Annotated in this window: 53 protein-coding genes and 1 other annotated feature (2 of these 54 running past the window's edge); of the genes, 31 read left to right on the forward strand and 22 right to left on the reverse strand. The window is 30.1% G+C overall.

Annotation, left to right across the window (positions count from 1 at the left end):
- The 8 genes from fusA to FGQ49_RS00635 all read right to left on the reverse strand — a co-directional run.
- Window positions 1-1,786 carry the 5' portion of an elongation factor G gene (gene fusA / locus FGQ49_RS00600; protein ID WP_138267974.1) on the reverse strand. The gene continues 302 nt to the left of window position 1, outside the view, so only the first 1,786 of its 2,088 coding nucleotides appear in the window; its start codon is at window positions 1,784-1,786; the stop codon falls past the left edge of the window.
- Between the two features lie 97 nt (window positions 1,787-1,883).
- Window positions 1,884-2,303, reverse strand: coding sequence for a DUF948 domain-containing protein (locus tag FGQ49_RS00605; protein ID WP_138267975.1), 420 nt, complete (start codon window positions 2,301-2,303; stop codon window positions 1,884-1,886).
- A gap of 16 nt (window positions 2,304-2,319) precedes the next feature.
- Window positions 2,320-2,682 (reverse strand): hypothetical protein, encoded by a 363-nt coding sequence (locus FGQ49_RS00610; RefSeq protein WP_138267976.1) that lies wholly within the window; start codon window positions 2,680-2,682, stop codon window positions 2,320-2,322.
- An 82-nt stretch (window positions 2,683-2,764) separates the two neighbouring features.
- The gene (brnQ, locus tag FGQ49_RS00615; protein WP_138267977.1) at window positions 2,765-4,069 is read right to left on the reverse strand and encodes a branched-chain amino acid transport system II carrier protein; all 1,305 of its coding nucleotides are present in this window, start codon (window positions 4,067-4,069) and stop codon (window positions 2,765-2,767) included.
- 103 nt (window positions 4,070-4,172) lie between these two features.
- Entirely contained in the window at window positions 4,173-4,415 is a 243-nt protein-coding gene (gene rpsR / locus FGQ49_RS00620; RefSeq protein ID WP_305883224.1) for a 30S ribosomal protein S18, read from the reverse strand.
- Between the two features lie 32 nt (window positions 4,416-4,447).
- The gene (locus tag FGQ49_RS00625) at window positions 4,448-4,873 is read right to left on the reverse strand and encodes a single-stranded DNA-binding protein (RefSeq protein ID WP_138267979.1); all 426 of its coding nucleotides are present in this window, start codon (window positions 4,871-4,873) and stop codon (window positions 4,448-4,450) included.
- 13 nt (window positions 4,874-4,886) lie between these two features.
- Window positions 4,887-5,174 (reverse strand): 30S ribosomal protein S6, encoded by a 288-nt coding sequence (rpsF, locus tag FGQ49_RS00630; RefSeq protein WP_207734391.1) that lies wholly within the window; start codon window positions 5,172-5,174, stop codon window positions 4,887-4,889.
- A 168-nt stretch (window positions 5,175-5,342) separates the two neighbouring features.
- Entirely contained in the window at window positions 5,343-6,656 is a 1,314-nt protein-coding gene (locus FGQ49_RS00635) for an LCP family protein (protein WP_138267981.1), read from the reverse strand.
- Window positions 6,657-6,988: 332 nt separating this feature from the next.
- Here FGQ49_RS00635 and tilS point away from each other — a divergent pair, with 332 nt between their 5' ends.
- The 7 genes from tilS (at window position 6,989) to FGQ49_RS00670 (ending at window position 14,159) form a co-directional block, all read left to right on the forward strand.
- On the forward strand, window positions 6,989-8,368 hold the full coding sequence (gene tilS / locus FGQ49_RS00640; protein ID WP_138267982.1) for a tRNA lysidine(34) synthetase TilS: 1,380 nt from the start codon (window positions 6,989-6,991) through the stop codon (window positions 8,366-8,368).
- Between the two features lie 4 nt (window positions 8,369-8,372).
- The gene (hpt, locus tag FGQ49_RS00645; RefSeq protein ID WP_138267983.1) at window positions 8,373-8,906 is read left to right on the forward strand and encodes a hypoxanthine phosphoribosyltransferase; all 534 of its coding nucleotides are present in this window, start codon (window positions 8,373-8,375) and stop codon (window positions 8,904-8,906) included.
- A gap of 94 nt (window positions 8,907-9,000) precedes the next feature.
- Window positions 9,001-10,881 carry an ATP-dependent zinc metalloprotease FtsH gene (gene ftsH / locus FGQ49_RS00650; protein ID WP_171020542.1) on the forward strand — a complete coding sequence of 627 codons (1,881 nt, stop codon included), beginning with the start codon at window positions 9,001-9,003 and terminating at the stop codon, window positions 10,879-10,881.
- A complete protein-coding gene (locus tag FGQ49_RS00655; RefSeq protein WP_138267985.1) occupies window positions 10,874-11,266 on the forward strand; it encodes a thioesterase family protein in 393 nt (130 codons plus the stop codon). The genes ftsH and FGQ49_RS00655 overlap by 8 nt, the downstream gene beginning before the upstream one ends.
- 328 nt (window positions 11,267-11,594) lie before the next feature.
- Window positions 11,595-12,959: an O-antigen ligase family protein gene (locus FGQ49_RS00660; RefSeq protein WP_138267986.1), complete on the forward strand. Its 1,365-nt coding sequence runs from the start codon at window positions 11,595-11,597 to the stop codon at window positions 12,957-12,959.
- Window positions 12,960-13,061: 102 nt separating this feature from the next.
- Window positions 13,062-13,646: a peptidoglycan recognition protein family protein gene (locus FGQ49_RS00665; RefSeq protein ID WP_138267987.1), complete on the forward strand. Its 585-nt coding sequence runs from the start codon at window positions 13,062-13,064 to the stop codon at window positions 13,644-13,646.
- Between the two features lie 57 nt (window positions 13,647-13,703).
- Entirely contained in the window at window positions 13,704-14,159 is a 456-nt protein-coding gene (locus FGQ49_RS00670) for a hypothetical protein (RefSeq protein WP_138267988.1), read from the forward strand.
- A 25-nt stretch (window positions 14,160-14,184) separates the two neighbouring features.
- Here FGQ49_RS00670 and FGQ49_RS00675 read toward each other — a convergent pair whose 3' ends face one another.
- Window positions 14,185-16,548: a SpoIIE family protein phosphatase gene (locus FGQ49_RS00675; protein ID WP_171020543.1), complete on the reverse strand. Its 2,364-nt coding sequence runs from the start codon at window positions 16,546-16,548 to the stop codon at window positions 14,185-14,187.
- Between the two features lie 164 nt (window positions 16,549-16,712).
- On the opposite strand from FGQ49_RS00675, the gene FGQ49_RS00680 reads away from it, so the two are divergent.
- The 11 genes from FGQ49_RS00680 (at window position 16,713) to FGQ49_RS00730 (ending at window position 28,517) form a co-directional block, all read left to right on the forward strand.
- Window positions 16,713-18,776: a U32 family peptidase gene (locus FGQ49_RS00680; protein ID WP_138267990.1), complete on the forward strand. Its 2,064-nt coding sequence runs from the start codon at window positions 16,713-16,715 to the stop codon at window positions 18,774-18,776.
- A 9-nt stretch (window positions 18,777-18,785) separates the two neighbouring features.
- Window positions 18,786-19,640: a PHP domain-containing protein gene (locus tag FGQ49_RS00685; protein WP_138267991.1), complete on the forward strand. Its 855-nt coding sequence runs from the start codon at window positions 18,786-18,788 to the stop codon at window positions 19,638-19,640.
- Between the two features lie 90 nt (window positions 19,641-19,730).
- The gene (locus tag FGQ49_RS00690) at window positions 19,731-20,993 is read left to right on the forward strand and encodes a UDP-N-acetylglucosamine 1-carboxyvinyltransferase (RefSeq protein ID WP_138267992.1); all 1,263 of its coding nucleotides are present in this window, start codon (window positions 19,731-19,733) and stop codon (window positions 20,991-20,993) included.
- An 84-nt stretch (window positions 20,994-21,077) separates the two neighbouring features.
- Window positions 21,078-21,866 carry an MBL fold metallo-hydrolase gene (locus tag FGQ49_RS00695; RefSeq protein ID WP_138267993.1) on the forward strand — a complete coding sequence of 263 codons (789 nt, stop codon included), beginning with the start codon at window positions 21,078-21,080 and terminating at the stop codon, window positions 21,864-21,866.
- A gap of 9 nt (window positions 21,867-21,875) precedes the next feature.
- Window positions 21,876-22,988 carry a S1C family serine protease gene (locus FGQ49_RS00700; protein ID WP_171020544.1) on the forward strand — a complete coding sequence of 371 codons (1,113 nt, stop codon included), beginning with the start codon at window positions 21,876-21,878 and terminating at the stop codon, window positions 22,986-22,988.
- Window positions 22,989-23,069: 81 nt separating this feature from the next.
- Window positions 23,070-23,705: a phosphatase PAP2 family protein gene (locus FGQ49_RS00705; protein WP_138267994.1), complete on the forward strand. Its 636-nt coding sequence runs from the start codon at window positions 23,070-23,072 to the stop codon at window positions 23,703-23,705.
- A gap of 82 nt (window positions 23,706-23,787) precedes the next feature.
- On the forward strand, window positions 23,788-24,522 hold the full coding sequence (locus FGQ49_RS00710; protein ID WP_138267995.1) for a tRNA1(Val) (adenine(37)-N6)-methyltransferase: 735 nt from the start codon (window positions 23,788-23,790) through the stop codon (window positions 24,520-24,522).
- Window positions 24,500-25,369, forward strand: coding sequence for a DNA-3-methyladenine glycosylase family protein (locus FGQ49_RS00715; RefSeq protein WP_138267996.1), 870 nt, complete (start codon window positions 24,500-24,502; stop codon window positions 25,367-25,369). The genes FGQ49_RS00710 and FGQ49_RS00715 overlap by 23 nt, the downstream gene beginning before the upstream one ends.
- Window positions 25,369-26,010, forward strand: a complete 642-nt coding sequence (locus FGQ49_RS00720) for an HAD family hydrolase (protein ID WP_138267997.1) — start codon at window positions 25,369-25,371, stop codon at window positions 26,008-26,010. The genes FGQ49_RS00715 and FGQ49_RS00720 overlap by 1 nt, the downstream gene beginning before the upstream one ends.
- Window positions 26,011-26,204: 194 nt before the next feature.
- Window positions 26,205-26,759, forward strand: a complete 555-nt coding sequence (locus tag FGQ49_RS00725; protein ID WP_138267998.1) for a manganese efflux pump MntP — start codon at window positions 26,205-26,207, stop codon at window positions 26,757-26,759.
- 243 nt (window positions 26,760-27,002) lie between these two features.
- Window positions 27,003-28,517 carry a leucine-rich repeat protein gene (locus tag FGQ49_RS00730; protein ID WP_138267999.1) on the forward strand — a complete coding sequence of 505 codons (1,515 nt, stop codon included), beginning with the start codon at window positions 27,003-27,005 and terminating at the stop codon, window positions 28,515-28,517.
- 66 nt (window positions 28,518-28,583) lie between these two features.
- Here the strand turns inward: FGQ49_RS00730 and leuB are convergent, their stop codons facing one another.
- From leuB to FGQ49_RS00760, 6 genes are all read right to left on the reverse strand, one after another.
- Entirely contained in the window at window positions 28,584-29,654 is a 1,071-nt protein-coding gene (leuB, locus tag FGQ49_RS00735) for a 3-isopropylmalate dehydrogenase (protein ID WP_138268000.1), read from the reverse strand.
- Between the two features lies 1 nt (window position 29,655).
- On the reverse strand, window positions 29,656-30,150 hold the full coding sequence (gene leuD, locus FGQ49_RS00740; protein ID WP_138268001.1) for a 3-isopropylmalate dehydratase small subunit: 495 nt from the start codon (window positions 30,148-30,150) through the stop codon (window positions 29,656-29,658).
- On the reverse strand, window positions 30,150-31,430 hold the full coding sequence (gene leuC, locus FGQ49_RS00745) for a 3-isopropylmalate dehydratase large subunit (RefSeq protein ID WP_138268002.1): 1,281 nt from the start codon (window positions 31,428-31,430) through the stop codon (window positions 30,150-30,152). The genes leuD and leuC overlap by 1 nt, the downstream gene beginning before the upstream one ends.
- Window positions 31,431-31,452: 22 nt before the next feature.
- Complete coding sequence (gene leuA, locus FGQ49_RS00750; protein ID WP_138268003.1) at window positions 31,453-33,114, reverse strand: 2-isopropylmalate synthase; 1,662 nt, start codon at window positions 33,112-33,114, stop codon at window positions 31,453-31,455.
- A gap of 95 nt (window positions 33,115-33,209) precedes the next feature.
- Window positions 33,210-33,466, reverse strand: a binding site (T-box leader).
- 210 nt (window positions 33,467-33,676) lie between these two features.
- A complete protein-coding gene (locus FGQ49_RS00755) occupies window positions 33,677-33,925 on the reverse strand; it encodes a TM1266 family iron-only hydrogenase system putative regulator (protein ID WP_138268004.1) in 249 nt (82 codons plus the stop codon).
- A gap of 10 nt (window positions 33,926-33,935) precedes the next feature.
- Window positions 33,936-34,634, reverse strand: a complete 699-nt coding sequence (locus FGQ49_RS00760; protein ID WP_138268005.1) for a gamma-glutamyl-gamma-aminobutyrate hydrolase family protein — start codon at window positions 34,632-34,634, stop codon at window positions 33,936-33,938.
- Between the two features lie 255 nt (window positions 34,635-34,889).
- Between FGQ49_RS00760 and FGQ49_RS00765 the strand changes: the two genes are divergently transcribed.
- The 6 genes from FGQ49_RS00765 to FGQ49_RS00790 all read left to right on the forward strand — a co-directional run bounded on the left by FGQ49_RS00765 (window position 34,890) and on the right by FGQ49_RS00790 (window position 42,040).
- Window positions 34,890-36,377: a clostripain-related cysteine peptidase gene (locus FGQ49_RS00765; protein WP_171020545.1), complete on the forward strand. Its 1,488-nt coding sequence runs from the start codon at window positions 34,890-34,892 to the stop codon at window positions 36,375-36,377.
- Between the two features lie 126 nt (window positions 36,378-36,503).
- On the forward strand, window positions 36,504-37,463 hold the full coding sequence (gene pfkA / locus FGQ49_RS00770) for a 6-phosphofructokinase (protein WP_138268007.1): 960 nt from the start codon (window positions 36,504-36,506) through the stop codon (window positions 37,461-37,463).
- Window positions 37,464-37,503: 40 nt separating this feature from the next.
- On the forward strand, window positions 37,504-39,231 hold the full coding sequence (gene pyk, locus FGQ49_RS00775) for a pyruvate kinase (protein WP_138268008.1): 1,728 nt from the start codon (window positions 37,504-37,506) through the stop codon (window positions 39,229-39,231).
- A 25-nt stretch (window positions 39,232-39,256) separates the two neighbouring features.
- Window positions 39,257-40,129, forward strand: a complete 873-nt coding sequence (locus tag FGQ49_RS00780; RefSeq protein WP_207669777.1) for a YitT family protein — start codon at window positions 39,257-39,259, stop codon at window positions 40,127-40,129.
- A 2-nt stretch (window positions 40,130-40,131) separates the two neighbouring features.
- The gene (locus FGQ49_RS00785; RefSeq protein WP_138268009.1) at window positions 40,132-41,061 is read left to right on the forward strand and encodes an RluA family pseudouridine synthase; all 930 of its coding nucleotides are present in this window, start codon (window positions 40,132-40,134) and stop codon (window positions 41,059-41,061) included.
- 67 nt (window positions 41,062-41,128) lie between these two features.
- Window positions 41,129-42,040, forward strand: coding sequence for an immunoglobulin-like domain-containing protein (locus tag FGQ49_RS00790; RefSeq protein ID WP_138268010.1), 912 nt, complete (start codon window positions 41,129-41,131; stop codon window positions 42,038-42,040).
- 23 nt (window positions 42,041-42,063) lie between these two features.
- Here FGQ49_RS00790 and FGQ49_RS00795 read toward each other — a convergent pair whose 3' ends face one another.
- The 4 genes from FGQ49_RS00795 to recF are packed head-to-tail and all read right to left on the reverse strand — an operon-like array spanning window position 42,064 to window position 48,210.
- Entirely contained in the window at window positions 42,064-42,711 is a 648-nt protein-coding gene (locus tag FGQ49_RS00795) for a lactate utilization protein (protein WP_138268011.1), read from the reverse strand.
- 14 nt (window positions 42,712-42,725) lie between these two features.
- Window positions 42,726-45,188 (reverse strand): DNA gyrase subunit A, encoded by a 2,463-nt coding sequence (gene gyrA / locus FGQ49_RS00800; protein WP_138268012.1) that lies wholly within the window; start codon window positions 45,186-45,188, stop codon window positions 42,726-42,728.
- Between the two features lie 12 nt (window positions 45,189-45,200).
- A complete protein-coding gene (gyrB, locus tag FGQ49_RS00805; protein WP_138268013.1) occupies window positions 45,201-47,114 on the reverse strand; it encodes a DNA topoisomerase (ATP-hydrolyzing) subunit B in 1,914 nt (637 codons plus the stop codon).
- On the reverse strand, window positions 47,098-48,210 hold the full coding sequence (gene recF / locus FGQ49_RS00810; protein ID WP_138268014.1) for a DNA replication/repair protein RecF: 1,113 nt from the start codon (window positions 48,208-48,210) through the stop codon (window positions 47,098-47,100). The genes gyrB and recF overlap by 17 nt, the downstream gene beginning before the upstream one ends.
- Window positions 48,211-48,423: 213 nt before the next feature.
- Here recF and FGQ49_RS00815 point away from each other — a divergent pair, with 213 nt between their 5' ends.
- The 7 genes from FGQ49_RS00815 (at window position 48,424) to FGQ49_RS00845 (ending at window position 54,733) form a co-directional block, all read left to right on the forward strand.
- Window positions 48,424-49,029, forward strand: coding sequence for a hypothetical protein (locus FGQ49_RS00815; RefSeq protein ID WP_138268015.1), 606 nt, complete (start codon window positions 48,424-48,426; stop codon window positions 49,027-49,029).
- 109 nt (window positions 49,030-49,138) lie between these two features.
- A complete protein-coding gene (locus FGQ49_RS00820; protein WP_138268016.1) occupies window positions 49,139-49,495 on the forward strand; it encodes an Asp23/Gls24 family envelope stress response protein in 357 nt (118 codons plus the stop codon).
- Between the two features lie 25 nt (window positions 49,496-49,520).
- Entirely contained in the window at window positions 49,521-51,170 is a 1,650-nt protein-coding gene (locus FGQ49_RS00825) for a DAK2 domain-containing protein (RefSeq protein WP_138268017.1), read from the forward strand.
- A gap of 1 nt (window position 51,171) precedes the next feature.
- Window positions 51,172-53,199 (forward strand): ATP-dependent DNA helicase RecG, encoded by a 2,028-nt coding sequence (gene recG / locus FGQ49_RS00830; protein WP_138268018.1) that lies wholly within the window; start codon window positions 51,172-51,174, stop codon window positions 53,197-53,199.
- A gap of 11 nt (window positions 53,200-53,210) precedes the next feature.
- On the forward strand, window positions 53,211-53,753 hold the full coding sequence (gene rsmD / locus FGQ49_RS00835) for a 16S rRNA (guanine(966)-N(2))-methyltransferase RsmD (protein ID WP_138268019.1): 543 nt from the start codon (window positions 53,211-53,213) through the stop codon (window positions 53,751-53,753).
- On the forward strand, window positions 53,754-54,242 hold the full coding sequence (gene coaD, locus FGQ49_RS00840) for a pantetheine-phosphate adenylyltransferase (protein ID WP_138268020.1): 489 nt from the start codon (window positions 53,754-53,756) through the stop codon (window positions 54,240-54,242).
- Window positions 54,242-54,733 (forward strand): hypothetical protein, encoded by a 492-nt coding sequence (locus tag FGQ49_RS00845; RefSeq protein WP_138268021.1) that lies wholly within the window; start codon window positions 54,242-54,244, stop codon window positions 54,731-54,733. The genes coaD and FGQ49_RS00845 overlap by 1 nt, the downstream gene beginning before the upstream one ends.
- A 12-nt stretch (window positions 54,734-54,745) precedes the next feature.
- Here the strand turns inward: FGQ49_RS00845 and FGQ49_RS00850 are convergent, their stop codons facing one another.
- The 3 genes in view from FGQ49_RS00850 to addA are tightly spaced (at most 14 nt apart) and all read right to left on the reverse strand, a layout consistent with a single transcriptional unit that may run on beyond the window.
- Complete coding sequence (locus FGQ49_RS00850; RefSeq protein ID WP_138268022.1) at window positions 54,746-55,837, reverse strand: hypothetical protein; 1,092 nt, start codon at window positions 55,835-55,837, stop codon at window positions 54,746-54,748.
- Window positions 55,838-55,851: 14 nt separating this feature from the next.
- A complete protein-coding gene (locus FGQ49_RS00855; RefSeq protein WP_138268023.1) occupies window positions 55,852-57,045 on the reverse strand; it encodes a nucleotidyltransferase in 1,194 nt (397 codons plus the stop codon).
- Between the two features lies 1 nt (window position 57,046).
- On the reverse strand, window positions 57,047-57,671 hold the 3' portion of the coding sequence (gene addA / locus FGQ49_RS00860) for a helicase-exonuclease AddAB subunit AddA (protein ID WP_138268024.1). The gene runs 2,891 nt beyond the window's last position; the window shows 625 of its 3,516 coding nt (coding positions 2,892-3,516); its start codon lies off the right edge, out of view — the gene reads right to left on this strand; it ends in the stop codon at window positions 57,047-57,049.

Here is a 57,671-nt window from a genome sequence, read left to right on the forward strand (position 1 = left end):
GTACAGGATCAGCAGCTGCCATACCTTGCTTATAAGCTATGCTTGCAGCCATTTTAAAGCTCATTTCGTCTGAATCTACAGGATGGAATTTTCCGTCAAACAATGTAGCTTTAAGACCAACAACAGGATATCCTGCTAGAACACCATGTTCTATACATTCTCTTAATCCTTTTTCTACAGCAGGAATGAAGTTTCTTGGAACTGCACCGCCTACGACAGCATCTACAAATACTAAATCATCTTCAAGATTATATGTAGGTTCAAAATCAATGTTTACAACACCAAATTGACCTCTACCACCTGATTGTTTTTTATGTTTACCTTCAGCAGTTGCTTTTTTCTTTATTGTTTCTCTGTAAGGTATAATAGGTGGAGTTAATACAACTTCTATGCCAAATTTATTTTTAAGTTTTTCTTTAACAACTTCAAGATGTGTTTCTCCCATACCGTAAAGTACGTTTTGATGTGTTTCATCATCTCTTTTAACAACAATTGTTGGGTCTTCTTCTCTTAGTTTATTAAGACCTGTTGAAAGTTTATCTTCATCTCCTCTTGATTTAGGTTCGATACCTGTAAAGATAATAGATTGAGGGAAGTTGATTGGGTTAAACTTAATATGGTCTTTAGGATCGCATAATGTATCTGATGTTTTAGTATATGCAAGTTTTGCAAGTGCACCGATATCTCCAGGATGCATTTCCATAACTTCTTCTTGTTTTTTACCTATTAAAGTATAAACCTTAGCAATTTTTTCTTTTTTGTCTTGTGTTGTATTGTTAAGCTCCATACCAGGTTTTAAAATACCACTTTTAACTTTGAATAAAGAAAGTTTTCCAACAAATGGGTCAGCAATTGTTTTAAATACGAAAGCACTAAGTGGAGCATCATCTTCGTAATGTCTTTGTGCTTCTTTTCCATCTTGATCAACTTTTGCAGCTTTTGCTTCTATTGGTGTTGGGAAGTTATATACAATTGCATCTAAGAATTTATCGATAGCTATATCATTTAAAGCACTTACGCAAAATACTGGTATAAGTTCTTCGTTTGCTATTGCTGTTTTAACACCTGAATGTAATTCTGCCTCTGTTAACGTTCCATCTTCATCTTCAAAATATTTTTCCATTAATTCTTCATCTGTTGTTGCAGCAATTTCAAAAATAATGTCTTTATATTTTGTTGATTTTTCAATTGTAGAGTCAGGTACATCCGTAATTGTCATTTTGCCTTTTTCGTATGTATAAGCCTTATTATCAAAAATATCAGCTACGCTGTTAAAACCAACTCCTTCGTTGATAGGGATTTGGAATGGAACAATCTTAGGTCCTGTAAGGGCTCTTAATTCTTCCATAACTTTATGTGTATCTACATTTTCTCTGTCTAGTTTATTGATTACAAAGGCAATTGGTATTCCTCTTTCAACAGCCATTTCATAAGCTTTTTCTGTTCCTACTTGAACTCCGCTTACAGCATCAACTACTATTACTGCAGTATCAGCAACTCTTAGAGCCGAGCATTGTTCTCCTATGTAATCAAAATATCCCGGAATATCTAGAACATTAATTTTAACGCCACCGTGTTCTATAGGGATAAGTGATGTAGATATGGAACTATGTTTACTTTGTTCGCACGAATCATAATCTGAAATTGTTGTTCCATCTTCTGTTCTTCCAAGTCTTTCTATTAGACCTGCTTTAAGAGCCATAGCCTCTGCAAGCAAGGTCTTACCTGAGCCTCCATGGCCAAGTAGTGCAATGTTTCTTATGTCCTTGGTTTTATACGTTTTCATTTGTCTTTCTCCTTTTGCTTTTATTTTTGATGATAATATTCAAAAAGGCCGCAGCAATCTCACGAGATTATTTAGCTACAACCTTATGTCAACGATATTATTTACTTTTTCTTTTTTTTCTTTTTTTCATGTGGAAAAAATCCTTAACAACCATTACAGCAAACATTACGTTTTTTGCGGTGGAATAATATTGTTTTATTTTCATCGTACTATGCATTATTCCATTTGGATCATCAAGCGGTGTTTTAAGTGCTGTTTCAATTCCTTTTACAGAGTTATTTACTTTGTTTGTCAGCTCCTTTGCATCGCTTGTTATTCCCTCAACATTTTCAATTATTGAATTAATTTTGTTTGTATTTGCACTGGTAAGTGTTTGCACGTCTCTTAGTACATCGTTAAGTTTAGTCATTGTTTTTGATAGTTTGCTAACGGTTACAATTAAATATAAAATTAATACGACCAAAACAACGCATACAATTATTAAGGCTATATCTAAGGGACTAAGGTTTATAATCATTTAATTTTATTCTCCATTATAAAAGTTCTTCGTCAAATTTTAATTCGAAATCATCAAGATTTTCTTTTTTAGTTTCTTCTTTAGCTTCTTGAACCATATCTTTTAAGTCATCGATTTGTTCATCTGCATAATTAGCAACATCATCAATTCTTTCTTTAGCTGTGTTTAAAGCTAAATCAGCACTTGCTTTTGCTTGTTTAGAAAGTTTTTCTGCTTTTTCAAGTGAATGTTGCGCAAATGTGCAAAGTTCATCTTTTGCAATATAATAATTATCAATGGCAATATCCATTAATTCTTCTTTATTGTCGTAAGCATATTTTGCAGCTATACCTGCAGCTATTCCAACTATTAATCCTGCTAAAAATTTTCCGTTTGACATAATCTCCATCCTCCTTAATACATCTAATAATATATTATCACATTTTATACAAAAAATACATAGAAATTTAACTCTAAATTTTTTATGATAAATTTTTACCTTTTGAATTTATATTTTTTAGCTTGTTTATTAATATACTTAACACAAAAGCAATAAGCGTTGGCACTATCCATGCAAAACCTATATCATAAAAAGGTAAATTTTTGCTTAATCCTGAAAATAAAGGTATGTTTATTAAAATACTTATTATTAAACATACTGATATTGTAAGTGGATATACAATATTATTGTTACTTATTTTCTTATTTATACATGCAAGTATAATTAATACAATTGATACAGGGTATAAAATATTAAGTACGGGAACCGAATATTTTAAAATTGGTGTAAGACCTATTATTGAGATTAAGAAAGAAACAAGAGCAAAAATTATAACCCAGCTTCTATAGCTAAGTTTCGGAAATGTTTCATTAAAATAAGTTCCGCAGCAGCTAAAAAGTCCTATGCAAGTATTTAAACATGCTATAACAAATATCATTGCAAGAATTATTAATCCTACTTTACCGTAAATCAAAGAAACTACATAAGTTAAAGTTTGGGCTCCATTTTCTGTCATTTGTCCGCTTATTCCCGTAAAAAGTCCTGTTATTCCAAGCATAAAATATATGATTAAAAGAAATATTCCTGCTAAAAATCCAGCTTTAATCGTATATTTTGTAACTTTGTTACTATCTTTTATTCCTTTTTCGATTATATTCATTGAAATAATCATGCCGAAGTTTAATGCCGCAAGGGTGTCCATAGTTTGATATCCATCAATAAATCCCTTTACATATGAAAGGTTTTTATATGTATCTATTGGCTGTACTACGTTACCAAATAATGTAAAGCAAGTTCCCACAAAAACTATAAAAATAAGAACAAGCAAACAAGGGGTAAGTCTTTTACCCAAATACTCCGTTAGTTTTTCCGGTTTTTGTGCAATGATGCCTGCAATTAAGAAAAAAATAAAGGAATAAATTATACTTGGTATAATACTGTTTACATTAAAAAATGGTAAAACTGCCATTTCAAATGAAGTACTTGAGGTTCTTGGAATTGCAAGGCAAGGTCCTATTGCAAGGTATAGAACTAGAATAAAAACAAAAGAAAAAACAGGATGAACCCTATTTGTTAATTGTTTTAATCCTCCTGATTTTGTGACTGCGTATACCGCCAGTACAGGAAGCCCTATTGCACTTAAGGAAAACCCAATAAAAGCAGGTAAAAAATTTGTCCCTGCGTTTGTTCCAAGGTATGGCGGAAATATTAAATTTCCTGCTCCGAAGAACATTGAAAATAATGTAAGTCCGATTAGTAATGTGTCTTTCTTATTTAATTTGTTCATGATATGTCCCTCTTAAAAAATGTTTGAGTTATTTTACCATAAAATTACTTTTTTGTAAAAATAAAAAAAGCATACCAAAAGGTATGCTTTTAATTTTTAATTATTATTCAGCTGTATATGGTAATAAAGCAGCATTTCTTGCAATATTAACAGCTTGAGTAACGCCTCTTTGATGTTTTGCACAAGTTCCTGTTACTCTTCTAGGTAAAATTTTGTATCTTTCAGATACGTATTTCTTTAATACTTTTGTATCTTTATAATCAATGTGTTCAATTTTGTTTTCACAGAAGTAGCAAACTTTTTTTCTTCTTCTGAAACCGCCATTAGAACCACCTTGTCTTTGCATAGCCATAGCTTTTCTCCTTTTTTAATATTTAATTAAAATGGCATATCGTCATCATCCATTTCACTGAATCCATCCATAGGAACACCGAATTCATTGTCAGGGGATGAGAAGTTATTGTTATTTCTGCTCATGCCGTCATTTTTAGAGCCTAAAAATGTAACTTCTTCGGCAACAACTTCCGTAACATATCTTTTTGAGCCATCATTGGCGTCATAACTTCTTGTTTGAATTCTGCCTGCAACGGCTGTTTGTCTGCCTTTGCTTAAATATTGTCCGCAAAGTTCCGCAGTTTTTCCCCATGCAACGATAGGAATGAAGTCTGTTCCTCTTTCTCCGTCTCTTGATTTAAATGTTCTATCAACTGCTAACGTAAATGTGCTAACACTTGAACCTGAAGATAAAACTCTTGTTTCAGGATCTCTTGTTAGACGACCGATTAATACTACTTTGTTTAGCATTTTATTCTCCTAATTAATATCTTTTAACGATAATGTCTCTTAAGATATCTTCTGTAATTCTGAATGTGTGATTTAATTCATCAAGACATGCTTTTTCAGCTTCAAAATTAATTAATGTATAATATGCATCACGATATTTATTTTTAATTTTGTAAGCAAGTTTTCTCATGCCCCATTCTTCAACTTCTTCAACGTTACCACCGTTGTTTTTGATTACGTTTTGAATTCTTTCTATTATTCCTTTGATTTCTTCTTCAGTCATGTCAGGTCTAATAGCGAAAAGTGTTTCATATTTTCTCATATCTTTCACCTCCTTGTGGACTTATGGGGAAAACATCATGTTTTCCCAAGGATGCGACTTTTCGTCACAGTTTACTAATTATAGCATTATAAAAGGATTCTTGTAAAGTTTTTTTTGAAAAAAAAATAAAAAAAGAGCAGTATTCTGCTCCTTTTTTGTATAAATTTTTTATTTCGTATAAACTTTTGAATCTATTGCATATTTTGTTACATATAATGTTTTTTCTTCATAAGCACTGTTTCTTTCTTCAACTGTTGGAGAAACCGTATAGTCGCTTCCGTAAATCATTTTATGAAGATATTCTACATTTGATTTAAGTGTATCAAATACAAGGCACCATGCTCCGTTTATTGTTGCTGATTTTACTATGTTTTCATCAGTAAGGGATTGTGATTTTGGACCTTCTTCGCTTTTAAAGTATGCTCTTAATATTGGCCACATATCGTTTGATTCAAGTGATGTTGTAATATAAGGAAGTACTGATTCCATCGCCTTTTTTTGTGTTAATAAGTCACTGCTTTTAAGCTTTTCATATATTTTATTCATTACTATTCTTTGTCTTGCGGTTCTTTGGTAATCCCCGTTTCCTGCATATCTTATTCTGCAATATGATAAAGCTTGTTTTCCGTCAAGAACCTGTTCACCTGATTTTGTAAGTTCTTTTGAAGGTGTTCCTCCAAGGAGTTTATTGTTTTCTCTTATAAATTTATTTAAGTTTTCTATTTCATCTTCTTTTACATCCAAAGTAATTCCGCCTAAAGCATCAACAATATCTGCAACTGCTTCAAAGTTTACTTCAACATAATCAGTTATGTTTAAATCAAAGTTTTCATTTAAAGTTTTAACAGTCATTAGTGGTCCGCCATAAGAATGGGCAGCATTAATTTTATCAAATCCATAGTCTTGACCGTCTGTTTGTGCAATTTGAATATAAGAGTCTCTTAGTATTGATGTAAGAGAGATTTCTCCTGTTTTTGTGTTAACGGAGCATATCATTAAAGAGTCTGTTCTTCCGCTTTCTTCTCCTCTTGAGTCTACACCGAATAAAGCATAATTTTTAATATATTTACTTTGTTCTCCATAATAGTCTTCCACATAAGAAGAAATTCCTAGTTCTTCATTGCTTGTAGGGAAATCTACAGTATTCATCTTAGCAAATATTTGATTTACTTGATAATATGCAAAAGCAGCACCTATTATTAAAAATACTAAAATGAAGATTGCTATTTTCTTAAGTCTTCTTCTCCATTTTTTTTGCGGTTTTTTTCTTCTTTTTCTTCTTTTTTGATCAACCGGGATTCTGTTTTTAGGATCGTTATTTCTATTGGTTGTTTTCCTTTGTTTTCTTTTTGGACGGCTTGGCCTTTTTTTGTTATGGCTTCTTTGTTCCTTATCTCTTATTTTTCTAAGTTCACCCAAAGCTTCGTTCTCATCAATTTTAATGATTTCGCCGTCAGCTCTTTTTACTACAATTTTACCCATTATAAACCTCAGCTCATTATAAAATATTGTAAATATTCTAACGTAATAATATTACGAAAATATTATGACCTAATTAATTTTTTATTAAGAAAAAGTTTTCTCGAATTTAATATTTTAACAAAAAAATTGTTAATTACAATAATATAATAAATTTTTAATCATAATATAATAAATTTTTTTATAAATATATTTATAATACATATTGTTTAAAATAATTTGTAAATAAATATCTAAAATTATATTTTTTTTAAGTATATCATAAAAACTTATAATAGTATAATATTTATTGATTTAACCTTGATAATTGAGGAGTACTTGTTTAAAATACTATTATGGAATTATCTAAGAGAATAGAAAATAAAGTAAAACAATTTATCATTGATAACAATTTAATAAAGAAAAATGAAAGAGTAATGATTGCGTTGTCAGGTGGAAGCGATTCTGTCTGTCTTTTTCATATTTTAAATAAACTTAAATTATCTTTGTCTTTTGAACTTTTTGCTTTTCATTTGAATCATAATATTAGAAAAGAAGCTAAAGATGATGAAATGTTTGTCAGAAAATTATGTGACAATTATGGCGTAACATTATTTTTAAAGAGTGTAGATATTCCGAGTATTCAAAAGGAAGAGAATTTAGGACTTGAAGAATTAAGCAGAAATATTCGTTATAATTTAATAAATGAGGTTTCTAAAGAAAACAAAATAGATAAAACCGCAACCGCACATCATTTGCTTGATCATAGCGAAAGCATTATTTTAAATATGGTAAGAGGAAGCGGTATAAGAGGTCTTAGAGGGATTGGCGTAAAAAACGGTAATATAATAAGACCTATGCTTATTTTATCAAAAGATGAAATTCTTTCTTATATTGAGGAAAATAATTTAAAATACGTAACGGATAAAACGAATTTTGATACAGACTATAGCAGAAATAATATAAGACATAATGTTTTACCACATTTAAAAGAAATAAACAATAAAGCTTTTATGCATTTCTTTGAGCTTTCTTTGGTTTGTGAAGAAATTGAAGATCTTCTTAATGAACTCAGCAGTAATGTAGATATTTATCATGAAAAAAATTTGGTTTATGTTTATGTAAATGAATTTAAAAAGTTAAATAGAGCTGTAAAAAAACAGGTATTGTTTAATATGTTAAGGTCAATAAAGGTTACAAAAGATATAAGCAGTAAACATGTTAATAAAATTATAGAACTTATACAAAAAAATAAAACTACATTTGATCTTAATATATCAAATGATATAGTTGTTAAGAGAAGATATGAAAAACTTTATTTTGAATATAAAATAAAAGAAAATAACATACAAAATAAAAAAATAAATATTAAGGTTGATAATTTAGATAATTTTAAAGCACAAATAAATAATTACAAAATTAATTTAAAAAAAATTAAATTTTTAGAAAAAAATACTGAAGATAAATACGTTGATTATGATAAAATAAAAAATAACCTTATTATAAGAACAAGAAAAGAGGGAGATGTGTTTTATCCTTTTGGATTAGAGGGGAGTAAGAAATTAAAAAAATATTTCATAGATAAGAAAATTCCAAGAGAAAAAAGGGATGAAATTCCTCTTTTAGTTGACGGAGAAAATATAGTTGCTGTAATAGGATACGAAGTAAGTGACAAATATAAGGCAGATAAAAATACAAAAAATATATTAAACATACATTATAATATTGAGAGGTAAAAAAATGAAAGAAGATATCAAAAAAGTTTTAATTACAGAAGAAGAAATTAAAGCAAAGGTAGAAGAACTTGGAAAAGTTTTAACAGAAGATTATAAAGACAAAAACCCACTTGTAATTTGTGTTTTAAGAGGGGCTGTTATGTTCTTAAGTGATTTACTAAGAGAAATAGATACTTTTGTTGATATGGACTTTATGGCTGTATCAAGTTATGAAGGAACAAGTTCTTCAGGAGTTGTAAATATCGTAAAAGACTTAACAACAAACATTGAAGGAAGAGATATTCTTATAGTTGAAGATATTTTAGATACAGGAAGAACTTTGGATTACTTAATAAGAATTCTAAAAGAAAGAAATCCAAAGAGTATAAAAGTATGCTCTTTACTTATTAAAAAAGGAAGAGAAGAAATAAAAGTTCCTGTTGACTACTATGGATTCTATATTCCAAATGAATTTGTTGTAGGTTATGGACTTGACTACAACGATAAATACAGAAACTTAAAATATATCGGAATTTTAAAAGAAGAGATATATTCTTAAAAAGGGTTAATATCTGCTTAAATTATTGTTAATAATGAATAAGTATGATAAAATATAAAAATTAATTTAAAAGGAAAGGATTGGAGCAGAAAATTTGAACAATAAAAAATTTAGAACCATAATTATATATGTTGTGCTTATATTTGGCGTATATTTTCTTATAAGCATGGTCACAGGTTCTGTAAATCCGCTTTCAAATGCAAAAGTGGAAAAGGCTTCATACAGTAAGCTTGTTCAGAATTTAGAGGCCGATAACGTAAAAAGTATAACCATAAACAGAAATAAACAAAGTGCCGAAACTACATTAAAAAGCGGTGATACAATTTTAGTATCAAATGTTGCTTTATCTGAATTAGACAGTCTATTGACAGACTATATTAAAGCAAATCCGGGAGAAATTGATGTTAATTATGAAATATCAAATTCAACAGGTTGGACCAATATTTTAATGGTTCTTGTATCTCTTGGATTAATGGGCTTTTTAATTTTTGTTTTCTTCTCTCAACAAGGTGGGGGCGGAAGCAAAGTTATGTCTTTCGGTAAGAGTAAAGCAAAATTATATACAAAAAGCGATAAACAATATACATTTGATGATGTCGCAGGCGCAGATGAAGAAAAAGAAGAACTTGCAGAAGTTGTTGACTTTTTAAGATCACCAAAAAGGTACATTGATTTGGGAGCGAGAATTCCAAAAGGTGTGCTTCTTGTAGGACCTCCTGGAACAGGTAAAACATTACTTGCAAAAGCAACTGCAGGGGAAGCAAAAGTTCCGTTCTTTAGCATAAGCGGTTCTGATTTCGTTGAAATGTTTGTAGGTGTTGGTGCCAGCAGAGTAAGAGATTTATTTGAAACAGCAAAGAAAAATGCACCATGTATTGTATTCATAGACGAAATTGATGCCGTTGGACGTCACAGAGGTGCCGGACTTGGCGGTGGCAATGATGAAAGAGAACAAACTCTTAATCAACTATTGGTTGAAATGGACGGATTCTCAAATCAAGAAGGAATAATCATAATAGCAGCAACAAACAGAGCTGATATATTAGACCCTGCTATATTAAGACCGGGAAGATTTGACAGACAAATTCTTGTAGCCCCTCCTGATGTAAAAGGAAGAGAAGATATCTTAAAAGTTCATGCAAAAGGCAAACCATTAGAAGATGATATTGATTTAAGCATTATTGCAAAAAGTACTGCCGGATTTACAGGTGCAGACCTTGAAAATGTAATGAATGAAGCAAGTTTACTTGCTGCAAGAAAAAGAGAAAAGAAAGTTTCTATGAAAGACATAGAAGAAGCTATAAAAAGAGTTATTGCAGGACCCGAAAAGAAAAGTAAGGTTATTACTGATGAAGATAAAAAAATTACAGCTGCCCATGAAGCTGGTCATGCAATTGTAATGAAGAGTCTTCCTCAATGTGATGAAGTAAGAGAAATTTCAATCATTCCAAGAGGAATGGCTGCAGGGTATACAATTTCGCTTCCTGACAATGATAATTCTCATATGCCAAAAGGTAAACTTCTTGATATGATTTGTGGTTTACTTGGTGGTAGAGCGGCAGAAGAAGTTATGCTTGATGATATTTGCACAGGTGCTTCAAATGATATTGAAAGAGCAAGTAAAATTGCAAGAAGCATGGTAACCGAATGGGGTATGTCAGATTTACTTGGACCTTTATGCTTAGGCAGCGGACAAGATGATGTATTTATAGGAAGAGACTTCTTAAGAAGTAAAAACTACGGAGAAGAAGTTGCCAGTGCAATAGATAAAGAAGTAAGAGATATTATAAACGAATGTCATGAAAAAGCTATTAATATTTTAGCTGAAAATAAAGATAAGCTTGAACTTATCACAAACGAATTAATCAAAAAAGAAACTCTAACCGGAGAAGAATTTGCAAGTTTATTTGAAACAGGAAAATATCCGGGGGAAGAAGAAAAAAACAATGAAGAAGAGGACAATATAAATGAATAAAGAATTAACTGTCGGATTAAAAAATGAAAGAGAAATGGTTGTAAAGGAAGAACATCTTGCATGTTCAAAAGGAAGTGGAGCTGCAAAGGTTTTTTCAACTCCTGATTTGCTTTTACTTATGGAAGGCGCTTGTTTTAAACTTGCAGAAGAATACTTAAATGAAGGAGAATCAACTGTTGGAACTTTAGCAAACTTTAAACATCTTGCTGCAACACCACTTGGAATGAAAGTAAGATGTGAATGTGAGCTTATAGAAATTGACAGAAGAAGATTAATATTTAAAGTCGAAGCTTATGACGAAAAGGAGAAAGTCGGTGAAGGAATTCACGAAAGATTTATCATAAACAAAGAGAAGTTTGAAGCAAAGGCTGAAAGTAAAAAATAAAATATAAAATATAAAATATAAAATATAAAATATATTGTAATAATGCTGATACTTATGGTATAGATTTAGGAACATATAAACATTAATACATATTAATCATTTTATGTATTAATGTTTATTTTTTTTCTCTTTATTCGTATATTATACTTTTTACATGTTCTATTTTAATATGTCATAAAAAGTATACTTTTTATGACAAAGATTATTTATCAATTGTTATTAGTGTAAGTTTATTAATATGGTAATAAATATAGTTAAAATGTATTAAATGATTAGACAAGTATATTATTTTATTATTATTGAAATATAGAATGAAAAAGAGGTGTTAATGAAAGAAACAATAGAAAAGTATCAAGATATATTTACAGAACATTTTTTATTGATTTTATTATTATTTTCTCTTGTTGCATTGACAATTACGGGAATAGGAAGCCGGGAAATGGTTGGTTTAATTGGATGTATTCTATGCGTAGTAGCATTGACAAAGGATTCAGTTTTTATTGATCCATGGATTTTATTTCCGTTATTAATTTATGAGATTTTTAGCGCGTTATCTTCCATAAGTATTTTCGGTGATGTTTTTCATGGTTTTTTTAATACTCAAATCATATATCCGGTCATATATGTCTTTTTGTCACTCTTAAAAGACAGTGAACGTTTATGGATGCGCAGATTATGTGTTTTATGGGCAGGACTTATTTCGTGTTATGGAATTTTAGATTTTATATATTCTTCTTTTAACGGAGAGATTTTTAGACTTGAAACAATGTTAGGGAATCCAAATGCTTTAGGATGTTTTTTGGTTGTTGCATGGTTTTCGTTAAAGGTTAGTGAAATAAATGAGATAGAAATAAATATTGTAAGCAACATTATAAGCAGGTTGGAACCTTTAATACTTACAGCTTTAGCTTTGACGTTATCCATGGGAAGTTTTCTTTCAATGATATTGGCTACAATTATATTATTAATTCAAAAAGCTCGCATTTATAATAGGAAAGAATTAATTTCATTTGCTTTATTGACGATAGCTAAAAATATTTGTGGGATATCTGCAGGTATTATAATCTATTTTTCCGTAACTTTTGCGAATACTTTTTGGATTGCTTGTCTGACGATAATATATGTTTTTTTATTATCATTTTATTGGTATTTAATGGACGATTTTCTTAGAAAATATAAAAAAATTTCTTTATTAATATTTGCCAGTGGTTTGTTTTTTGTAATAGCTGCTATATTCATACGTACAAACGCCGTAGCAACTTTTATTGAAAGATTTAAGATGATGGAAAATGGGTTAGGATATATTTTAAAAAATCCAATTATAGGGGTCGGACCATATCAGTGGAGATATTTAAATTTGTATGATAGTGATATGTATTTTAATACATGGCATATTCATAATTCGCTTATTCATATAGGTGTTGAATTGGGTTTGGTTGCCTTATTAATGATGGTAATAATTATAATTCGTATATATATGAAAGGAGGAGATGGTATTGTTGGTTTTTCTGCATTTTTCTTTCATAATATGATTGATGTGAGTTTTTTTTATCCATGTATTACGGTTTTAACCATATTAACTACTGTAGGTTCTAATAAAGAAAAATATGAAATGGGTCGTTGTAGTAAAAATATTTTTTTTCTTGTTTTTTTTACTGTTTTTCTTTGTACAGGTTTTCATGATATTTTTTAGAAAGGGATAGATATGATACAAAAAGAGAAAAAATTTTTTCCGATATGGTGTATTTTGTGTTTTTTCTGTTTGTTGTGTGTAGCTTCGATAATAGAATGGAGAATGAATGTACATGGGCTTCCTGATAATGTAGGGCATAAACTGACTTTAGAAGAACAAGTTGAAATCATTGCTGATAACAGCTCCATGATTAAATATGTTTACTTAAGCCCGAATGCAACATTCCCGAGAGAAAAAAAGATAAAAAAAATTACAATACATCATATGGCAGGAACGATTTCTTTAGAAAGATTAGGAGAAGTTTTTGCGGACCCAAGCAGACATGCTTCTTCAAATTATGCCATAGATATAAATGGTAATGTCGGACTTTATGTTGAAGAGAAAAATCGTGCATGGACATCGTCAAGTCCTCAAAATGATAATCAAGCAGTTACCATAGAAGTTGCAAATGACGAGAATGGTGGAGAATGGCATGTTAGTGATGAATCTTATCAAGCACTCATTGAATTATGCGAAGATATATGCCGTCGAAATGAAATAAAAGAATTAATATGGACGGGCGATGAAACAGGGACGCTTACTATTCATAAATTTTTTAATACAGAAACAGAATGTCCGGGACCTTATTTGGAAAGTCTTATGGATAATATTGCAAATGAGGTTACAAAGCGGTTAAATGAATCGTAATATAATAAAATATGATTTATGTAAGTTTTTAATAAAAGTGGGAGGAATTTAGTTATTATGCAAAATAAAATTAAAAAAATTTCTGGAATATTATTGGTTGCAATAATTTTGTGTTTGCCCAACTTTGTATTCGCAAATTCGATTATCAAAGAAAAGGTCAAAACATTGAGTAACGATAATGTGTTTGCTTATTATAATTATTATGGTACAGAAAATCCAAAAGATCCGTATAGCAATGAGGATCCGAAAGATCCATATAGCAATGAAGATCCGAAAGATCCATATAGCAATGAGGATCCGAAAGATCCGTATAGCAATGAGGATCCGAAAGATCCGTATAGCAATGAGAATTCAAATGATGTTTATGACAATTCAGAACATAATTATAGAAAATCCGAAACGCCTAAGACGGGAGATAAGATAAGTATTAACACATACATAATTATTTCATTATTAAGTATTATTGCTTTGAGCGTAGCTGGAGAAATGGCAAAAAGAAATATAATTAAATAAGAAAACGAGTGTTATACTCGTTTTCTTATTCATATAATTCTTCTCTTACTTTAACTACAATTATACTTACATCGTCTTTAAGCTTTCCAAGACTTCTTGCATAAGCTTCATTAAACAGTTCATCAGCAATCTTTTGAGGATTTCTATATTCCATGTTAAGGATTTTTTCTTTTATAAGTTCTCTATCGTTCATAAATGCTTCTAAAAAGCCGTCACTTACCATATAAATATAATCATTGTTTTTTAATTTTATGGTCTCTTTTGCTATATCTATATTTTCTATTATTCCTATTGGAAGAGCTTGGGCAGAAAGACTGGTTACTTCACCCTCTCTTTTTAAGTAGCTTTCAGTTGCTCCTGCTTTTATAAATTCAGCTTTTGCTGTAAATAAATCAAAAAGTATAATATCGAGTGTAGAAAAAACTTCTTTTTCTTCAAGAGATAAAATTGTATTTATAGTGTTTATGCTGTCAATTTCTTCGCTTTCACATCCAAGCATTTCTTCCAGAAGATTTAACACTCTTTCACTTTGCATATTTGCTTTTTCTCCCGTTCCCATTCCATCGGCAAGGGCAATTAAATGTTTGTTTGTAGGAAGAATTATATTTGAGTAATTATCTCCGCATTTCTCTTTATCGTTTCTTTTCCCTCTTTTAATTCCAACGCTTAAAGAGAAAGGCATTCTTTCCGTAAAAGTATATTCAAAAGCTTCAAGAGAGGATTCCGTGAAAGAATCATAATCATACATGATGTTTTTATCTAATATCTCACTTAAAAGTAAAGGTACGGTTATTCTATATTCTTCGGAGGATAGTCGTTTGCTTGTTTTAATGTATATTCTCATTTTTCCCTGAAAATCTTCCAAGACTACACTTTCTTTTACTATAATTCCCATAGCAAAAAGGCTTTCTCTTATATTTTCTTCATCTTTTGAAAAGTAATTTAATCCCTTTTTTATGTTTGTATAAATATTGTCTAAAGTTTTATTTATGCTTTTGAATTCTATTTTCATAAGTTCTTTGAATTTAGAAAGTTTATTTTTGTAATCTTTTTTTATTTTGAGATTGTCACACAAGTAAGATGCGCTTTTAAAAATAAAGAAGTTATATTTGCATTTATTTACAAAACTTTTTGGTAAATCTTTTTTTGATGTTATTTTACCATTATATGTATCAAGTATTACTTGAGAAAAGTTTACAAAGGTTTCTTTTCCGTCTTCATTCCAACACTTAGCAAAGTTTTCGCAGTTTGTGCATATGTCGGCAGTTAGAACTTTGCAAATGCTTTTTGTTATATTCTCATTTTTTTCTTCTTCCTCTAAGGTTATGTTATAACTTACTTCGTTTATCATGTTTTTCTTATTTTCAATTTCTTCTTTTATTGCTTTTTTTATGGCACTATTAAATATATTTCCGTGAAAATCTTTTTGTTTTATATTTACCAAATTTAAAATTTTTTGATTAAAAGTTGTTGATACAATAAGAAAAATAATACCTGCAATTAATACATCAATTACCGGGATAGTAAACATAATACTTTTATTTACATAGCAAGAAAGGGTAAGAGTAGTAAATATAAATACCAAGGTGCTTATTCCTCTTGATAAATTTTTTGTCATTGAAGAAAATAAAGTAGCTACTGTAAAAATTAAAATTATATCAGTGCTGTATCCACCTTTTAGAGTAAGTAGAATACTTCCTATAAGTGAAAAACTAAGGCAAAGGCTTAATGAAAAGTAGGTAGATACAAAAAGCAACATAAAAGAGGTTATAATAAGAGCAATGGAAACTGTAAATATTTTTATATCACTTAACCCCAGTACTATTATTGAAAAAATAATAGACAGGCTTATTGCTTCAAAAGAGGAGAATTCTTTTTTTAAATCAAAATTTTCTATAAGATTATAAGAGGTATTAAAAACAAAAAATACCAATATTAAACTTAAACTTTCAATTAATGAATAAACATTGTTAATGGGTGGGTTTTTAAAAATATAATTAACAAAGAAACCGCTTAACAAAGTAATAAGGGCACATATAACAGAATATGTGCTTTTATTTTCATTTACTATATAATTTTGATTTACAATAAGCATAAAGCAAAATGCAATAATTAATCTAAAAGCTGATGTTATATTTAAAGTAAAAGCCGTTAACACTGTCATAATGATTAAAGGTAAATTATTTAATTCCTTTTTATAAATTATAAAAGCACCAAATCCAAAGACAAACGGCAAAGTATAAGAAAAGAAAATACAAAAGCTATTTAATATTGACATAACAAGCATAAAAACATTGCGATAAGTTAAAAATTTATTTTCTTTTCTTTTATTTTTTGAATTTTCAGCGTATGTATTGTTGATTTTTAGTATACCTTCTCTACTTATCATATTAAAGCCTCCCATAAGTTATATAAAAATTATAAAAAGCCTCGTTGGTGAAATTTGATGAAAAAAAGAATAAAACTAAAAAAAATAAAAAACCCTTTAAGTATTTGTATTTAATTTGCTAATATTATATACTTACAGTGTAAATTAACTTAGAGGATAAAATCATGTTAGTAAATGGAAATGAAATAGAAATTTTAGCACCTGCGGGTAATTTTGAAAATTTAAAAACAGCGGTATTAAGCGGTGCGGATAGTGTATATTTGGGACTTGGTAATTTTAATGCAAGAAGAAATGCGAAGAATTTTTCAACATTTGAAGAGGTAAAAGAAGCGGTTGATTTTTGCCATTTAAGAGGTAAAAAAGCTCATGTAACTTTAAATACTCTTGTTTATGATAATGAAATAGAAAAGTTAATCGAAGAAGTTGAAATGATTAATAAAGCCGGCTTTGATGCTATTATAGTTCAAGACCTTGGAGTAATAAACATATTAAAGCAAATATCTCATGTTCCTCTTCATGCTTCAACTCAGCTTAGCGTTCATAATGTAAGTGATGCGAAAAAGCTAAAGGAAATGGGTTTTGACAGGGTTGTGTTATCAAGAGAATTATCTCTTGTGGAAATTCAAAGAATACTTGATGAAGTAGATATTGAAGTTGAAATATTTATGCACGGAGCGTTATGCATGAGCGTTTCTGGACAGTGTTATTTTTCTTCTGCTCTTGGAGAAAGAAGTGGAAACAGAGGTTTATGCGCAGGGGTATGCAGGCTTCCTTTTTATGTGAATGATAAAAACAGATATAACTTATCTTTGAAAGATGCTTGTTACATAGATTATATTGATACTTTTGCAAAAATGGGTATTGCATCTTTAAAAATAGAAGGAAGAATGAAAAGCAACGAATATGTGAAAAGCGTTGTTTGTGCCGTTAAAGATGAAGTTGAAAAAGGATATTATAATAAAAGACAACTTGAAAGTGTATTTTCAAGGAGCGGTTTTACAGATGGATATATAACAGGAAAAAGAAATGATATGTTTGGTATAAGAAGCGAAGAAGATAAATCTTATACTAAACAAATAAGTGAAGAAATTAAAAATATGGATATTGAAGAAGAAAAAGTTAAAGTTAATGTGACTTATGACTTTTCTTTAGGTGAAAAAGCATATGTTAAAGTAACCGATGAAGAAGGGGTATCGGTAGAACAGTTTGGTCCTATAATAGAGCAGGCGAAAAATAAACCTACTTTAAAAGAAAATATAGAAAAGAATTTAAGTAAGTTTGGTGAAAGTATATATTACGTAGATAAAATGGATGGAAATACTGATGATAATATTTTTATTCCGGTATCAGCTATTAATGAAATGAGAAGAAATGCCATAAAAGAAATGGACAGTATAAGACTAAACAGGTTTAAAACTTATGATATAGATACGTTAACGAAGATTAATAAGAAAGATATTGTAAGAGAACATAAAAATATTGCTGTATTAAGTAATATAAATTTATTAACAAATAAAGTTTTAAATTACTTTGATATTATATTTGTTCCATTATTTCAAGTTAAAAATATATCTAAAGATGTAATAGAAAAGTATAGTGAAAAGCTTGGGGTAGAAATACCAAGAATTTATTTTGACAGGGAAGATAATATAGAGTCAATGCTTGATACTGTAGAAGAGATTGGAATAAACAAAGCCTTATCTCATACCATAGGTAAAATATACTTAGCCGATGAAAAAGGATTTGATGTATATAGTGGGTTTGGCAGTAATATAACAAATTCATACAGCATAGATATACTTGAGAAAAATATTAACAATTTAAAAAATATTACTTTATCTTTTGAAAATACCGTAAATAATATAAATAAAATAAAAACAAATACTCCTTTATCTGTAATAGTTTATGGATATTTACCTCTAATGACTGTAAGAAACTGTCCCGTTAATGAAGAAGTAGGATGTAAGAATTGCAATAAAAATAAAAGCCTTACGGATAGAATGGGTAAAAAATTTAAAGTTAAATGTAACGGACAAACCAGTGAAATTTTCAACACATATCCCGTATGTATATTTGACAAATTAGATAAACTAAAGGATAATATTGATAGAGTATTCTTATTTACAAACGAGAATAGTAAAGAAGTTGATATTGTAATTGATAAATATTTGAAAAAAGAAAGATTAGCAGAAAGTACTAAAGGTTGTTATTTTAGGAAGTTATTATAGGAGGTAACTATGGAAAAAGTTGATTTTCATATTCATACTAACGCATCTGACGGGAGTTGGGATAGCGAAGAAGCTGTAATAAATATAAAAAAAGCAGGAGTTAAATACTGTGCTATATCGGATCATGACAGTATCTCAAACGTTAAATTAGCAGAATATCTTGCAAAACAAGAAGGAATAAATTTAATCAGGGCAACTGAAATATGCTCAAAGTCTTATGATAAAGAAGTTCATATTTTAGGTTATGATATTGATATAGATGATATAGATCTTACTTATACAATGACAAGAACAAAAAGAGTAAGACAAAACAGAGATACAAGAATAATAAATTGGTGCGCAAAGAGATATGATAATGTAAGTTTGGAAGAATACAATATATATAAAATGCAGGAAATGGCAGGTCTTCCAATTATGAATTATCTTGCAGAGAAAAACGTATGTAAGGGAATAGAACCTTTTAATGCAATTAAAGCTCAAGTTCCCGTTCCAAAAGAAGAAGATTTGCTATCTTCAGAAGAAATTATAGCAGCAATTAAAAAGGCGGGAGGTGTAGCAGTTCTTGCTCATCCATCATATTATTTCCCGGGAAATGTAATGCCAAAGGATATGCTTGAAAATTATCTTTCAATGGGAATTGACGGTATCGAGTGTTACAGCACTTATAATCCTTTAAAGGAACAAAATGAATATTATTTTGATTTTTGTAAAAAACATGATTTAATAGTAAGTGGAGGCTCCGATTGTCACGGAAGTGTTTATACAACAAGATTTGTAGGAACTCCTACGGTAGATTTATCACAAACAAACTTACTTTCAAGAACAAGAAACTATGCAAAATTGCAGCCTAACCCATGTTTTTAGTTGGTTTTTAGCTATTAGTCTTTATTTTTAAAGTAAATTTTAGTATAATACTAAAGTTAAAGTAAAAAGAATTTAAAGGATGAAAATAGAATGGAAAAAATTATTATAAAAGGCGGAAACAGATTATCTGGAGAAGTTACAATTACAGGTGCAAAAAATGCGGCTCTTGGAATTCTTCCGGCAACAGTTCTTGCCAGCGATAAATTTATTATTGAGAATTTACCTGATATTCAAGATATCAGAAACTATATAAGTATTATGAAAAAACTTGGTGCAAAAATCAGAAAGACATCAAAAGGTTTAAGTGTAGACACAACAAATATTGCAGATTGCACAAGTGATGAAATTGCAGAAGAAAGCACAAAAATGAGAGCAAGTTACTATTTGCTTGGTGCATTACTAGGAAGAAACGGAAGCGTTGAACTTCCACCTCCTGGAGGATGTGATATCGGTGCTAGACCAATTGATCAACATATTAAAGGCTTTGAAGCGTTAGGGGCAAAAGTTGATGTTAAAGGTTCAATAAAAATAGAAGCTCCAAACGGACTTAAAGGTACAAACATTTATATGGATGTTGTAAGCGTAGGGGCAACAATTAATATAATGCTTGCAGCAGTAAAGGCAAATGGTCTAACGGTTATTGAAAATGCCGCAAAAGAACCTCATGTTGTTGACATTGCTAACTTCTTAAATTTAATGGGAGCAAACATAAAAGGTGCCGGTACTGATGTAATAAGAATAAATGGGGTAGAAGAACTTCATGGTTGTGAATACTCTGTTGTTCCTGATCAAATAACAGCAGGAACTTATATGATTGCTGCTGCTGCAACAAAGGGGGACGTTTTAATTAAAAATGTTATCCCACCTCATCTTGATTCAATAACAGCTAAATTAATAGAAATGGGTGCTGAAGTTACGGTTGATGAAGATGATAATATTAGAGTAGTAGGAAGAGAATACATTAAACCTTGTAATGTTAAAACTCTACCATATCCTGGATTCCCAACAGATTTACAACAACCTATGGGACTGTTTATGTGTTTGGCAAACGGAGTAAGTACTATTACTGAAAGCATATTTGAAAATCGTTTTAGATATGTAACAGAACTGCAAAAAATGGGCGCAAACATAAGGGTAAATGGTAATACAGCAGTATTCACAGGTCCTTGTGAACTTTACGGTGCAAAAATTCAAGCAACTGATTTAAGAGCCGGTGCTGCTATGATATTGGCAGGGCTTGTTGCTAAAGGTACTACTGAAGTTACTAATTTAAAATATATTGATAGAGGATATGAAAATATAGAAGAGAACTTTAGAAATTTAGGTGCCGATATAGAAAGAGTTGATTCATAAAATATTTAATCCCCTAAATATAAAGGGGATTTTATTTTATATAATAAATATATATAAATTACATAAAATGAAAGGGAGAATAAATTGAAGTTTACAAATCTCTTTTCTTCATCAAAGGGAAACAGTTTGCTTGTGGAAAGTGAAAATACAAAAATTTTAATAGATGCAGGACTTGCTGGTAAACATATAATAAATGAGCTTAAAAAGATTGATGTAGATATTCATGATATAGATGCAATACTTATTACTCATGAACATTCTGATCATGTAAAAGGTGCAGGTGTATTATCAAGAAAAGCCGATATACCTATTTATATTCAAAAGGATGCTTGCCCTTCGGTTTTAAAAAAGATAGGAAATGTTAAAGGAGATAATATATACAGAATAGAAGAAGAAAGACCACTATATATAAATGATTTATTAATTGATAGCTTTTCTATTCCTCATGATGCTGTTGCTCCTGTTGGATTTACTATTGATGATGGTAAAAATAAAATTGGCGTGGCAACAGACATGGGAATGATAATGGAAAGTGTAATAAATAAGCTTAAGGATTGTAAATTTGTTTTTTTAGAAGCAAACCATGATGAAACAATGCTAAAAAATGGGTCTTATCCAATTGAATTAAAACAAAGAATTTTATCGCCTTTCGGTCATCTTTCAAATACAGACAGCGGTAAAGTATTAAGTGAGCTTATAAAAGGAAAGACAGAAAGAATCAGGCTTGGACATTTAAGCGAAGAAAATAATCTTTCTTCTGTTGCTTTTGAAACGGTAAAAGACGTTGCAAAAAGCAATGATGCCATTGAGGGAAAAGATTTTGTTTTAGATGTTGCAAACAGAATAGGTATTAATGGGACTATTCATTGTTAGGAGGTCAATATGCAAAAAAAGGGGAAAAGCGGACTTACCATATTCTTTTTGGGATTAATTATAGGTGGGATTATATTCGGTTCATTAGCTTTTTTTATAACTAATATGAGGATGAATGCTTTAATTGATGAAAAACTGGGTATGGAAAGCGAAATAGTAACAGATGATTCTTCAGGAAGCGTTACACTTAAGGAGTCTACTACCGAAAAAGTTGCGCAAAGTGTTACTCCAGCTGTTGTAGGTGTTGAAACAGTTTCGGTAACAAAAGATATATTTGATAGAGAGTCTGAGGTTGGAGGAATTGGAACAGGTTTTATTGTAGATAAAAACGGTCTAATACTAACAAATCAGCACGTTGTAAGTGAAAATCCAAAACAAATAAACGTAACATTAAAAGACGGAAGAAATTTTGATGCGAAGGTAATATATTCATCTACTACTATTGATTTGGCAGTAATAAAAATTGATGCAAAGAATTTGCCTGTTGTAAAACTAGGGGACAGTGAAAAAATAAATATAGGTCAGACTGCAATTGCAATAGGAAATCCAATGGGACTAACTTTTGAAAGAACCGTAACACAGGGGATAATCAGTGCCCTTAATAGAAGTATTGCTGTAGATTCTTCAACAGTTGCTGAAGATTTAATTCAAACAGATGCTTCAATAAATGAAGGAAACAGTGGAGGTCCTTTATTAAATCTTGCAGGAGAAGTTGTTGGAATAAATACTTATAAAATTCAGTCCGGAGAAGGGCTTGGCTTTGCAATTCCGATAAATATTGCCAAACCAATTATAGAACACATAAAAAAAGAGGGAGAATTCGTTCCTACGGTTATGGGAATTGAAGGTGTAGATAAAGAAATCGCAAGATATTATTCAGAAGATATAGATTTGGAAAAAGGAATTTTAATTGTCGGTGTTGTAAATGGAATGGGTGCTGATAATGCCGGTATAAAAGAAAATGACATAATAACAAAGGTTAATAATGTTGAAATAAAAAATATGCTTCATTTTAGAGAACAGCTTTATTATCATAGCCCCGGAGATAAAGTTAAAGTTACTTACGAAAGAGACGGAAAAAGCAAGACAGTTGAAGTAGTATTAAGTAAAGGAAATAATTAAACAGCTTTAGGGCTGTTTTTTTATTGAAAAAGAATTTTATAAAAGCTCCTATTGGTGGTAAAATAAAAAAGAGGTGTTATCATGAAAGAGGTTATAAATAGAAAGCAGAAAAGTTATATAAAATGGATTGTTGCAATAATTGGTCTTGGGTTGTTTCTTTATTTATGTATTAAACTTAGTGTAAATGACCTTAATAATTTTGATTTTATGGTTTATAATTTTGTATCTTCTTTTACATCACCTGAAACTACAAAGATATTTAGGTTTATTACAAGGTTTGGTTCTATTGAAGTAATATTTCCTCTTTGTATTTTAATCTTTATGCTTATGAAAGATAAGAAAAAAATAATATTATCAATAGTAAATATACTGGGAGCTGTATGTTTAAACCAAGCTTTAAAGTTTATAATAGAAAGACCTCGTCCTGCCGTTGTAAGACTTGCAGAAGCAAGTGGGTTTAGTTTCCCAAGCGGGCATTCAATGTGTTCATTAGCATTTTACGGATTTCTACTTTATCTTCTTATAAGAAGCAACGGTGGATTTTGGTTTAAATTTTTTGGAAGTATTTTAATATGTTCTCTTATTATATTAATAGGAGTAAGCAGGATTTATCTTGGGGTGCATTATTCAAGCGACGTTATTGCAGGGTTTGCTCTTGCACTTTCTTATTTAATTGTGTTTACTGATATTACCGATAAAATTGTATATAAAATATAAAAGAACGCTTTGACGTTCTTTTATTTATAATTGATGTAATTATATTTATGGTATGATATAATATTTCCTTAAGGAGAACAATATGAATTTAAGATTAGATGATTTGCAAATAAAAGATTATTATATATATCAAGATACTGATACTTTTTGTTTCGGCATAGATGCCGTACTCCTTGCAAATTTTACATCAAAATATATAAATAAAAAGGATAGTTATATTGATTTATGTACGGGAAGCGGCGTTATACCGATTCTTGTATATGCAAAAAGAGGAAATAAAAATATTAAAGCAGTTGAGATTGATGAAGAAATGTGTATGGTAGTAAAAAAATCTCTTGACTATAATAATATTGACAATATTGAAATAATAAACCAAAATATCAATAACATTGATAAAAGTTTATATAATAAATTTGATAGTCTATCTGTAAATCCGCCTTATTATAAAGTGAATAGCGGAGAAGTAAGCATAAATGATAAAAAAAGTTATGCAAGGCATGAGATATTATGTAGTTTTGAAGATGTTGTAAGAATTTCTTCAAAATTGTTAAAAGACAAAGGGAAGTTTTTCTTGGTACATAGAACAAATAGATTTGAAGAAATTATGAAAATACTTGGAGAGTATAGATTTGCTGTTAAAGATGTTCAGTTTATTTATCCAAAGAAAGAGAAAAATTCAAATTTATTTTTGCTTAAAGCCGTAAAAGGAGGAAAAAGCGGATTAAATATTTTGCCTCCTCTTGTAATGTATAACGAACAAAACGAATATACAAAGGAATTTTTGGAGTATTACTATGAAGATAGAACAAATAAATAACGATTTAATACTAACTGATGTTGACCATTTTAATTTGAAAAAGACCTTTGAATGTGGGCAATGTTTTAGATGGAATGAATTGGAAAAAGATGAATTTATCGGCGTTGTAAATGGAAAAGTAATTCACATAAAAGAAGAAGACGGAAAGTTTACATTTTATGATACAACAAAAGAGTATTTTGATTCTTTCTTAAAAATATATTTTGATTTTGATCTTGATTATAATGAAATAGATAAAAAGATAAATACAGATGAACATATAGAAAAATGTATAGAATACGGAAATGGTATAAGAATTTTAAAACAGGATTTATTTGAAACAATTATTTCTTTTATAATTTCTGCAAATAATAATATCCCAAGAATAAAGGCTATAATAGAACTTATTTGTGAAAGATATGGAAAAGAAATAGAGTATAAGGGTAAAAAGTATTATTCCTTCCCAAGTTATATAGATTTAAAAGACGTAACAAAAGAAGAATTTCATGAACTTAAAATGGGATTTAGGGATAAATATTTAGTTGATGCCATACATAAAATAAACACAGGCGAAATTGACCTTGAAAAGATAAGTGAATTGGATACTGAATTAGCTAAAAAAGAACTTATGAAAATAAAAGGGGTTGGAGAGAAAGTATCGGATTGTATTTTGTTATTTGCCCTAAAAAGATTAGAACTTTGCCCTATGGATGTATGGGTTAAGAGAATATTTTTAAATAGATATGGGCTTACTGATTTAACTTTTGAAAATGGATTTAACCTTGCTAAGAGTAAATGGGGTGAATATGCCGGTATTGCACAACAGTATTTATTTTATTATGAAAGAGAAACTTCAAAGGAGAAATAATGAAAAAGAAATTATTAATATTTGATTTTGACGGAACTTTAGTTGATTCACTTCCTCTCTGGCAAAAAGTGGATGATATCTTTTTTAACGAAAGAAGAGGTATACAATATTCAATAGAAGATATTGACTTTAGACCTATGAGTATTGAAGAGGCTGCTCAGGCGACAAAAGAGGTATATAAGGTTGAAGAAAGTATTGAAGAAATTATTAAGGAATGGGTAGATATAGTAAATGAACTTTATTTAACCGAAGATATATTAAGAGATGGTGCAAAAGAGATTATAAAAGAAGCTAAAGAAAAAGGTTATAAGCTTGCAATTGGGACAAACAACACAATGGAGCTTATAAAAAGCTTCTTAGATAAAGAAGGTTTGCATGGTGTTTTTGACTTAGTTGTTACCGCTAACTGCGTAAAGAGAAGCAAACCTGACCCTGATATATTTTTGCACATTGCAAGAAAGCTTAATATAAATCCTGAAGAATGCATAGTTGTGGAAGATTCTCTTGCAGGAACAATGGCAGGAAAAGCTGCTAATATGTATACTTATACAATTGAAGAAGAAGAAAGTATAGAACATAAAGAAGAGATTTTAAAAATAACCGATAAATATATTTACTCATTAAGAGAAATTAAGCTATAGATCTTTTTATTTTGACAAAATATTTTATATATGATATAGTATTAATTCGTAAGGGAGTAATCGGCGTGAAGGCGTAATAAAGTCAACATATTGGAAAGAAATTCCTGGCTTTATTTTAAACGATGAGACTTATCTGTTTTTTAACGGATAGGTCTCTTTTTTTATCAATAGAATTTTGTAATGAGAGGAAAAAGATGAATTTAATTGAACTGTTTATAATCGGTGTAGGTCTTTCTATGGACGCATTTGCGGTATCTGTTTGTAAAGGTCTTTCTACAAGGAAATTAAGAAGTAATAATTATCTTACTGTTGGAGTATACTTTGGTGGATTTCAGGCTTTAATGCCCCTTATAGGTTATTATCTTGGTTATTATTTTAAAAATATAATAACGGATTTTGATCATTGGATTGCATTTATTCTTCTTGGTTTTATAGGTTTTAATATGATAATGGAGTCAAGAAAAGAAGAAAATCTTGATTCAAGGTTTGATTTTAAAACAATGATTCCACTCGCAGTTGCAACCAGTATTGATGCTCTTGCAATAGGGGTTACTTTTGCATTTTTAAACGTAAATATATTTTTAGCAATATCTATAATAGGTTGTACGACATTTATATTATCAATGATTGGCTTAAAAGTTGGTAATATTTTTGGTAAAAAATATAAACAAAGAGCCGAACTTGTTGGGGGTATTATTCTTGTTTTAATGGGGATTAAAATTTTGCTTGAACATCTTGGAATTTTATAGAAAGAATATAGGGGTTTAACCTTATATTCTTTTTTTGAGTGTTTAAGATACCCATTTCTCCTTTAAAACGGGTGATATACATAAACAGAAAAGTATGATATAATAATAAAAATTTATATATTTTATGATAAATAAAATATTATAAAGAGAGAATTAATAAATAATAAAACAAAAAAAATACTTTAACTAAAGTTAATGATTGTAATAAATTTGCTTTATATCTATTAATAAAAGGAGAAAGCCATGAAAAAGAAAATACTTAAATATTCATTTATGCTTATTTTATGCTTTACCTTTGTATTCCTTTTTATGCCGAAGGAAAGTTTTGCTGCAAATGGAGATTGGATTTATGATTCAGAAGCTAAAACGCTGACAAACAGCGAAGATGATCAATTGGTAATAGGCAATGTAACGGCAGAGGGAACAAATCTGGCTATTGGAGATAATCGAAATGCAGGATTTACTTCTATTGATTTAACGGGAGAAATAAAAGATTCTTCCAATTCGACTACTAATTATGCAATTACATCAATCGGACATTGGGCATTTTATCAATGTGCATCCTTAAATGAAATAAATATACCGAACAGCGTAATTTCAATCGGAGAATATGCATTTTCCGAATGTAATGCCTTAAAGGAAATAAATATACCGGATGGTGTAACCTCAATTGGACATTATGCATGTTACAACAGTACTTACTTAGAAAAAATAAGCATATCAGATAGTGTAACCTCAATAGGACATAATGCATTTGATTACTGTACCTCCTTAAAGGAAATAAACATACCTGACAGTGTAACTTCAATCGGAAGTTCTGCATTTGAAAGTTGTACGTCCTTAAAAACAATAACTTGGCCGGATAGTGTAACCTCGATTGCAAACTGGACATTTAATGGATGTATAGCACTGGAAGAAATAAATATTCCAGACAGTGTAACTTCAATAGGGATTTCTGCATTTTCCGGATGTGTATCCTTAAGCGGAATAACCATACCTGATAGTGTAACCTCAATCGGAAGTTCTGTATTTGCCTTCTGCACTTCCTTAAATGAAATAATCATTCCGGATAGTATAACCTCAATCAATACTACTGCATTTAGAGGCTGCACATTGCTTGATACAATTTATTTAATGAGTGAAACGCCTGTATCTCTTGGAGACAATGTTTTCCTTGATTGCAGCAGTCTTTCTAATATTTATGTTCCTTCTTCAAGTGTTGACTTATATAAAGCAGAATGGAGTAACTATGAAAATTTAATTAAAGCAGGAATATATAAATTAACCGTTGAAAACGGAAGCGGAAGCGGAAATTACATAGAAGGCGCAGATGTAAGCATAAGTGTAGATAATAATGATGAGAACGGACATTTTACTTCATGGCAGATAACAAGCGGGAACGGCATTAGTCTTACTGATGAAAAGGCAGTAAAAACTACATTTAAAATGCCGAACAGTGATGTAACTGTTACTGCCGTATTTGAAGCACATAATTATGTAGACGGAAAATGCAGTGTTTGCGGATATGAGAACCCTGATTATGTTCCGCCTAAAGAAGATGATAAAACAGATAACAGCAATATTAATAATGACAGCGTAAGCACTGATATTAAGGTAAACAGCAAAGCTGACAAAACTGTGTCTTCTTCTGTCGATACGTCAGATGAAAACAATGTTACGGCTTATATTATTTTACTTATGGTATCTATAATCATGGTAGGAAGTTTAAGTATATATAAAAATAAAAAAGACTGTTAAGATTTCTTAACGGTCTTTTTTTATTTGCTCATTATAATTAAATTATAAAACACTCTTTCAGAGTTTTTATATCGCTTCTACTATTAAATCACCCATTTGTCTTGTGCCGACTTCTTTTGTGCCTTCGCTTACTATATCAGGAGTTCTATATCCCATATCAAGAACCTTTGTTACGGCATTTTCGATTGCACTTGCTTCTTCTTCAAGGTTAAATGTATATCTAAGCATCATTGCCATTGAAAGAATTGTTGCAATAGGGTTAGCCATGTTTTTACCTGCAATATCAGGAGCAGAACCGTGAATTGGTTCATACATTCCAAAAGAATTTTCTCCAAGACTTGCTGATGGAAGCATACCAATAGAACCTGTAATTTGGCTTGCTTCATCTGATAAAATATCACCGAACATATTTGATGTTACAATAACGTCAAATTGTTTAGGGTTTCTTACAAGCTGCATAGCTGCATTATCAACATACATATGTGTAACTTCAACTTCCGGATAATCTTTGCTCATTTCTGTTATGATTTTTCTCCAAAGTCTGCTGCTTTCAAGTACGTTTGCTTTATCAATACTTGCAAGTTTTTTGTTTCTTGCCATTGCTGTTTCAAATGCAATTTTACCTATTCTTCTTATTTCCATTTCTGAATAACTTTCTGTGTCGTAAGCTTCGTTTCCGTATTTACCTTCTCTATATCCCCTTTCTCCAAAGTAGATACCGCCTGTAAGTTCTCTTACAACCATAATATCTAAGCTGTCGCCTATAATTTCTTTCTTTATAGGACAAGCATCGCTTAAAGCTTTATGTATTATTGCAGGTCTAAGGTTTGCATATAATCCTAGGGATTCTCTTATGCCAAGTAATGCTTTTTCAGGTCTTTGATCTCCTGGAAGATTATCCCATTTAGGACCTCCCACAGCACCTAAAATAACGCTGTCAGAGTTTTTGCAAAGCTGTACTGTTTCTTTTGGTAGACATTCACCGCAATTGTCGATTGCGTCTCCGCCTGCTCTAACATATGCAAATTTAAATGTATGAGAATATTTTTCTCCTATTTTATTTAGTACTTTTACAGCTTCAGCTGTTACCTCAGGACCTATTCCATCCCCTTTTATTACCGCTAAATTAAATTCCATATTATTCTCCGATCTTTTCCTTTGTATATTCTACAAGTCCGCCTGCCTTCATGATTTTTTGCATGAATTCAGGGAAAGGTTGTGCCTTATATTCTTTGTTTGTTGTTAAGTTTGAAATAATACCTGTGTTAAAATCAACTTTTACTTCATCGCCTGCTTTAATATCATTTGCTGCTTCTTCACATTCAAGAATAGGTAAGCCGATATTTATTGCGTTACGATAGAAGATTCTTGCAAATGTTGATGCTATAACACAAGATACTCCTGCGCATTTAATTGCAAGAGGAGCATGTTCCCTGCTTGAACCACAACCAAAGTTTTTCGTTGCAACGATTATGTCACCCTTATTCATTTTATTTACAAAGTCTTTATCTATATCAATCATACAATATTTTGCAAGTTCATCTCCGCTTGATACATTTAAGTATCTTGCAGGGATTATTACGTCAGTATCTACATTATCACCGTATTTAAATACTTTTCCTTGTGCTTCCATTAAAAATCTCCCTCCATTACTTTTTCTGGGTCAACAATATATCCGGCAACTGCTGATGCTGCTGCAACAGCTGGACTTGATAAGTAAACTTCACTGTCTACATGTCCCATTCTTCCTACGAAGTTTCTGTTTGTTGTTGAAATTGCTTTTTCTCCTGCAGCCAAGATACCCATATGTCCTCCAAGGCATGGTCCACATGTTGGAGTAGAAACAATTGCGCCTGCTTTTATTATATCTTCAACATATCCAAGTTTGATACTATCAAGATAAATTTGTTGTGTTGCAGGGATAACTATTGTTCTTACTTTTTTGTTTACTTTTCTGCCTCTTAAAATATCAGCAGCCATTTTAATATCTTCAAGTCTTCCATTTGTACAAGAACCGATAACTGCTTGATCTACATATACTTTTTCTTCCATAGATTCATCTACTGTTTTTGTATTTTCAGGAAGATGAGGATAAGAAACAGTAGGTCTAAGCTTGCTTAAGTCGATTTCAATAACTTGTTCATATTCAGCATCTTCATCAGCTTCAAATACTTCAAAAGGTTTTGTTGAATGTGCTTTTGCATATTCGATTGTCTTTTCATCAACAGGGAATATACCATTTTTTGCACCTGCTTCTATAGCCATATTAGCCATTGAGAATCTATCATCCATAGACAAATACTTAATTCCATCTCCAACAAATTCCATTGATTTATATAAAGCACCGTCAACACCGATTTTACCAATAATATGTAATATAATGTCTTTACCGCTTATCCATTTTGCAGGTTTGTTTTTTAGTACAAATTTAATTGCTTCAGGAACTTTGAACCATGCTTCACCTGTTGCCATACCTATTGCCATGTCTGTACTTCCAACACCTGTTGAAAATGCTCCAAGGGCTCCGTATGTACAAGTATGAGAGTCTGCTCCGATTATAACTTCTCCGGGAACTACTATTCCTTTTTCAGGTAAAAGTGCATGTTCGATACCCATATCTCCAACATCAAAAAAGTTTTTAACATTCATATCCCAAGCAAAATTTCTACAGCTTTTACATTGTTCAGCTGCTTTGATGTCTTTGTTTGGTGTGAAGTGGTCAAGTACGATTGCTACTTTATTTTCATCAAATACTTTCTTTGCACCGGTTTTTTTGAATTCTTTTAAAGCAACTGCAGTTGTAATGTCGTTACCCATTACAATGTCAAGTTTTGCTTCAATTAATTGTCCTGCAACAACGCTGTCTAAACCTGCGTGTTTTGCAAGGATTTTTTGTGTCATTGTCATTCCCATAATAAATATCTCTCCTTAATTTCTACTTAACAATTTTATTTGCAACACTTACTACGGCATAGAATGAAGATAATGTTATATTACTTGATACTCCTGCTCCGTAGTACATTTTGTGGTTATGTCCTTCAATTTGAATATATGAAATAGCCCTTGCATTTGTACCGTATTCCATAGAGTGTTCTCTATAATCGGTTACTTCCATTTCAATGTTAAATTCATTTTCAAGAGCATGTGTGAATGCATCTATAATACCATTACCAACGCCGCTTATTTCTCTTTCTTCGCCTTTATATTCAATTATAGCTTTGATAGAAACTTCTTCGTCGTGGTCTTTAGTTGTTTCTTTATATTTTATAAGTTTAATAGGATTTTCGTTGTTGATGTATTCTTTTTTGAATATATCAAATATAACTTCCGGTGCAAGGTCACTATGATGTTTATCTGATACTTTTGTTGTAACTTTGCTGAAATCTTTTTGGAATTCTTTAGGAAGATATAATCCATAATTTTGTTCAAGTACGAATGCAACCCCGCCTTTACCAGACTGTGAATTGATACGTACGATTGGGTCGTATGTACCTCCAACGTCTTTTGGGTCGATTGGAAGATAAGGAACTTCCCATATTGTTTGTTTTCTTTCTTCTCTTTTGTTCATTCCTTTTCTTATTGCATCTTGGTGTGAGCCTGAGAATGCAGTGAATACCAATGAACCAACGTAAGGATGTCTTGGGTTTATTTCCATTCTTGTAAGTCTTTCGTACATATCCCCAAGTTCTCTTATTTTTGAAAAGTCAAGTTTAGGGTCTATTCCTTGAGAGAACATATTCATTGCAACAACCATAATGTCACAGTTACCTGTTCTTTCTCCGTTTCCGAAAAGTGTTCCTTCAACTCTGTCTGCTCCTGCCATTAAAGCAAGTTCTGTTGCGGCAACTCCCGTTCCTCTGTCGTTGTGAGCATGAAGACTTAATATAACGTCTTCGCGGTGATGAAGTCTTTCTGAACAATATTCTATTTGGTCTGCATAAATATTGGCAGTTGCCATTTCAACGGTTGATGGAAGATTTATTATAATTTTATTATTTACTTTTCCATGCCATGTATCTATTACTGCATTACAGATTTCAACTGCATAATCCATTTCTGTTCCTGTATAGCTTTCAGGAGAATATTCAAAAGTAAAATCTGTTTCAGGATATTTTTTCATTTCTTCCAAGAATTTCTTAGCGCCTCTTACGGCAATTTGTGTTACTTCTTCTTTACTTGCGTTAAATACTACGTCTCTTTGAAGAACAGAAGTAGAGTTGTAAAGATGTACTATTGCTTTTTTTGCACCTTTTATGGAAGCAAATGTTTTTTCTATTATTTCATCTCTTGATTGTGTAAGAACTTGAATATTTACATCATCGGGAATCATGTCTTTTTCTATTAATGTTCTTACAAATTCAAATTCTGTATCGCTTGCAGCTGGGAAGCTTACTTCGATTTCTTTAAAGCCTATTTCCACAAGTTTGTTATAAAATTCAATTTTTTCATCTAAGCTCATAGGGATTTCAAGAGCTTGGTTTCCGTCTCTTAAGTCAACGCTGCACCATATTGGAGCTTTTTCAATAACTTTATCCGGCCATTTTCTATCAGTTTTTTTCATTGGCGGATATGGTCTGTACTTTTCAAAATTTTTCATATTTTTTACCTCTTTAATTATTTATGAACGCACCTTATTTAAAATTTAACACACTTTTTAGTTGGAATTTGGTATAAAAAAACTTCCGTTCTCAAATAAGAGACGAAAGTTACTAATTCCGCGGTACCACTCTAATTTATTCTTTAGTAAATAAGAATACACTCATTAAAGATACGGGCAGTGTGCCGATATCTCGTCACTGTAACGGGTGACACCCGTTTCCACTTACTCTCCGTAGATTTCAGTAAACCACTCTGAGGCGAGTTCGGTTTTTGTTAAGTACTGTTTTACACCAACCAACAGCTCTCTGCGACTTGTTAAAAAACTTACTATTCCTCTTCTTTGTGTTTAAAGGTATTAAGTTCATATTGATAATAATCTATCACATGAAAAGTTAATTGTCAATAATATTTAGAAAATTCTTTAATTTTTAGATGCATTTTACATTTATTATATTTGTAACATTTAGGGTGTTGAATTTATGAAAATATATAGAAAATTTTATGTGAATTATTTTATTTTTCATTAATGTAAAACAATAAAAAAACACCTTAAAAGGTGTTTAAATTTCTTTTTTTGAGAAAGATGTTTTTACTTGAACGTGGTCGATTTTTCCAAGTCTTCCCGTAAAAGCATTTATTGTATCAGCTTCGCCGATTACGGCAATAGATATAATTGATACATTTTCTCTGTCTAATGGTATTCCCATTCTTCCTCTTATAATATCTTTATAGCTGCTTATTACCTCATTTACTTCTTTTTGTACTTTTTTAGGTTCATCTAGAACCAGACTTATTACTGCTATTCTCATACTTCCTCCTTCATTTACATTTGTTTATGAATTCTTTAATTATTTTTATGCTTGTTTCTTCTTTTTCATAATTGAATTCAGGATGCCACTGAAGTCCCCAAACAAATTTTTTATCCTCTAAATATACTCCTTCTATTAATCCGTCTTTTGAAACTGCCATAGGTTTTAAATCCTCGGCTAAATCTTTTATTGCTTGATGGTGATAACTGTTTACGCCTATTTCATTTAAATTTAAAAGATTATATAAAGGGGTATCTTTTATTATATCCACTTTATGCAAGTTTATGTCGTAAGGCGGCTTTTGTACGTGGTGTAATCCTTTTTGTGTTTGTAAGTCTTGATATAAACTACCTCCAAGAAGAACGTTTATTATTTGTATTCCTCTGCAAATTGCAAGAAGAGGTTTATCTTCTTTTATTATTTCTTCAAATAATATTGTTTCCATTTCATCACGTTCATAACATATATTATGGCATTTTTCTGATTTTTCTTCTTTATACATATTAGGATTTACATCGTGACCGCCGGAAAATAAAAATCCGTTACAGTGCTTTGTAAGTTCTTTAATGTTTTCTTTATTTGTTGTCAGAGGTAACATTATAGGTATTCCGCCGCATTTTTCAATGCTTAACATATATCCAGGAAGCATCCAGTAGCTGTCTTTATATTCGTCAAAAAGCGGTACTATTCCGATTATTGGTTTTTTCATTTTGTCTCCTTTTTATGTCAATGCTTTGGTTTTATAGTTTTAGTTGTATATTTTAGTTAATAATAAAAGAATATCATATATAAAAAAATAATTCCATATTATAAAAATCTATTTTTATAATAAAAATTACATATTTATATTCATTTACTAAATAATAATGGTATGAAAAAGAAATTATTTTTTTGCTTTATTTTTATAGCATTGATATATTTATTTTGTGAAAACTATTCGTGTGAAACATTTGATAGAACTTTCATGATATATATGAATGGTTCTGATTTGGAAAGCGAAGATAAAATTGCAAGCGGAGATTTGAAAGAAATATGTGAAAGTGAAATCCCCAAAGGCAGTAAGGTTTTAATATATACAGGCGGAACAAAGAATTGGAATAATGAAAAAATAAATGAAAATAATAATCAAATATTTGAAATAAAAAACAAAAAACTTCATTTAATTAAGAACCTATCTAAAAAAAGTATGGGAGGCAGTGAAACACTTAGTGAGTTCATTGATTTTTCAATGGGACATTATAAAAGTGATGAAAATATACTGATTTTTTGGAACCATGGAGGAGGAGCAATATCGGGATTTGGTAAAGATGAAAATTTTGATAATGATACGCTTTTGCTTAGTGAACTGAAAAAAGGACTTAAAACTTCATATGAAAATCATAAAACAAAACTGGATATGATTGTTTTTGATGCTTGTTTAATGAGCTCATTGGAAACTGCATATACCATTAAAGACTACTCTAAGTATATGGTCGCAAGCGAAGAGTTTGTTATGGGCTATGGGTTAAATTATAAAAGTATTATTGAAAAATCACAAAACAGAGATATAGAAAGTTTAGGAAGGTTAATTGTTGAAAGCTATTACAAGGAAAGTGTAAGAAAAAATAAAGATAAGATAATAACAATGTCCTTATTAAATTTAGGTAAGGTTGAATCTTTGTATGATAAATTTAATCTTTTACTTGAAAATAGCATAAATGAAAAAGATGTAAATAATCTTAAAGAAGATATTTTAAAGGGGACAATTTTTGGTGGAAGAACCAAAGAAGAAGGGTTCAGTAACATGGTTGATTTCCTTTCTCTTTCAAAAAATATATTTAAAGAAAGTGATTATGAAAATCTTGAAAAACTTATCAATGAAGTTGTTATATATAATAGGAAAGGTTTTTTAAATAATGATGCTTGCGGGGTATCAATTTTCTTTCCTTTGGATTATAATAATAAGACGTTAAATGAGCTTGTGTTGTATGAAAAGTTTAACGCAAATAACTCTTATTGTAAATTTTTAATTAAATACTCTTTAAATGACGATATGAAAAAAAATAAAGATATTTTCAAAGTTAAAAAGATACAAAACAAAAATATTATATATGAAATAACGAAATACAATCAAAGAAGTAATAATAAACCTTTTTATTTAAATGGATATATGCTAACTTGTTATAAAATTGGGACTATAGGTATGAGTGAAATTTATACTTCCCCTATAATATATAATGGTAAGGAAGCAAGTATCAGATTTGAATATAATGTGTATAATAATAAAGTAGGTATATTAGGCGTTGTTATGGGAAGAGGTAACTTAAATATTTCTGAAAAAAAGCTAAATGAGCTGGCTTTTAATGATAAAATATGTATAATAAATTACGAACTTTTAGAGCAAAATGCTGTAAAGATTTTATGCAAAAATGTGCTTAAAGTCACAGAAAACGTCAATATATTACAAATGTAATCAAAATATGAAAAAATTTTCATATTTTTGTAAAAAAAGTATAATGTTTTTTTTCATCTTATAGTATAATATAAAACGTGAACCTAGAAATTTTTTAATAATTCATATAATAAAGGAGAGAAAAAATTGAGAAAAATAGCAGTTTTAACAAGTGGCGGGGATGCTCCCGGTATGAACGCAGCTATTAGAGCTGTTGTTAGAGCAGGAATATATTATGGATTTGAAGTTTATGGTGTACAACAAGGTTATCAAGGTTTAATGGATGATAATATCGTTAAACTTGATGCTTATTCTGTATCAGATAAGATTCAAAGAGGCGGAACTTTTCTTCGTTCTGCAAGATGTTTGGAAATGAAAACCGACGAAGGCTTAAAAAGAGCTGTTGATACATTAAATAGACATGAAATAGAAGGCTTGGTAGTAATCGGAGGAGACGGTTCCTACAGAGGTGCTCAAAAATTAAGCAGAGCAGGAATTAACGTTATCGGAATTCCTGGAACAATTGATAATGATATTTCATGTACTGAATATTCTATAGGATTCGATACAGCAGTAAATACTGCAGTTGACGCAATCAATAAAATCAGAGATACATCTTCTTCTCACAGCAGAGTAAATGTTGTTGAAGTAATGGGAAGAAACAGTGGTTTTATTGCTCTTTATGCAGGTATTGCAGCAGGAGCTGAAGCAATTTTAATTCCTGAAAAAGAATTAAACTTAGATGTTGTTTGTGAAAAAATAAAAGAAGGCTTTAGCCTTGGAAAATATTATGGACTTGTTATTCTTGCCGAAGGAGTTGGACATTACGAAGAATTCTGTGATGTTATTGAAAAATACTCTGGTGTAACAACAAGAGGAACTAACTTAGGATACATACAAAGAGGTGGTTCTCCAACTGCATTTGACAGAATGCTTGCAAGTAAAATGGGTGCTTTAGCTGTTGAATGTTTAAGAGATGGAAAAACAAACAGATGTATGTGTTATCAACATGGAAGATTTTTAGATATGGAAATTGAAGAAGCATTGGCTATGCCATATGTAATTGATGAAGAAGCAAAAAGAATTGCTGAAATGTTAGCAATATAATATAAAAATAAGTTTATGATTAGGAGATGGGCATAAAATTATGAAGAAAACAAAAATTGTATGTACAATAGGTCCTGCAAGTGAAGATAAAAAAATTCTTACACATTTAGTTGCATCAGGTATGAATGTTGCAAGACTTAACTTTTCACATGGGGATTATGAAGAACATCAAGCAAGAATAGACACAATAAAAGAAATCAGAGAAAAATTAAATCAACCAATTGCTATCTTATTAGATACAAAAGGTCCTGAAATTAGAACAAAGAAATTTAAAGACGGTGGAGTATTCTTAAAAGAAGGAAGCATGTTCACTCTTTATGTTGGTGATGAACTTGGAGATGAACATGGTTGTGCTACAACATATGATCATTTAGCAGAAGAACTAAAAAAAGGTGATGTAGTTTTAATCGATGACGGTTTAATTAAATTAACTGTTAGAGAAATTAAAGGAAGCGACGTTGTTTTAAGAGTAGATAACGGTGGCCCTGTAAAAAATCATAAAAGTATAAATATTCCTGGAGTAAATATTAAACTTCCAGCTCTTACTGAAAAAGATACAAATGACTTATTATTTGGTATTAAAAACGATATTGACTTCGTTGCAGCATCTTTTATTAGAAGCAAAGAAGATGTTTTTGCAATAAGAGAAGTTTTAAATAACAATGGTGGAGAAGATATTCATATTATTTCTAAAATTGAAAACAGACAAGGTGTTGACAATATTGATGAAATTATCGAAGCCAGTGATGGAATCATGGTTGCCAGAGGTGACCTTGGGGTAGAAATTCCAGCAGAAGAAGTACCAATCGTACAAAAAGATATCATTAAAAAATGTAACTATGTTGGTAAACCTGTTATTACAGCTACACAAATGCTTGATAGCATGATAAACAACCCAAGAGCTACAAGAGCCGAAGTTACAGACGTATTTAATGCTATTTTTGACGGTACTGACGCAATTATGCTTTCAGGAGAAACTGCTGCCGGTAAATATCCTATTGAAGCAGTTCAAACAATGGGTATTATTGCAGAATCTGCAGAAAGCAAATTAGCAAGTGACTTTAGAACAAGAAGTAAATATGTAAATGATAAGAGTATGACAAGTGCTGTAAGTTTATCAACAGTACAAATTGCAGATTCTCTTAATGCAAAAGCAATTTTAACACCTACAAGTTCTGGTTATACAGCAAGAAGAATTTCTAAACATAGACCAAACTGTGATATAGTTGCTTATACAGATAAAGAATACGTACAAAGAAGACTATCTATAGTATGGGGTGTTGATGCTTATAAAATTGATGTATTCTCAGATGTAGAACTTTTATATAAAGAAGTAATTAACAGTGCAAAAGAACATATGCATGTAAAAGATGGTGATATTGTTGTTATTACAGCTGGTATCCCTCTTGGTGTTAAAGGTACAACAAACTCAATCAGAATTGAAACAGTTGGAGAACATGTTCTTAAAGGGGCTGGTTTAATCAGCGGTAGAGTAAGAAGCAATATCAGAATGTATAATGATGATTTAAAAGATTTTAAAGAAGGTGAAATCTTAGCTCTTACAAAATGCTCAAAAGAAGCTAAACCTTTATTAGAAAAAGCAGGCGGAGTTGTTTATACAGAAAAGGCATTGTTAAATGAATTAGCAATGGAGTTAAGAACAGCAGGTATTCCTGTTTTGGTTGGAGTAGAATCTTTTGAAGGATTTGAAGATAACGATAAAGTTACTCTTGATGCTACAAGAGGTATTCTATATAAAACAAAATAATTAAATAATCTTATAGGGGCGTAACATGAAGACTTATTTAGAAAACGGTAATATAATGAAATTTTTTGTGGATATGTTTTTTGTTACAATTGCATGCATTATTATGGCATTTGCATTTGCAGCATTTTGTATTCCAAATAATATAGCACCGGGTGGGTTTTCAGGTTTAGCTACAGTCCTATATTCTTTTACAGGGGCACCGGTTGGTGTCTCTTCTTTTGTTATGTGTATTCCTTTGTTTATTATTTTATATAAGGATATGGGTGTTATAAATTTTTTAAAGACATTGTATGGTACATTTGTTTTCTCGTTTTTTATAGATTTAATGACGGGAAGATTTAATTTTACAAATGATTTATTTTTAGCATCTGTATTCGGAGGAATAGTTTTTGGTTTTGGGGCAGGCGTATTGTTTAAGTTTAAAGGGACTACAGGTGGAACTGAACTTCTAGCCTTACTTATTCATAGAAAACTTACCCAGATATCTTTAGGTAATTTAATTTTAATAATAGATGGTATTGTAATATTAATTGCCGGTATCGCATTTAAAAATTTTGAAATAATGCTTTATTCTGCAATAAATATTTATGTTGCAACAAAAGTTATAGACTTTATTCAGGAAGGTTCAAGCTATACAAAGGCATTTTATATATTTACTTCATATCCTGAAGATATTAAAAATGCAATTTTTCAAAATCTTGACAGAGGCGTTACTTTCTTAAAGGCAAAAGGCGGATTTACGAATGAAGATAAAGATATTGTCTTTTGTGTTGTAAGCAGAATGGAAGTTGCAGCTTTAAGAGAACTTGTTACTGATATTGATAAAGATGCTTTTGTTATTCTAGCAGAGGTTAGTGAGGTTCTTGGTGAAGGATTTAAGGGTGTAACAGAGGAATAACCATGAAAGAAATAATTATAAATGATGAATATAAAGATATGAGACTGGACAGGTTTGTTACTAAAGTGACAAACCTGTCTAAAGTTGAAATTCAAAAGCTTTTAAGAAAGAAAAAAATCAAGGTAAACGGTAAAAAAGAACAAGGAAGTTACAGAACTAAAAAGCTTGATAAAATTCAGTTTTATATAAATGAAGAATATTTTAAAATAGAAAAAAAAGTAAAAGCCGTAAATACAAATAAACTAGATATTATTTATGAAGATGAAAATATTATTATTGTAAATAAACCGGCAGGTATTTTATCTCAAGGAAACGGGAGCAATAAAGCGGATATTGTAAGTATGCTTAAAAGCTATTTGAATACAAATACTACCGGAATAATAACGAGGCTTGATCTTAATACAAGTGGTATAGTAATTGCAGGTAAAAACAGAAGAAGTTTAATGTTATTAAATGAAATATCAAAGAAAAATTTAATTGATAAAAGATATTTAACTTTGGTTTATGGTGAATTTAAAAATGAAGGTAAAGTAACTCTTTATGGAATAAAAGATAGAAAACAAAACAAATTAATTTTAAATAAAGAAAAAATAAACGGTGCATTTGAAGTAAGCGCCTTTTTTAAAATAAAGAAAAAATATAAGGATTATACTTTACTTGAAGTAAAACTTATTACAGGGAAAAGTCATCAAATTAGAGCTCAGCTTAATGCCTTAGGATACAGTGTAATAGGTGACAGAAAATATAACGATAATAAGAAAACAAACTCAAATATAACTTTAAACAGACAGTTTTTACATTGTTATAAAGTAACAATAGATTATGATGAAAAATATAAAGATATAATTAATGAAAAAAAACAGTTTAATGCTCCTCTTCCAAAAGATCTTGAAAAAGTTATAAGTTTATTGGAAAAAACAGATAAATTTTGATAATTTATTTTAAAATTATATTTTATAATTTTATTTGTTAAATTATGATATTTATTGGAGTGATTATATGTATATAAGCAGAAAAAAGAAGATAATTTTTATCGTTTCTTTTGTTGTATTTCTTTTATTTATTGTTTTTGCATCGAATGTTTTTAAATCAGATAAATTATTACCTATAAATAAGGATATTGAAGCAGGGGAGAATATAGATACTTTATCTCTTGTAAAATTAGGTGATGATTATAAAAACTATATTGTTAGTGCAAAGAGTGAAAAGATAACGCTAAATAAAACAGGAAAAACAACAATTACATATTACATAAGAAAAAACGGTGAAAGCAAAAAGGAAAAATTTGAAGTATCATTTAATGTAGTTGATACTACTCCTCCTGATATAAAAACCGAAGATGTGTTAAGTGTTGCTTATGGCAGTGAATTTAATATAAAAAATTTGGTTAGTGTGTATGATAATGTTGATGAGAGGATAAATGATATTGATGTAAGTGGAGAAGTTAATACAAAAAAATTAGGACAATATAAGATTACTGTTACAGCAAAAGACAGCAGTAAAAACACCGCAGAAAAAGAAATTTTGGTATCAGTGGTAAATCCATATTTACCATATGAAGATATTTCTTCAATTAGCGGTAAATGGTTAAATAAAGAAGATGATTTGATTTTGAGCTTTTTTAATAACTACGGAAGAGCTAAATATTCTGTTAGTGTGAAAGGTGAATTATCAAATTATAACGGATTTGTAAGCAGTATAGATGTAAACGGAAATAAAATAACTCTTGTTTTAAGTTATAATGCTTCAAATTGGCAAGAAGGAGAAAGTCCTGATTATAAATTTGCTAAAATGGTTTTAATAAAAGATGATAATAAATTAACCTTAAAAAGCTTTATGAAATATAAAGATATTGATTTTTCTTATGCCGGAGAAAGTTGGCAAGAAGTAGATGAAAAATACACAAATTAAAAAAGACCCGTTAGGGTCTTTTTTTATAATCCTAAATTATCGTCATTTAAGAAAAATACTTTAATTCTGTCTTTATTTTTTTGATATCCAGTCAAAGTATAGAAAATACATATTTTGTCATCACTCTTGCAGTTAGCACATCTTCCAAGTTCTCTGCAAGGAGTCTTCATATCAAGTCTTTCACAGTTCATTGGACCTGTTTGTTCTTTTACTCTGTCGATTGCAGCATCTACACTTGATACGATTTTATTAGGACTTGCTATAATTATTACATGTTCAGGTCCGTAAATTAAAGCTGAAACTCTGTTTCCTGTTCCGTCAACGTTATATAATTCACCGTTAACAGTTATTGCATTGGAGCTCATAAAATAGTAGTCAACAAAATTTGCTTCCATTGCGATTTTTCTTGCTTCTTCTTTTGAGTTAGCTTCTTTCTTTCTGTCTTTAAAGTCATAACTTTGAATAAGTTCGCTTAAGCCTTCCACTTGTTTGATAGTATAGCTTCCGCCCATTGCAGTTGTTGAGCCTTCAGGGATAAGTTCCCTAACTGCATTTAAAAGTTCATCTTTACTATCAAATAATCTTGCGTCAATATTGTTTTTCTTTAAAGCTTTAATTGTTGTTAAAATTTTCTTTTCATTAATTTTCTTTATGCTGCCGATATAATCCATTTTTTTATCTCCTTTTATTCTTCGGATAATTCTTCCTCATCTTGAGATGGGGCTTTTGCAATTGTTGCGATGTTTACATCTTCATCAAGTTTCATTACTTTAACGCCTGATGTGCTTCTTCCCATTTGAGATATTCCGCTTACATCAATTCTAATAACTGTTCCGTCATCACTTATAAGCATTATATCGTCTTTTTCTTTTTCCACTACGCACATTCCTGCAAGGTTACCTGTTTTGCCTGTGATTTTATAGTTAAGCACGCCTTTTCCGGCTCTTCCTTGTGTAGGATATAAATTAGCTTTTGTAATTTTTCCAAATCCTTTTTCTGTAATAGAAAGTACGTATCTGTCATTCTTAGCAATGTCCATTCCGATTACGAAGTCATTTTCTTTAAGAGTAATACCTTTAACACCTCTTGATACTCTACCAATTGGTCTGATATCTTCTTCTTTGAATTTGATTGCAACACCTTTATGAGTTCCAAGTATTACTTCTTGGTGTCCGTCTGTTAGGCATACTCCAATAAGTTCGTCGTCTTCTGCTAAGTTAATTCCGATAATTCCGTTCTTTCTTGAAGAGTCATATTCAGTTAGGCTTGTCTTTTTAAAGATACCGTTTCTTGTTGCCATTAGAAGGAATTCGTCGTCTTTAAATTCTTTTATAGGTATAACAGCGGTTATTTTTTCGCCTGGATCAAGAGCTAAAAGATTTACTATTGCAGTTCCTTTTGCTGTTCTTGATGCTTCAGGAAGTTCATAGCCTTTAAGTCTATATACTTTACCTTTGTTTGTAAAGAACATAATGTAGTGATGTGTTGTAGTAAAGAATAGATGTTTTACGAAGTCATTTTCTCTTGTAGATAAAGCCGTAACACCTCTTCCACCTCTCTTTTGAGCTTTATATGTGTTTGCAGGAAGTCTTTTTACATAACCTACGTGAGTTATTGTAACTACAATATCTTCTTCTTCGATTAAGTCTTCCATGTCAAAATCTTCATCATCAGCTTCAAAAGCTGTTCTTCTTTCATCGTTGTATTTACCTTTGATTTCAAGAAGTTCTTCTTTTATGATATTCATAACCAAATCTTCGCTTGCAAGAACGCTTTCTAAGTATTCTATTGTTTTAAGAAGTTCAGCATATTCATTTTCAAGTTTTTCTCTTTCAAGTCCTTGCAATCTTCTAAGTCTCATATCGACGATTGCTTTTGCTTGTACTTCAGAAAGTTCAAAGCGTTCCATAAGTTTTAATTCAGCATCGTTGTAACTTGCTCTGATGATTTTGATTATTTCATCAATATTGTCAAGAGCAATAAGAAGCCCTTCAACAATATGAGCTCTTGCTTTTGCTTTCTTTAAATCATATTCTGTTCTTCTTACGATTATTTCTTTTTGGTGATTTAGGTAATGAACCAAGATTTCTTTTAGGTTAAGAACTTTAGGTTGGTTGTTTACAAGAGCAAGCATTATTACGCCGAATGTATCTTGTAGTTGTGTATATTTATATAACTGATTTAAGATGATTGAAGCATTAACGTCTTTTCTTAAATCAATTGCAACCCTAATTCCGTTTCTGTCTGATTCATCTCTGATATCTGAAATTCCAACAACTTTTTTGTCTCTTACCAAGTCGGCAATTTTTTCAACAAGTTTTGATTTGTTAACCATATAAGGAATTTCTGTAATGACAATTCTTTGTCTTGTTTTACTTATTTCTTCTATATGAGTTTTACTTCTTAATTTAATTCTTCCTCTACCTGTTGTGTATGCGTTGTAAATACCGCTTTTACCCATAATGATTCCGCCTGTAGGGAAGTCGGGACCTTTGATATATTTAATAAGATCGTTTATTTCTATGTTTTCATCGTCTATTAAAGCAACAATTGCATCTATTACTTCTCCTAAGTTATGAGGAGGGATGTTTGTTGCCATACCAACGGCGATACCGTTAGAGCCGTTTACAAGAAGATTTGGGAATCTACTTGGAAGAACTACAGGTTCTTTAAGAGTTTCATCAAAGTTAGGTATATAATCTACTGTTTCTTTGTTTATGTCTCTTAACATTTCTCCTGTAAGTTTTGTCATTTTTGCTTCGGTATAACGCATAGCCGCTTGGCTGTCGCCGTCGATTGAACCGAAGTTACCGTGACCGTCTACAAGAGGATATCTTGTAGAGAAATCTTGGGCAAGTCTAACCATTGCATCATAAATTGCGCTGTCACCATGAGGGTGATATTTACCCATTGTATCCCCAACGATTCTGGCACTTTTTCTAAAAGGTTTATCGTAGGTTAAGTTAAGTTCTGCCATAGAATATAAAATTCTTCTATGAACTGGTTTTAAACCATCTCTTACATCCGGAAGGGCTCTTCCGACAATTACGCTCATGGCATAATCTATATAAGAGGTTTGCATTTCTTGTACTATGTCACGTGTTTCTATTTTTCCATGAATATCTTGAATTTCTTCTTTTTTCGCCATATTTTATACCTCCTATATATCTAGATTTTTAACTTTTCTTGCGTTTTCTGTGATGAAGTCTTTTCTTGGTTGAACTTGGTCTCCCATAAGGATAGAGAAAATTTCATCAGCATAAGCTGCATCATCAATTGTAACTTGTAATAAAGTTCTGTTTTCAGGGTTCATTGTTGTATCCCAAAGTTGTTCCCCGTTCATTTCCCCAAGACCTTTATATCTTTGAAGACCTATTTTATCTCTTCCGATTTCGCTTAATTTTTCTTCAAGTTCTTCATCTGAGTATAGGTACCATACTTTCTTTTGTTTTTCAAGTTTATATAAAGGGGGCTGCGCTATATAAACATACCCTGCGTCGATAAGACCTCTCATATAACGATAGAAGAATGTAAGAAGTAATGTTCTGATATGAGCACCATCGACGTCGGCATCGGTCATGATTACAATTTTGTGATATCTTGCTTTTTCAATGTCGAATTCGTCTGAAATACCTGTACCAAAAGCAGTAATCATAGAACGGATAGTATCTGCATTTAGCATTCTGTCAAGTCTTGCTTTTTCTACATTTAAAATTTTACCTCTAAGGGGTAAGATAGCTTGAGTTTTTGGGTTTCTTCCCAGTTTTGCACTACCACCCGCACTATCCCCTTCCACAAGGTATATTTCACATTTTGCAGGGTCTTTTTCTCTGCAGTCGGCAAGTTTTCCAGGTAATGCTGTACTTTCAAGTACACTCTTTCTTCTTACAAGGTCTTTTGCCTTTCTTGCTGCTTTTCTTGCTCTTTGAGCAGTTAAAGCTTTTTCAACAATTATCTTAGCTTCTTGAGGATGTTCTTCAAGGTAAGCTGTGATGTTATCTCCAACCGTAGTATCAACATATCCTCTTACTTCAGGGTTACCAAGTTTTGTTTTGGTTTGTCCTTCAAATTCTGGATCAGAAATTTTTACGCTGATTACAACAGTAAGACCTTCTCTTATGTCATCTCCGGAAAGATTTTCTTCGTTTTCTTTTAAGATAGAATATTTTCTTGCATATGCATTGATACTTCTTGTTAAGGCTGTTTTAAAGCCGTTTACATGCATACCGCCTTCAACGGTATTGATGTTGTTTGCAAAAGAATATATACTTTCGCTGAAACTTGTTGTATACTGCATAGCAACATCTAAAAGGCAAACATCGCTTTCTTTTTCAAAATATATTATTTCATTTGTAAGTTTTTCTTTGCCTCTGTTTGCGTATTCTACAAACTCTATGATACCACCTTCATAATGGAAAGTTTCTTCTTGTTCTTTGCCTTCTCTTTCATCTTTTAAAGTGATTTTTAATCCTTTATTTAAGAAAGCAAGTTCTCTTATTCTGTGTTTTAAAGTATCATAGTTATATACAAGTTCAGAGAAAATTTCATAGTCTGGTTTAAAGAACACAGTTGTACCTGTTTCTTTAGTTTTTCCTATAACTTCAAGTTTTGTTATAGGTTTACCTCTTTCATATTTTTGCTGATGTATTTGACCGTTTTGATATACTGTAACGGTTAAATGCTCTGACAATGCGTTAACAACCGATACCCCAACACCGTGTAAACCTCCGGATACTTTATATGTACCAGAATCAAATTTACCACCTGCATGAAGTATTGTAAGGGCAATTTCAACGGCACTTTTTTTGTATTTAGGATTCATTCCTGTAGGGATACCTCTACCGTCGTCTTTTACGGTGATTGTATCTCCTTCACCTATTGTTACAACTATATTTTTACAAAAACCGGCTAATGCTTCATCCACACTGTTGTCTATGATTTCATATACAAGGTGATGAAGACCTTTTTCTCCTGTACTACCAATGTACATACCCGGTCTTTTTCTAACAGCTTCCAGACCTTCCAGTACTTTTATTTTACTGGCATCATAATTATTATTATCTTGTTTGGCCACTGGTTACCTCCTTTAAATTCCCATTTTCAATTTTATATATTTTATAATCATTTATATCTTCTAAAAAAGAATGATTGACACAAGTTATAAATGATTGCGTGTCCTTTATTAAGTTTAATATTTGTTTTTGTCTGAATTTATCTAAATCGCTCATTACATCGTCAAGAAGTACTATCGGATAGTCTTCAAATTTGTCATAAAGTAATTTTATTAAGGATAATTTCATACAAAGGGCAATGCTTCTTTGTTGTCCTTGAGATGCAAATTTTTTTGTATCCAAGTCATTTATAAAAATGTTTATGTCGTCATGATGTATTCCGACAGTTGTTGTTCCTCTTGATAGATCCTCTTTTCTTGCTTTTTTTAGAGCATTTTTATACATTAGCTTTATATCAGTTAAGTCACTGTTTTTTAGTACATTTGAAGAATAGAAAAATTTAATATTTTCATTTTTGCATACTTCTTTATTTAGATTATCTGTAATTTTTTCTATTTTCTTTAAAACATTTATTCTTGTTTTTATGATGTCGCTTCCTATTGTGTATAAGGTTTCATCATATACATCCAGTAAACTTGAAGCAATGTTTCTTTTTGTGTAATCTTTTAAAATAGTATTTCTTTGTTTTAAAGCTTTATTGTATTTTCTTAAAGCACTATGATAGGCAGGAAAAATAAGGCTTATACTTTCATCTAGGAATTTTCGTCTGTCCTTTGGATATCCTTTTATAATTTTTAAATCTTCAGGAGTAAACAAAACTATATTGTATTCTTTTAAAAGTTCTGTTCTTGTTTTTACGGGGGTAGAATTAATTTCATATTTTCTTTTTTCTTTAATAGTGAGTTTTACGTTTGTATCTATGTCATCTTCCTTTTTTACATTTGCCGAAACTATGCAAAATTCGCTATCTTGTTTTATGAAATTAAGAGTGCTTTTTTCTCTATGAGAAATTCCGTTTAAAGTCAAAGAAAGGGCCTCTAAAAAATTAGTTTTGCCCTGTGCGTTTTCCCCATAAAAAATATTATATTTTTTATTAAAGGACGTATTAATTTTTTCAATATTCCTAAAATTTGTTATATCAATATTTTCTATATACATAAAAAAACCCCTTTAGGATTTATACTGTAATTATAGCATAAAATGGGGTTTTTTCATAGGATTTAATCAAAATATGAGGGATATTTTAATTAAAAAACAAATGTGAATTTTTTGTTTTATAATGTGTTAAATTAATACAAAATATTTTGACATGAGAATGTTTTGATATATAATAAAGATAATTTATTTTTACTAATCGGAGAGAATTATAATATGAAAAATTTTTTAAAACAAGTTAACTTATTTTACGGAGTAGTAATACTTCTGATTTCAATTTTATTTTTACGCCCAAGTTTAATTGGGCAAATAAATCCAGAACAGTTAAAGGTGTATTTAAATATTCAAATATACTACGCTATAGGATTACTTGCAGCTTTGATTTCTTTGGTATTTATGAATTATATTTATACAAAGGTAAAGTATGGAGTAATTAAAAGTGTTGATGATATTAGATACATAAAACCAAGAAGAATCATGTTCTTTTTCATGGCAATAGCCGTAATAACATTTTTAGGAACATTTTGTTATGAGTTCCCTAAACTATCAGGACTAGTTGATGTTGGTTTTGTTGGAATTCTTTTAGGTAAATCTACATTTTCATATTCTATATGGGGTATGTTTGTTAGTGCTGTTATAGTGCTTTATGTAATGTTTTTTACAAAGTCTCTTGAAAATGAGCTTCCAAGACGCAGAAGATCAAAACAAAAAGTTAAAGTCGATATGAATGACTTCTTTAGTATTTTTATCCCTCATATACCTGCTTTAATAAACTTAATTGTTCTTGTTGTATTCTTTGTTGGAATGAGAAACTTGTTGTAAAAGGTATTTTTTGTTTGTTAACTAAATCATAAATTTTAACAAAATATATTTTATTAAGTTTTTATTATGGTATAATAAAGTCAAATATAAGGTTATAAGGAGAAGATTAATGTACGCTAAAAAGACAGATAATATAGGAGATGTAAATATCTCTACTGAAATTATTGAACAAATGGTAGGGCTTTGTGCAATGGAATGTTTTGGTATTGTAGGAATGGCAAGCAGAAGCGTAACCAATGGTATTATAGAACTTTTAAAGAAAGAAAACCTTAGAAAAGGTGTAAAAGTTGTTGAAGAAGATGGCAGACTTATAATAGATATTTACGTTATTGTTGAATTTGGCGTGAAAATTGTTACGGTTGCAGAAAATCTTATTGATACCGTAAAATATAATGTTGAAAAACAAACGGGACTAAAAATCAAAAAAATCAATGTTCACGTTCAAAGCGTTAGAGCTAATCAATAAAATAACGGTGAGGTAAAAGTAAAAAATGATAGATTCAAAAATGTTTAAAAAAGTATTAAAAGGAGCATATGCTAACCTAGAAAATAATAAACAAATGGTTAACAATTTAAATGTTTTCCCTGTTCCTGACGGTGATACAGGAACAAATATGTCTTTAACGGTTAAAACTGCCGTTGAAGAAATGAGTAAGGTTACATCTGATAAAATCGGTGATATTGCTGCAAGCATGTCAAGCGGAGCTTTAATGGGAGCAAGAGGAAACTCAGGTGTTATTTTATCACAACTTTTCAGAGGGTTTGCAAAAGGTTTAAAAGATGTAAAGGAAATTGACATTGACTCTTTAATAGGAGCATTTGAGCTTTCTACAAAAATGGCTTACAGAGCCGTTATGAAACCAACTGAAGGAACAATTCTTACAGTTGCAAGAGAAATGTATGAATTTGCAAAAGAACATGGAAAAAGCTATTCTTCAGTAGAAGATTTTATTTCTCACGTTCTTGAAGCAGGGGAAAAATCTCTTCAAAATACACCAAATCTTTTACCTGTATTAAAAGAAGCAGGGGTTGTTGATGCCGGAGGTAGAGGTTTACTTTGCTTATTTGAAGGTGCTTTAAAAGTTTTAAAAGGTGAAGAAGTTGTATTTATTGATGTTGAAGATGTAGAAAAAGAAGAAAGCGGAGTACAAGGCTTTGAAATAGATTCTTCTGATATTAAATTTGGATACTGTACTGAATTTTTAATTAAAGTTCATGAAGAAAATTTAAAATATGAAAGTGCTATTACTGCAGCATTAAAAGATAAACTTACTCCAATCGGAGATTCTTTGGTTGCTGTTCATGATAATGGAATTATTAAAATTCATGTTCATACAAATGTACCTTGGAATGCAATGAAAATGGCGGCTACTTGTGGTGAACTTTCAAAAATTAAAATTGAAAATATGAGAGAACAACACAGTGAGCTTATTTTGAAAGAAGCTGAAGAAGAAAAACCGGAAGAAAAATATTCTAAAGAAGAAAAAGACTTCATCTTTATTGGTGTTGCTGCCGGAAGCGGTATGAGTAAAATCCTTAAAGATCTTGGTATGGACTATGTTATTGAAGGAGGACAAACAATGAATCCTTCAACTCAAGACTTCTTAGATATAATTGAAAATACAAATGGTAAAAATTATATATTAATGCCAAATAATAAAAATATCATAATGGCTGCAAGTCAAGCTAAAGAAATAAGCGAAAAGAATATTGAAGTTGTAAAAACAAGAACAATTCCGGAAGCTATTTCTGCTTTAATGGTATTTGATGCAACATCTTCTTTGGCTGATAATGCCGAAAATATGACGGATGCAATAGGCGAAGTTAAAACAGGTCAAGTAACATTTGCCGTAAGAGATACACAAATTGGTGATACTGTAATTTCAGAAGGAGATATTCTTGGTATTTTAGGTTCTGATATTGTTTGTGATACAAAAGATGTTTCAACTGCAACAGTTGAGTTGATTGATAAAATGGTTGATGAAGGCAGCGAACTTATTAGTATTTACTATGGTGAAGATATAAAAGAAGAAGATGCAAATAAAGTTGCTGAAATAGTTGAAGAAAAATACGAAGATTTAGATGTTGAAATAACATACGGCGGACAGCCATTATATTACTATATTGTAAGTGTTGAATAATATGAGTTATAAATTAACAAACCTTAAAGGTGTAGGGGAAAAGAAAGCCTTAGAACTTAATAATTTAGGAATTTTTTCCCTAAAAGAACTTATTGATTACTATCCAAGAACTTATGAGGTTATCGGAGATATTAAATCTATAAAAGATGCAAAACAAAATGGGAAAGAACTTATTAAATGTACTTTTGTAGAAGCTCAAAAAACGAGGATAGTAAGAAGAAATTTAAAAATAACAAAAATAAAATTTGAAAGTGAAGGTAGTATATTTTATGCTACCTTCTTTAATAATCCCTATATTTCTTCATTCTTTAAAAAAGATGAAGAATATAAACTTTATGGTAAAGTGGAAAAAAAGGGGAATTATTATGAAATGGTTTCTCCAAAGTATGCAAAGTTAAATGATGAAACATCTATAAAAATCGGACTTAATCCGGTTTACCCGTTAAGCAGTAAAAGCAAAATAACAAATAAAGAGCTTAAGAAATTTGCTTTAAATGCATTAGATATTATGACAATAAAGGATTTTATTCCGGAAAATATAAAAGATGAGTATAATTTATGTTCATTATATGATGCATATAAAGGAATTCATAATCCAAAGATGCTGGATGATACTCTTAAAGCCAATGAACGTTTGACTTTTGATGAGTTTTGCGGATTTAATTTATCTATGATATTGAATAAAAACTTAAACATGGGAGTTAAGGGTGAAATAATAGAAGTAAATTACAAACAAGATTTCTTAGATAAACTTCCTTTTACACTTACTAATTCTCAAAATAAAGTTATTAAAGACATAGAAGATGATTTTATATCTGGAATTAAGATGAATAGGCTTGTTCAAGGGGATGTAGGGAGTGGTAAAACAGTTATAGCCATGTACGGTGTATTTTTAGCTGTTATGAGCGGATATCAAGCAGTTTTTTGTGCCCCTACGAAGATACTTGCTTCTCAGCATTTTGAGAAAATGAAAGAAATATTTGATAATTTTAATATAAGAATGGAATTTCTTTATTCCGGTATGACAGCTAAAGAAAAGCGTTTGGCTTATGAGAGAATAGAAAGCGGAATAAGCAATGTGATTGTAGGTACTCATGCAGTTTTTTCAAAGAAAGTAAAATACAAGAATTTGGCTCTTGCTGTTATTGACGAGCAGCATAGGTTTGGGGTTATGCAAAGAGGGTTTTTAACAAAAAAAGGGGATAGCGTTCATACTCTTGTAATGAGTGCAACACCTATTCCAAGAACATTGGCTCTTAGTATTTACAAAGACCTTGATGTGAGTATAATAGATAAAAAACCTTCCGGCAGAAAAGAAATAAAAACATACTTTAAAGATTATTCATATTATGACAGAGTATATAGATTTGCTGTAAAACAGATTAGTGAAGGGAATCAGGTATATGTTGTTTGTCCGTCAATTGACAGTGAAGACTTAAAAGCTGCAGAAGATATTTATGAAAAATTAAATAAAACGTATTTTAAGAATATTAACACTGCTTTAATTCACGGAAAAATGCCAGAAGATGAAAAAGACAGAATAATGGATGATTTTTATGGCGGAAAAATAAAAGCGTTGGTTTCTACTAGTGTAATAGAAGTAGGTATAGACAGTAAAGACGCAACTCTTATCATTATAGAAGATGCGGACAGATTTGGTCTTGCTTCTCTTCATCAGCTAAGGGGAAGAGTTGGAAGAAATGACAAAGAAAGTTATTGTATACTTTTAAGTAATAATCAAAGTAAAAAGAGTATTGAAAGGCTGAGTTTTTTATCAAAGAATACAGATGGGTTTAAAATAGCTCTTTATGATTTGAAAACAAGAGGAAGCGGAGATATTCTTGGAGTAAGACAAAGCGGGAAAGACGGATATAATATATATAAACTTATTGAAAACAGCGAGCTTTTTAATAAGGCAAAAGATGCAATGGAAGATATTTTAAACGACAATACAAAGGAAAACAGAGATTATTTAAAATATATAAAAGAAAAATACAGCAGTATTTCAAAGAATATTACATGGAATTAGAGGAAAAATAAATGAGAGTTATCGGTGGGAAAATGAGAGGAACGAATCTTGATAGTCCAAAAGACAGAAGAGTTCGTCCTACAACAGATAGAATAAAGGAAGATTTATTTAATATTCTTATGCCGTATATACCTGAAAGTAAATTTTTGGATTTATTTGGCGGTAGTGGTGCAATAGGTATAGAAGCTATAAGCCGTGGTGCAGATAAAAGTTATTTTATAGATAATAACATGGACAGTATAAGGCTTATAAGAAAAAATATAAAGAAAACGAGATGTGAAGAGTTTTGTAAAGTAATAAAGAAAGATGCCTTAAGTTTTGTTAATAATACGGAAGAAAAATTCGACGTTATTTTTCTTGATCCTCCATATAAATATGAAAAACTTAAAATTTTAATAGAAAATATAGTGAAATGTGATATACTATGTAATGATGGTATATTAGTTGTAGAGCATGACAAAAATATACCAATTGGAGAATTTGAACATTTAACAAAAATCAGATCAAAGTCTTATTCACTTACAAGTATCGATTTTTTTGTTTTGGAGGATTAGATGAAAAAAGCAATATATGCGGGAAGTTTTGACCCAATAACAAACGGACATTTAGACATAATAAAAAGAGGGGCAAAGGTTTTCGATAAAATTTACGTTGTACTTATGGAAAACACAAAAAAAACTCATCTGTTCTCATTGGAAGAAAGATTATCGTTACTTAAAGAAAGCGTAAAAGAACTTGGTGATAAAGTCGAAGTAGATTTTTACACTGGACTTATAGCGGATTATTGCAATATAAAAGATACTTATATTTTAATCAGAGGGCTTAGAGCATTAACTGATTTTGAATATGAATTTCAAATGGCTACTATAAACAGAAAGCTTAATAAGGAAGTTGAAAGCGTCTTTTTTGTGGCAAGCAATAAATATACCTATGTTTCTTCCAGCAATGTAAAACAAATTGCTGAATTTAGAGGAGATGTTTCTTCTATAGTACCTGAATGTGTAAACAATGCACTTATAGAAAAATATAAGGGAGAGAAATAATGAAAGTTTTAGAATTATTGGATAAATTACAAGATTTAGTGGAAAATGGGGCAACAGTTCCTTTTTCAACAAAAATAATTGTTGACCCTGACGAAGTTTTAGATTTGTTGGATGAAATAAGAGCAGAAATGCCCGGAGATTTAAAAGACGCAATCAGAATTACTGAACAAGAAAAAATGATTGTTGACGGGGCTCAAAGAGAAGCAAATAAGATTATGAATGCAGCTGAAAGAAAAGTTAAAGAGCTTATTGATTCTGATGAAATTACAAGAAGTGCATATAATAAAGCTCAAGATATGCTAAAAAAAGCAAATACAGAATCTTTAAATATGAGAATAGGTTCAATTGAATATTCTGCTGCAATGCTTAAAGATTTACAAGATAAGTTAAGAGAAATGATGAATACAATCGAAGATAATAAAATAGAGTTAAAAGAACTTAGAAAATCTGCAATAAACAGCAGACCGCCGGAAGTTAACGAAGAAAAATAAAAAGAGATATTTTTATATCTCTTTTTTTAATATCACCGCTGAAACTGTAATTATAAAAGTATATATTACACAAAAGAAAAAAACTGATGTAATACTATATGAAAAAGGTAAAAAATTGCTTAGGGCAAATGTAGTTATTTCGCCTCTTAAAAATATGAAACTTAATATATAAGAAATAATAGCCGATATGCTTCCAATAATTATTTTTGAAATGATATATTTTAATGCGTTTAAATCTGTATTTACAATAAAAGATATACATTGCATATTTGCACATAATCCCCCAAATGATAAAAGGAATGTAATTGATGAAATTATTATTGGTAGAGGGAGAATATTAATGGAGCTTAATAATTTAATTCCGTTTGTCATTTCAATTAGCCCCTTTATAAAAGCGGATAAAAATATATGTAACTTAAATGGAAGATATTCATTAAATAAAATAGTATTGTCAATTAAATTTATTACAAGAGAAAAAAACATTATATATCCCATTACGCTTAAAAGAGTATTTAGTGAATTAGTAATACTGTCGGAAAAAATTTTCCCTATATTATAATGTTTTTTATAATTTGAATGTGAAATATTTATTTTTGTTTCTTTATCATATTTAAAAAATATTTTAGCGTATATAAATAAAGCCGAGTATATGCTTATTAACATTATAATTGCACTAACTGGTAAATTTAAAAAGATACTACACACCGTGCCTATTACAAAGATTGGCCCAGGGGTAGAGCATATTGATATTAGTTTAGAGGCTTGTTGTTTTGTAAGTTTATTATTAAGATACATATCACAAACAGATTTGCTTCCTATTGGATATCCGCAAATGATACTTGTAATTAAAGGATAAGCTCCTATTCCACTTGTTCTAAAAAATTTAGTCATAAAAGGGGAAAATATTTTTGCCATATATTTTGCATAATCAAGTTTGAAAAACATATTTGAAATAACTAAAAAAGGAAATAATGAGGGCAGTACTCCGTTAAAAAAGAGTATTGCCCCGTCTTTTATTGCACTTACTGCATTTTTTGTATTTAAAATTAAATATAATAATAAAATAATTAAAATAATAAAATATAAAATTCTTTGTTTTTTCATATTTTATTTATATGCTATCTATCAAGATAAAATGCCTGCTTGTAAAAATCCAGATTGAATTTATCTAAATTAATATTATATATATTGTCTGCCTTAATATTTTTTTCAATTATTTCTCTGTCTGTTTCATTTAGTTTATATATATCTTTGTTTAGATTATTAAATATCTGAATTCCGTTTTGTTTTATCTCTTTTAAAAGAGTTCTTCCTTTGTTATCAAAGGCAAGAACTTTGATATAACCAGGAGTATGATGTTTATATTTATCAAATTCTTCTTTTTGATAATTTGTAAGAATATGAATTAAAATTCTTCTTATTCTGTTTTTTGTATATCTTTTGGTAGATATTATATTTATAAAATTTTCAACATCATTTGAATGAAAAATATTATTGTATATTCTGTTGTTTAGTCCTATTTCTACGTCAGCATAGTTATATAAGTCATCTTTGTCCATTGACATAATTATGCTTTTTAAAGTAAAGAAATAATCTTCCAATGTCTTAACATGTGGAATATTATTATAAGTTTTTATTGCATTAATTGGAACATAGTCGCTTATGTCTTCACCTTTTAGAATTTTTTCCCTTATACCGTAAGCACTTAAAAAACTGTCTAAACTATCTGTGCTTTTATAAGAAGAGGTTCTTTTAATTGGATAAGGAATTATTAATGAATTAAGACTTATAAGTTCTTTAATATATTCTAATGCCAATATATTATTGGGCTGTTTTATAAAAGAAATATCTTTATTTAAAAGTTTATTTAATGCTTCTTGCTTTGATTCAATATAAGATTTTCCTTTTGATAAATTATCTTTTAATATTTCTTTAAAGACATCGCTTTCTTTAAGTAAAATCTTTGCAATTTGAATTGTTTCTCTAAGTTTTGAGTTGTCTTCCATTCCAAAACAAAGATAATTTATTATTCCGAGGCTGTTTAATATTCTTACTGCAGAGGAAGCAAAAATTTCTGCCGTTGTGCAAGCATAAACAAAAGGCAGCTCTATAACAAGATTAGCACCGTTTTTTACTGCCATTTCAGCTTTTTTGTATTTATCGATGATGGATAATTCTCCTCTTTGGGTGAAGTTTCCACTCATTATACAAACTACGTTGTCGGCATTAAGATTTTCTTTTATTTTTTCTATTTGATATTTATGTCCGTTATGAAACGGGTTGTATTCAGCTATTATTCCTGCTGTTTTCATTTTATACCTCTGTGATTATGTTTTTACTTAAAAAGTATAGATAACTATGAGAGACTTTTTTATTCATTAATGTAGTTATTGCCTTTTTATAATAATTTATTTGAAGTTTATATTCTTTAATAAGCGTTTCTTTTTCTTTATCTGTTTTAAAATAGTTGGTTTTATAATCAACTAAAATCATATTTCCATTTTCATCTTCAAATGTAAGGTCAATAATTCCTTGAACTAATACATCTTCATCGCTTTCTACCCATTTGTCAGAAATATCTTTTGCAGGTATTGCAAGGTTAAAAGGAAGTTCCCTATATATTTTTTTTGAGTTTAATAATTGTTTGCCTATTTCACTTTCAAAAAAATTATATACATATTCAATATCAATGCTTTCATATTCTTTTTTAGAAAGTATTTCTTCTTCTATTAATTTATTAATTTGATTATCAATATTATCTCGCAAATTATTATCTTCTTTTAATTTATTTATATCAATTGTTTCAAAAATGAAGTGAATAATTGTTCCTTTTTGTGCTGCCGATATTTCTGTTTCTTCTTTTAGGAAATCAGGTTCTTCTTTTATTGTAATTACATTATTTCCAACTTCTAAAAGTTCTGTGTTTTTTAAACTGCTT

The sequence above is a fragment of the Anaerofustis stercorihominis genome, assembly GCF_005844425.1.
In the GTDB taxonomy this organism is placed as follows: domain Bacteria; phylum Bacillota; class Clostridia; order Eubacteriales; family Anaerofustaceae; genus Anaerofustis; species Anaerofustis butyriciformans.

Coding starts and splice junctions, on each gene's coding strand:
- recF (WP_138268014.1), bottom strand. CDS start 48,210: ATGTATATAGAAAATATTGATATAACAAATTTTAGGAATATTGAAAAA.
- FGQ49_RS00715 (WP_138267996.1), top strand. CDS start 24,500: ATGAAGATAGAACAAATAAATAACGATTTAATACTAACTGATGTTGAC.
- rpsR (WP_305883224.1), bottom strand. CDS start 4,415: ATGCAAAGACAAGGTGGTTCTAATGGCGGTTTCAGAAGAAGAAAAAAA.
- FGQ49_RS00765 (WP_171020545.1), top strand. CDS start 34,890: ATGATATATATGAATGGTTCTGATTTGGAAAGCGAAGATAAAATTGCA.
- FGQ49_RS00820 (WP_138268016.1), top strand. CDS start 49,139: ATGTACGCTAAAAAGACAGATAATATAGGAGATGTAAATATCTCTACT.
- pyk (WP_138268008.1), top strand. CDS start 37,504: ATGAAGAAAACAAAAATTGTATGTACAATAGGTCCTGCAAGTGAAGAT.
- FGQ49_RS00655 (WP_138267985.1), top strand. CDS start 10,874: ATGAATAAAGAATTAACTGTCGGATTAAAAAATGAAAGAGAAATGGTT.
- FGQ49_RS00815 (WP_138268015.1), top strand. CDS start 48,424: ATGAAAAATTTTTTAAAACAAGTTAACTTATTTTACGGAGTAGTAATA.
- FGQ49_RS00795 (WP_138268011.1), bottom strand. CDS start 42,711: ATGGATTATATCGGCAGCATAAAGAAAATTAATGAAAAGAAAATTTTA.
- FGQ49_RS00785 (WP_138268009.1), top strand. CDS start 40,132: ATGAAAGAAATAATTATAAATGATGAATATAAAGATATGAGACTGGAC.
- FGQ49_RS00855 (WP_138268023.1), bottom strand. CDS start 57,045: ATGAAAACAGCAGGAATAATAGCTGAATACAACCCGTTTCATAACGGA.
- FGQ49_RS00610 (WP_138267976.1), bottom strand. CDS start 2,682: ATGTCAAACGGAAAATTTTTAGCAGGATTAATAGTTGGAATAGCTGCA.
- leuA (WP_138268003.1), bottom strand. CDS start 33,114: ATGAAAAATTTTGAAAAGTACAGACCATATCCGCCAATGAAAAAAACT.
- coaD (WP_138268020.1), top strand. CDS start 53,754: ATGAAAAAAGCAATATATGCGGGAAGTTTTGACCCAATAACAAACGGA.
- FGQ49_RS00660 (WP_138267986.1), top strand. CDS start 11,595: ATGAAAGAAACAATAGAAAAGTATCAAGATATATTTACAGAACATTTT.
- rpsF (WP_207734391.1), bottom strand. CDS start 5,174: ATGAGAAAATATGAAACACTTTTCGCTATTAGACCTGACATGACTGAA.
- rsmD (WP_138268019.1), top strand. CDS start 53,211: ATGAGAGTTATCGGTGGGAAAATGAGAGGAACGAATCTTGATAGTCCA.
- FGQ49_RS00705 (WP_138267994.1), top strand. CDS start 23,070: ATGAAAGAGGTTATAAATAGAAAGCAGAAAAGTTATATAAAATGGATT.
- FGQ49_RS00780 (WP_207669777.1), top strand. CDS start 39,257: ATGAAGACTTATTTAGAAAACGGTAATATAATGAAATTTTTTGTGGAT.
- gyrA (WP_138268012.1), bottom strand. CDS start 45,188: ATGGCGAAAAAAGAAGAAATTCAAGATATTCATGGAAAAATAGAAACA.
- FGQ49_RS00670 (WP_138267988.1), top strand. CDS start 13,704: ATGCAAAATAAAATTAAAAAAATTTCTGGAATATTATTGGTTGCAATA.
- FGQ49_RS00755 (WP_138268004.1), bottom strand. CDS start 33,925: ATGAGAATAGCAGTAATAAGTCTGGTTCTAGATGAACCTAAAAAAGTA.
- leuC (WP_138268002.1), bottom strand. CDS start 31,430: ATGGGAATGACAATGACACAAAAAATCCTTGCAAAACACGCAGGTTTA.
- FGQ49_RS00790 (WP_138268010.1), top strand. CDS start 41,129: ATGTATATAAGCAGAAAAAAGAAGATAATTTTTATCGTTTCTTTTGTT.
- FGQ49_RS00710 (WP_138267995.1), top strand. CDS start 23,788: ATGAATTTAAGATTAGATGATTTGCAAATAAAAGATTATTATATATAT.
- FGQ49_RS00625 (WP_138267979.1), bottom strand. CDS start 4,873: ATGCTAAACAAAGTAGTATTAATCGGTCGTCTAACAAGAGATCCTGAA.
- FGQ49_RS00730 (WP_138267999.1), top strand. CDS start 27,003: ATGAAAAAGAAAATACTTAAATATTCATTTATGCTTATTTTATGCTTT.
- hpt (WP_138267983.1), top strand. CDS start 8,373: ATGAAAGAAGATATCAAAAAAGTTTTAATTACAGAAGAAGAAATTAAA.
- FGQ49_RS00675 (WP_171020543.1), bottom strand. CDS start 16,548: ATGATAAGTAGAGAAGGTATACTAAAAATCAACAATACATACGCTGAA.
- tilS (WP_138267982.1), top strand. CDS start 6,989: ATGGAATTATCTAAGAGAATAGAAAATAAAGTAAAACAATTTATCATT.
- leuD (WP_138268001.1), bottom strand. CDS start 30,150: ATGGAAGCACAAGGAAAAGTATTTAAATACGGTGATAATGTAGATACT.
- recG (WP_138268018.1), top strand. CDS start 51,172: ATGAGTTATAAATTAACAAACCTTAAAGGTGTAGGGGAAAAGAAAGCC.
- FGQ49_RS00700 (WP_171020544.1), top strand. CDS start 21,876: ATGCAAAAAAAGGGGAAAAGCGGACTTACCATATTCTTTTTGGGATTA.
- leuB (WP_138268000.1), bottom strand. CDS start 29,654: ATGGAATTTAATTTAGCGGTAATAAAAGGGGATGGAATAGGTCCTGAG.
- FGQ49_RS00725 (WP_138267998.1), top strand. CDS start 26,205: ATGAATTTAATTGAACTGTTTATAATCGGTGTAGGTCTTTCTATGGAC.
- FGQ49_RS00825 (WP_138268017.1), top strand. CDS start 49,521: ATGATAGATTCAAAAATGTTTAAAAAAGTATTAAAAGGAGCATATGCT.
- brnQ (WP_138267977.1), bottom strand. CDS start 4,069: ATGAACAAATTAAATAAGAAAGACACATTACTAATCGGACTTACATTA.
- FGQ49_RS00850 (WP_138268022.1), bottom strand. CDS start 55,837: ATGAAAAAACAAAGAATTTTATATTTTATTATTTTAATTATTTTATTA.
- FGQ49_RS00635 (WP_138267981.1), bottom strand. CDS start 6,656: ATGGGTAAAATTGTAGTAAAAAGAGCTGACGGCGAAATCATTAAAATT.
- FGQ49_RS00685 (WP_138267991.1), top strand. CDS start 18,786: ATGGAAAAAGTTGATTTTCATATTCATACTAACGCATCTGACGGGAGT.
- FGQ49_RS00720 (WP_138267997.1), top strand. CDS start 25,369: ATGAAAAAGAAATTATTAATATTTGATTTTGACGGAACTTTAGTTGAT.
- FGQ49_RS00845 (WP_138268021.1), top strand. CDS start 54,242: ATGAAAGTTTTAGAATTATTGGATAAATTACAAGATTTAGTGGAAAAT.
- FGQ49_RS00690 (WP_138267992.1), top strand. CDS start 19,731: ATGGAAAAAATTATTATAAAAGGCGGAAACAGATTATCTGGAGAAGTT.
- FGQ49_RS00760 (WP_138268005.1), bottom strand. CDS start 34,634: ATGAAAAAACCAATAATCGGAATAGTACCGCTTTTTGACGAATATAAA.
- FGQ49_RS00605 (WP_138267975.1), bottom strand. CDS start 2,303: ATGATTATAAACCTTAGTCCCTTAGATATAGCCTTAATAATTGTATGC.
- FGQ49_RS00680 (WP_138267990.1), top strand. CDS start 16,713: ATGTTAGTAAATGGAAATGAAATAGAAATTTTAGCACCTGCGGGTAAT.
- FGQ49_RS00665 (WP_138267987.1), top strand. CDS start 13,062: ATGAATGTACATGGGCTTCCTGATAATGTAGGGCATAAACTGACTTTA.